Annotated in this window: 54 protein-coding genes, 5 tRNA genes and 1 pseudogene (2 of these 60 running past the window's edge); 27 read left to right on the plus strand and 33 right to left on the minus strand. The window is 58.3% G+C overall.

Translation table 11 applies throughout. From position 1 onward, the window contains the following. Positions 1-394 carry the 3' portion of a M24 family metallopeptidase gene (locus KRR23_RS24430; protein WP_216744581.1) on the plus strand. 266 nt of this gene lie to the left of the window's left edge, so 394 of the gene's 660 nt are visible here — the last part of the coding sequence; its start codon lies beyond the left edge, outside the window; the stop codon is at positions 392-394. Between the two features lie 226 nt (positions 395-620). Here the strand turns inward: KRR23_RS24430 and KRR23_RS24435 are convergent, their stop codons facing one another. The 7 genes from KRR23_RS24435 to leuC form a co-directional block, all read right to left on the minus strand. Continuing rightward, complete coding sequence (locus tag KRR23_RS24435) at positions 621-3,233, minus strand: FimV/HubP family polar landmark protein (RefSeq protein ID WP_216744582.1); 2,613 nt, start codon at positions 3,231-3,233, stop codon at positions 621-623. A 206-nt stretch (positions 3,234-3,439) separates the two neighbouring features. Continuing rightward, on the minus strand, positions 3,440-4,450 hold the full coding sequence (locus KRR23_RS24440; protein WP_216744583.1) for an aspartate-semialdehyde dehydrogenase: 1,011 nt from the start codon (positions 4,448-4,450) through the stop codon (positions 3,440-3,442). A gap of 247 nt (positions 4,451-4,697) precedes the next feature. Beyond that, the gene (asd, locus tag KRR23_RS24445; protein WP_019692674.1) at positions 4,698-5,810 is read right to left on the minus strand and encodes an aspartate-semialdehyde dehydrogenase; all 1,113 of its coding nucleotides are present in this window, start codon (positions 5,808-5,810) and stop codon (positions 4,698-4,700) included. A gap of 67 nt (positions 5,811-5,877) precedes the next feature. Next, positions 5,878-6,960 (minus strand): 3-isopropylmalate dehydrogenase, encoded by a 1,083-nt coding sequence (leuB, locus tag KRR23_RS24450; protein ID WP_054596621.1) that lies wholly within the window; start codon positions 6,958-6,960, stop codon positions 5,878-5,880. A 65-nt stretch (positions 6,961-7,025) separates the two neighbouring features. Next, positions 7,026-7,793, minus strand: a complete 768-nt coding sequence (locus KRR23_RS24455) for a class I SAM-dependent methyltransferase (protein WP_103319182.1) — start codon at positions 7,791-7,793, stop codon at positions 7,026-7,028. Positions 7,794-7,938: 145 nt separating this feature from the next. After that, positions 7,939-8,583 (minus strand): 3-isopropylmalate dehydratase small subunit, encoded by a 645-nt coding sequence (leuD, locus tag KRR23_RS24460; protein WP_216744584.1) that lies wholly within the window; start codon positions 8,581-8,583, stop codon positions 7,939-7,941. An 11-nt stretch (positions 8,584-8,594) separates the two neighbouring features. Continuing rightward, positions 8,595-10,013 carry a 3-isopropylmalate dehydratase large subunit gene (gene leuC, locus KRR23_RS24465; RefSeq protein ID WP_216744624.1) on the minus strand — a complete coding sequence of 473 codons (1,419 nt, stop codon included), beginning with the start codon at positions 10,011-10,013 and terminating at the stop codon, positions 8,595-8,597. Between the two features lie 149 nt (positions 10,014-10,162). Between leuC and KRR23_RS24470 the strand changes: the two genes are divergently transcribed. Both KRR23_RS24470 and KRR23_RS24475 read left to right on the plus strand, forming a co-directional pair. Beyond that, positions 10,163-11,053 carry a LysR family transcriptional regulator gene (locus KRR23_RS24470; protein WP_216744585.1) on the plus strand — a complete coding sequence of 297 codons (891 nt, stop codon included), beginning with the start codon at positions 10,163-10,165 and terminating at the stop codon, positions 11,051-11,053. A 69-nt stretch (positions 11,054-11,122) separates the two neighbouring features. Then, complete coding sequence (locus tag KRR23_RS24475; RefSeq protein WP_216744586.1) at positions 11,123-14,413, plus strand: PAS domain S-box protein; 3,291 nt, start codon at positions 11,123-11,125, stop codon at positions 14,411-14,413. A 281-nt stretch (positions 14,414-14,694) separates the two neighbouring features. Here the strand turns inward: KRR23_RS24475 and KRR23_RS24480 are convergent, their stop codons facing one another. The 9 genes from KRR23_RS24480 to gltX form a co-directional block, all read right to left on the minus strand. Beyond that, positions 14,695-15,654, minus strand: coding sequence for a tRNA-dihydrouridine synthase (locus KRR23_RS24480; protein ID WP_216744587.1), 960 nt, complete (start codon positions 15,652-15,654; stop codon positions 14,695-14,697). A 93-nt stretch (positions 15,655-15,747) separates the two neighbouring features. Continuing rightward, positions 15,748-16,185 (minus strand): thioesterase family protein, encoded by a 438-nt coding sequence (locus KRR23_RS24485; RefSeq protein WP_216744588.1) that lies wholly within the window; start codon positions 16,183-16,185, stop codon positions 15,748-15,750. A 47-nt stretch (positions 16,186-16,232) separates the two neighbouring features. Continuing rightward, positions 16,233-17,066, minus strand: a complete 834-nt coding sequence (locus tag KRR23_RS24490) for an alpha/beta fold hydrolase (RefSeq protein ID WP_216744589.1) — start codon at positions 17,064-17,066, stop codon at positions 16,233-16,235. Between the two features lie 29 nt (positions 17,067-17,095). Next, a complete protein-coding gene (locus KRR23_RS24495) occupies positions 17,096-17,635 on the minus strand; it encodes a TetR/AcrR family transcriptional regulator (protein ID WP_216744590.1) in 540 nt (179 codons plus the stop codon). Positions 17,636-17,817: 182 nt separating this feature from the next. Then, a tRNA-Glu gene (locus KRR23_RS24500) sits at positions 17,818-17,893 on the minus strand. Between the two features lie 80 nt (positions 17,894-17,973). Beyond that, positions 17,974-18,049 (minus strand) — tRNA-Ala (locus KRR23_RS24505). A 53-nt stretch (positions 18,050-18,102) separates the two neighbouring features. Further along, positions 18,103-18,178, minus strand: a tRNA-Glu gene (locus KRR23_RS24510). Positions 18,179-18,257: 79 nt separating this feature from the next. Then, positions 18,258-18,333, minus strand: a tRNA-Ala gene (locus KRR23_RS24515). 190 nt (positions 18,334-18,523) lie between these two features. Continuing rightward, complete coding sequence (gene gltX / locus KRR23_RS24520; protein WP_216744591.1) at positions 18,524-20,005, minus strand: glutamate--tRNA ligase; 1,482 nt, start codon at positions 20,003-20,005, stop codon at positions 18,524-18,526. Between the two features lie 231 nt (positions 20,006-20,236). Here gltX and KRR23_RS24525 point away from each other — a divergent pair, with 231 nt between their 5' ends. Together KRR23_RS24525 and KRR23_RS24530 are read left to right on the plus strand one after the other, a co-directional pair. Continuing rightward, positions 20,237-21,283, plus strand: coding sequence for an HlyD family secretion protein (locus KRR23_RS24525; protein ID WP_216744592.1), 1,047 nt, complete (start codon positions 20,237-20,239; stop codon positions 21,281-21,283). 49 nt (positions 21,284-21,332) lie between these two features. After that, the gene (locus KRR23_RS24530; RefSeq protein WP_216744625.1) at positions 21,333-22,823 is read left to right on the plus strand and encodes an MDR family MFS transporter; all 1,491 of its coding nucleotides are present in this window, start codon (positions 21,333-21,335) and stop codon (positions 22,821-22,823) included. A gap of 181 nt (positions 22,824-23,004) precedes the next feature. Here the strand turns inward: KRR23_RS24530 and uvrB are convergent, their stop codons facing one another. After that, positions 23,005-25,020, minus strand: a complete 2,016-nt coding sequence (gene uvrB, locus KRR23_RS24535; protein WP_019692689.1) for an excinuclease ABC subunit UvrB — start codon at positions 25,018-25,020, stop codon at positions 23,005-23,007. 349 nt (positions 25,021-25,369) lie between these two features. On the opposite strand from uvrB, the gene KRR23_RS24540 reads away from it, so the two are divergent. Together KRR23_RS24540 and KRR23_RS24545 are read left to right on the plus strand one after the other, a co-directional pair. Beyond that, positions 25,370-26,566: an amino acid aminotransferase gene (locus tag KRR23_RS24540; RefSeq protein ID WP_216744593.1), complete on the plus strand. Its 1,197-nt coding sequence runs from the start codon at positions 25,370-25,372 to the stop codon at positions 26,564-26,566. A 134-nt stretch (positions 26,567-26,700) separates the two neighbouring features. After that, positions 26,701-26,904, plus strand: coding sequence for a hypothetical protein (locus KRR23_RS24545; RefSeq protein ID WP_216744594.1), 204 nt, complete (start codon positions 26,701-26,703; stop codon positions 26,902-26,904). A gap of 6 nt (positions 26,905-26,910) precedes the next feature. Here KRR23_RS24545 and KRR23_RS24550 read toward each other — a convergent pair whose 3' ends face one another. After that, the gene (locus tag KRR23_RS24550) at positions 26,911-27,144 is read right to left on the minus strand and encodes a hypothetical protein (protein WP_095079262.1); all 234 of its coding nucleotides are present in this window, start codon (positions 27,142-27,144) and stop codon (positions 26,911-26,913) included. 253 nt (positions 27,145-27,397) lie between these two features. On the opposite strand from KRR23_RS24550, the gene KRR23_RS24555 reads away from it, so the two are divergent. After that, positions 27,398-27,473 (plus strand) — tRNA-Asn (locus KRR23_RS24555). Positions 27,474-27,584: 111 nt separating this feature from the next. On the opposite strand, the gene nadE is transcribed toward KRR23_RS24555, so the two are convergent. Genes nadE through KRR23_RS24570 form a run of 3 tightly spaced genes read right to left on the minus strand, consistent with a single transcriptional unit; the run spans position 27,585 to position 30,304 of the window. Continuing rightward, positions 27,585-28,415: an ammonia-dependent NAD(+) synthetase gene (nadE, locus tag KRR23_RS24560; RefSeq protein ID WP_301542432.1), complete on the minus strand. Its 831-nt coding sequence runs from the start codon at positions 28,413-28,415 to the stop codon at positions 27,585-27,587. 1 nt (position 28,416) lies between these two features. After that, positions 28,417-29,646, minus strand: coding sequence for a nicotinate phosphoribosyltransferase (gene pncB / locus KRR23_RS24565; RefSeq protein ID WP_054596603.1), 1,230 nt, complete (start codon positions 29,644-29,646; stop codon positions 28,417-28,419). A 10-nt stretch (positions 29,647-29,656) separates the two neighbouring features. Then, positions 29,657-30,304, minus strand: coding sequence for an isochorismatase family protein (locus KRR23_RS24570; RefSeq protein WP_216744595.1), 648 nt, complete (start codon positions 30,302-30,304; stop codon positions 29,657-29,659). 190 nt (positions 30,305-30,494) lie between these two features. On the opposite strand from KRR23_RS24570, the gene KRR23_RS24575 reads away from it, so the two are divergent. The 3 genes from KRR23_RS24575 to KRR23_RS24585 are packed head-to-tail and all read left to right on the plus strand — an operon-like array spanning position 30,495 to position 32,270. Beyond that, positions 30,495-31,040, plus strand: coding sequence for an adenylyltransferase/cytidyltransferase family protein (locus KRR23_RS24575; RefSeq protein ID WP_216744596.1), 546 nt, complete (start codon positions 30,495-30,497; stop codon positions 31,038-31,040). 1 nt (position 31,041) lies between these two features. Then, positions 31,042-31,749 carry an NUDIX hydrolase gene (locus KRR23_RS24580; RefSeq protein WP_216744597.1) on the plus strand — a complete coding sequence of 236 codons (708 nt, stop codon included), beginning with the start codon at positions 31,042-31,044 and terminating at the stop codon, positions 31,747-31,749. Positions 31,750-31,757: 8 nt separating this feature from the next. Continuing rightward, positions 31,758-32,270 carry an NUDIX hydrolase gene (locus tag KRR23_RS24585; RefSeq protein ID WP_216744598.1) on the plus strand — a complete coding sequence of 171 codons (513 nt, stop codon included), beginning with the start codon at positions 31,758-31,760 and terminating at the stop codon, positions 32,268-32,270. A gap of 135 nt (positions 32,271-32,405) precedes the next feature. Here the strand turns inward: KRR23_RS24585 and KRR23_RS24590 are convergent, their stop codons facing one another. After that, positions 32,406-33,926, minus strand: a complete 1,521-nt coding sequence (locus tag KRR23_RS24590; protein ID WP_216744599.1) for a nucleobase:cation symporter-2 family protein — start codon at positions 33,924-33,926, stop codon at positions 32,406-32,408. Positions 33,927-34,148: 222 nt separating this feature from the next. On the opposite strand from KRR23_RS24590, the gene KRR23_RS24595 reads away from it, so the two are divergent. After that, a complete protein-coding gene (locus tag KRR23_RS24595; protein WP_216744600.1) occupies positions 34,149-34,574 on the plus strand; it encodes a hypothetical protein in 426 nt (141 codons plus the stop codon). A gap of 26 nt (positions 34,575-34,600) precedes the next feature. Here the strand turns inward: KRR23_RS24595 and KRR23_RS24600 are convergent. The 3 genes and pseudogenes from KRR23_RS24600 to KRR23_RS24610 all read right to left on the minus strand — a co-directional run bounded on the left by KRR23_RS24600 (position 34,601) and on the right by KRR23_RS24610 (position 37,986). After that, positions 34,601-35,435, minus strand: a pseudogene (locus tag KRR23_RS24600) (arylamine N-acetyltransferase). 14 nt (positions 35,436-35,449) lie between these two features. Next, the gene (gene bla, locus KRR23_RS24605; protein WP_216744601.1) at positions 35,450-36,349 is read right to left on the minus strand and encodes a class A beta-lactamase; all 900 of its coding nucleotides are present in this window, start codon (positions 36,347-36,349) and stop codon (positions 35,450-35,452) included. 65 nt (positions 36,350-36,414) lie between these two features. Beyond that, positions 36,415-37,986 (minus strand): GGDEF domain-containing protein, encoded by a 1,572-nt coding sequence (locus KRR23_RS24610; protein WP_216744602.1) that lies wholly within the window; start codon positions 37,984-37,986, stop codon positions 36,415-36,417. Between the two features lie 209 nt (positions 37,987-38,195). Here KRR23_RS24610 and KRR23_RS24615 point away from each other — a divergent pair, with 209 nt between their 5' ends. Beyond that, entirely contained in the window at positions 38,196-38,732 is a 537-nt protein-coding gene (locus KRR23_RS24615; protein ID WP_054596592.1) for a demethoxyubiquinone hydroxylase family protein, read from the plus strand. Between the two features lie 53 nt (positions 38,733-38,785). Then, positions 38,786-39,439, plus strand: coding sequence for an HAD family phosphatase (locus KRR23_RS24620; protein WP_216744603.1), 654 nt, complete (start codon positions 38,786-38,788; stop codon positions 39,437-39,439). A 97-nt stretch (positions 39,440-39,536) separates the two neighbouring features. On the opposite strand, the gene KRR23_RS24625 is transcribed toward KRR23_RS24620, so the two are convergent. From KRR23_RS24625 to KRR23_RS24635, 3 genes are all read right to left on the minus strand, one after another. Then, entirely contained in the window at positions 39,537-40,199 is a 663-nt protein-coding gene (locus tag KRR23_RS24625) for a ribonuclease T2 (protein ID WP_103319228.1), read from the minus strand. Between the two features lie 324 nt (positions 40,200-40,523). Further along, positions 40,524-41,096: a hypothetical protein gene (locus tag KRR23_RS24630; protein WP_216744604.1), complete on the minus strand. Its 573-nt coding sequence runs from the start codon at positions 41,094-41,096 to the stop codon at positions 40,524-40,526. After that, positions 41,097-41,495: a hypothetical protein gene (locus KRR23_RS24635; RefSeq protein WP_216744605.1), complete on the minus strand. Its 399-nt coding sequence runs from the start codon at positions 41,493-41,495 to the stop codon at positions 41,097-41,099. It abuts the gene before it with no gap. 406 nt (positions 41,496-41,901) lie between these two features. Between KRR23_RS24635 and KRR23_RS24640 the strand changes: the two genes are divergently transcribed. The 4 genes from KRR23_RS24640 (at position 41,902) to KRR23_RS29330 (ending at position 44,131) form a co-directional block, all read left to right on the plus strand. Then, positions 41,902-42,390 (plus strand): hypothetical protein, encoded by a 489-nt coding sequence (locus KRR23_RS24640; RefSeq protein WP_216744606.1) that lies wholly within the window; start codon positions 41,902-41,904, stop codon positions 42,388-42,390. A 211-nt stretch (positions 42,391-42,601) separates the two neighbouring features. Next, positions 42,602-43,072, plus strand: coding sequence for an arsenate reductase ArsC (locus tag KRR23_RS24645; RefSeq protein ID WP_216744607.1), 471 nt, complete (start codon positions 42,602-42,604; stop codon positions 43,070-43,072). A 13-nt stretch (positions 43,073-43,085) separates the two neighbouring features. Beyond that, complete coding sequence (gene arsH, locus KRR23_RS24650; protein WP_216744608.1) at positions 43,086-43,781, plus strand: arsenical resistance protein ArsH; 696 nt, start codon at positions 43,086-43,088, stop codon at positions 43,779-43,781. A 221-nt stretch (positions 43,782-44,002) separates the two neighbouring features. After that, entirely contained in the window at positions 44,003-44,131 is a 129-nt protein-coding gene (locus tag KRR23_RS29330) for a hypothetical protein (RefSeq protein WP_019692699.1), read from the plus strand. Positions 44,132-44,269: 138 nt separating this feature from the next. On the opposite strand, the gene KRR23_RS24655 is transcribed toward KRR23_RS29330, so the two are convergent. Then, on the minus strand, positions 44,270-44,530 hold the full coding sequence (locus tag KRR23_RS24655; protein ID WP_216744609.1) for a hypothetical protein: 261 nt from the start codon (positions 44,528-44,530) through the stop codon (positions 44,270-44,272). A 35-nt stretch (positions 44,531-44,565) separates the two neighbouring features. After that, entirely contained in the window at positions 44,566-44,865 is a 300-nt protein-coding gene (locus KRR23_RS24660) for a DUF6124 family protein (RefSeq protein WP_216744610.1), read from the minus strand. A 520-nt stretch (positions 44,866-45,385) separates the two neighbouring features. Here KRR23_RS24660 and KRR23_RS24665 point away from each other — a divergent pair. The 7 genes from KRR23_RS24665 (at position 45,386) to tal (ending at position 52,797) form a co-directional block, all read left to right on the plus strand. Next, complete coding sequence (locus KRR23_RS24665) at positions 45,386-45,601, plus strand: hypothetical protein (RefSeq protein WP_216744611.1); 216 nt, start codon at positions 45,386-45,388, stop codon at positions 45,599-45,601. Between the two features lie 292 nt (positions 45,602-45,893). After that, on the plus strand, positions 45,894-48,725 hold the full coding sequence (locus tag KRR23_RS24670) for an amino acid adenylation domain-containing protein (protein WP_216744612.1): 2,832 nt from the start codon (positions 45,894-45,896) through the stop codon (positions 48,723-48,725). A gap of 160 nt (positions 48,726-48,885) precedes the next feature. Further along, positions 48,886-49,245, plus strand: coding sequence for an IS66 family insertion sequence element accessory protein TnpB (gene tnpB / locus KRR23_RS24675; RefSeq protein ID WP_253912246.1), 360 nt, complete (start codon positions 48,886-48,888; stop codon positions 49,243-49,245). A gap of 175 nt (positions 49,246-49,420) precedes the next feature. Further along, a complete protein-coding gene (gene dusA / locus KRR23_RS24680; protein WP_216744613.1) occupies positions 49,421-50,416 on the plus strand; it encodes a tRNA dihydrouridine(20/20a) synthase DusA in 996 nt (331 codons plus the stop codon). A gap of 257 nt (positions 50,417-50,673) precedes the next feature. Then, complete coding sequence (locus tag KRR23_RS24685) at positions 50,674-51,144, plus strand: antitoxin Xre/MbcA/ParS toxin-binding domain-containing protein (protein WP_019692710.1); 471 nt, start codon at positions 50,674-50,676, stop codon at positions 51,142-51,144. Then, the gene (locus tag KRR23_RS24690) at positions 51,144-51,641 is read left to right on the plus strand and encodes an RES family NAD+ phosphorylase (RefSeq protein WP_216744614.1); all 498 of its coding nucleotides are present in this window, start codon (positions 51,144-51,146) and stop codon (positions 51,639-51,641) included. The genes KRR23_RS24685 and KRR23_RS24690 overlap by 1 nt, the downstream gene beginning before the upstream one ends. Before the next feature lie 229 nt (positions 51,642-51,870). Continuing rightward, entirely contained in the window at positions 51,871-52,797 is a 927-nt protein-coding gene (gene tal, locus KRR23_RS24695) for a transaldolase (RefSeq protein ID WP_103315312.1), read from the plus strand. Between the two features lie 123 nt (positions 52,798-52,920). Here tal and rssC read toward each other — a convergent pair whose 3' ends face one another. Beyond that, on the minus strand, positions 52,921-53,403 hold the full coding sequence (gene rssC, locus KRR23_RS24700; RefSeq protein WP_054593158.1) for an anti-sigma factor antagonist RssC: 483 nt from the start codon (positions 53,401-53,403) through the stop codon (positions 52,921-52,923). After that, positions 53,403-54,584, minus strand: coding sequence for a two-component system response regulator RssB (gene rssB, locus KRR23_RS24705; RefSeq protein WP_216744628.1), 1,182 nt, complete (start codon positions 54,582-54,584; stop codon positions 53,403-53,405). Before rssB ends, rssC begins: the two co-directional genes overlap by 1 nt. A 276-nt stretch (positions 54,585-54,860) precedes the next feature. On the opposite strand from rssB, the gene KRR23_RS24710 reads away from it, so the two are divergent. Continuing rightward, complete coding sequence (locus KRR23_RS24710; RefSeq protein WP_216744615.1) at positions 54,861-55,160, plus strand: PilZ domain-containing protein; 300 nt, start codon at positions 54,861-54,863, stop codon at positions 55,158-55,160. A 59-nt stretch (positions 55,161-55,219) separates the two neighbouring features. On the opposite strand, the gene KRR23_RS24715 is transcribed toward KRR23_RS24710, so the two are convergent. Then, entirely contained in the window at positions 55,220-55,909 is a 690-nt protein-coding gene (locus KRR23_RS24715) for a VacJ family lipoprotein (RefSeq protein ID WP_216744616.1), read from the minus strand. Positions 55,910-56,083: 174 nt separating this feature from the next. Here KRR23_RS24715 and KRR23_RS24720 point away from each other — a divergent pair, with 174 nt between their 5' ends. Beyond that, a protein-coding gene (locus KRR23_RS24720) for an HAD family phosphatase (RefSeq protein WP_216744617.1) crosses the window boundary here: on the plus strand, positions 56,084-56,466 show its 5' portion. It continues 238 nt past the right edge of the window; 383 of the gene's 621 nt are visible here — the first part of the coding sequence; its start codon is at positions 56,084-56,086; the stop codon falls past the right edge of the window.

Genomic DNA, 56,466 nt, shown 5'->3' on the forward strand with positions numbered 1-56,466 from the left:
AAACGATATTTTCTTCATTGACCTCGGTGTCGTGTGGGATCGCCACGAAGGCGACTGTGGCGCCACGTTCACCACCGGCAACGACCCTGAAATGCAGGCCTGTGCAGCGGCAGCGAAAACCCTGTTCGATCAGGTCCACGACTATTGGCGAACCCACCAGGTCGCCGGCCCCGAACTGTATCGCTACGCAGAAGAACAAGCGTCCGTGATGGGCTGGGTGTTGAACCTGGACATCAAGGGTCACAGGGCCAGCGATTTCCCCCATGCAATCTATCGCGCAGGGGATCTGGGCAATTTCGACGCCTGCCCGAATGTGGGACTGTGGATCCTCGAAATTCAGCTGGCCCACCCTACCCGACCGTTCGGTGCGTTTTACGAAGACTTGCTGGCTTAAGGTGATGCACTTGTGGCGAGGGAGCTTGCTCCCGCTCGATTGCGAAGCAGTCGTAAAGCCTTCTGGCGAGAAGTACCTGAAAGAGTGCGATTACAGATTTCGGGGTCGCTTCGCAACCCAGCGGGAGCAAGCTCCCTCGCCACGGGTTATGTGACCAATCCCTAAACCCCCGAAACAAAAACGGCAGCCTCGATGGGCTGCCGTTTTCGTTATGCGTTACCGGTCATCAGGCCATACGCGCCAACATGTCCTTGGCTTCGCTCTTCTGACCGTCATTACCCTCGCTGAGCACCTCACCGAGGATGTCCCGTGCGCCGTCGTTGTCACCCATGTCGATGTAAGCCTGCGCCAGATCCAGCTTGGTCGCGACTTCGTCAGTGCCCGCGAGGAAGTCAAACTCAGGCTCATCCATCCCGATCGCCGCATCTTCAGCGGTGAAGCTTGGCTCGGCGATAGGCGGATGCTCCAGGCTACCGGACAAACGATCCAGCTCGGCATTGACATCGTCCAGTTCGGACATGAAGTCGTCCGGCTCAGGCTTGGCTTGAGCATCGAGCTCATCCGCCAGGGACAGGTCGAAATCCGCCGGCAACTCCAGATCATCAAGCGCCGCCTCTGTGACCGCTGGCGACTCGGCCGCTGGCAGATCTTTCAGATCGTCGTCGAGGTTGAGTAGGAACTCGTCGTCAGCCAGGGTCGAATCCGGCACGTCGCCACCCAGATCCAGGTCGAAATCCGACAGGTCATCCAGACTGTCCTTGGCTTCGGTCTGCTGCTGCAGAACGGATTCGAAACTCAGATCGTCGTCGAGCGGAAAAGCGTCCAGTTCCAGCGTCGGCTCTGGAGCGACTACTGCGGGCGATGCAGCTTCCAGATCGTCCAGGCTCAGGTCGAAGGCACTGTCGAAGTCGTCATCGGCAGGTGCCGGGGCTGGTGCGGCTTCAGGTTCCGGGGCTGGCGCTTTAGGTTCCTCGTGCAGCAGGTCCTTGACGTACTGCGCATCCAGCTCGGCGGCAACCGCTGCGGCGGCGATGCCGCCAACAGCTGCCACGGCAACCATCGCCGGAAAGCGGCTTTTCAGCTGTTCAACGTCAGCATGATTTTTGCCATTGGCAACCAGCTGACGCTCTTGCGCCACGAACGCACTGCGATCGCCCTGCTGGCCGTAGACTTCCATCAGCTTCAAGCGCAGGTCGCTGCGTTGCGGCTCTTGCTTGATACCCTCTTCAAGCAGGCTGGCAGCCTGATTCAAACGCCCGGCATTGATGTGCGACTGGGCTTGCGCCAGGACATCATCCGAACGCTCGGCCGCCGGCGCGACCAATGGTGCAGCAATCGGCGGCGTCACTACCACCGGCGCCACGACTGGAGCTGGAGGCGTTGCAAGCTTGACGACTGGTGGCGGCACTTCGAGGCCTTCGAAGCTGCTTTCCGGCAGATCGAGATCTTCCGTCAAGTCCGACTCTTCAGCCAACGCCTTCGCCATGCGCTTGTGCTTCTCGGCTTCCTGCTGAGCCTTGCGCCGACGTGCCAGCAACAACAGCAGCAACAGCACCACCACCGCACCGCCACCCACCAGACCCAGGAGTATCGGATTGGTCAGCAGTTCGTTGTACTTTTGCTCATCACTCGCTGCCGGGGTTGCCTGAATCGGCGCCTCGGCAGGCACTGCGGCCGGCGTTGCCTCTGGGGTTACCGCGGGTGCAGGCGCCGCCGCTGGCTGGGTAACCAGATCAGCCGAGATCGACGCCGAAGGTTGAGCAGCAGAGTTTTCCCCCGCGCCTTCTGCTTGCATCTTGGCCAATTGATTATTTTTCAGCTCGATCAAGCGCTGGAGTTTGTCCATCTGACTCTGCAAGTCAGTTATGCGGCTTTTCAGCTCGGCATTGTCACGACGAGTCGTATCGAGGCCTTCCTGGGCTACCGCCAGCTTATTGCCGATGGCCTTGCTATCGCCCGCTGCACCTTTACCACCTTTCTTGCCGGATTCGGCCGAGACCAGGCTCAACTTGTCCTTGGCAGTGCCTTGCGGCGCGACCACATCATGCCCGCGCTTGGTTGCATCAAGCTGTTGCGCCTGCGCCCGGTGAACCGAGCGGCGCCCTTGACGCCAGGCCGTGTTCTGCGCGGCGACTTCGGCAATGGCTTTAGGCTGCGGCAAGCTGGTGCTTTGCGTGGCGTCCGGCAGGCGCAAGACCTGACCGGTTTTCAGTCGATTGATGTTGCCATCGATAAAGGCGTTCGGGTTCAGCGCCTGAATCGCCAGCATGGTTTGCTGGATCGAGCCGCCATTGCGTGCTTTCGCGGCGATTTCCCACAAGGTGTCGCGCGGCGTCGTGACGTGCTGCTTAGGCTTGCTCGCGCCAGTCACTGGTGCGTTGATCGCCGGCGCTTGAGCCGGTGCGGATTGCGCAGCAGCGTCAGCCGTCTGCGGCGAGAATTTGGACGGATCGAGCAGTACGCTGTAGTCGCGCAGCAGTCGGCCGCTTGGCCACATCACCTGAACCAGGAATTTCACCATCGGCTCGGAGAGTGGCTGACTTGAAGTCACCCGCAGGATGCTTTTACCGCTGGCATTGAGCACTGGCGTAAACGTCAGGTCATTGAGGAACGCCTGACGATCAACCCCGGCCTTGGCGAAATCATCGGCCGACGCCAGGCTCGGCACCACTTCGGCAGCGGTGAGGTCCTTGACGTCGAGCAACTCGATTTCTGCCACCAGGGGTTGGTTCAGGGTCGACTTCAGGGTCAATTCCCCAAGCCCGAGGGCATGCGCCATACCGGAGGACAGCGCCGAGGCGGCCGCTATTGCTAACACCAGTTTGCGAACTTGAACCATAGCCTCATCCTTTGTTGAACTTTCCTCGGCAAGCGAGAAGGTGTTGATACCGCTGCCGTAAGGCATTGCGCGCAGCCTCGAAGAGTCTCTGCGCGCGCTTATTTCACTGATGCCCTTGGAAGCCCCTGATGGCGGCTCGCCTCCAGCATTCAGGCCTTGCGGCCTGTACGACTAGAATAAATTTGCAAATTGTTGCCAAGTATCTTTTACACAAGGTCTTTTATCAACAACTCAGCCACCTGCACCGCATTGAGTGCGGCGCCTTTGCGTACGTTATCTGACGTCAGCCACACATTAAGTTCCGCCGGATCGTCGATACCGCTGCGAACCCGACCGACGTAGACCACGTCCTGCCCTACCGCATCACCTACCGGCGTCGGGTAATCGCCCGCCTCGACCAGCTCGACACCCGGCGCCGCCTCAAGCGCAGCATTCACCGCCGCCAGGTCGACAGCCTTGGCTGACTGCAAGGTCACGCTAAAGCTATCGCCGAAAAACACCGGGGCTTGAATGCAAGTGACAGAAATCTTTAATAAAGGCTGTGCCATGACCTCGCGCAGCTCTCGAACCAGGCGTTTTTCCAGCAGCGTATGGCCCTGAGCATCCGGCATGCCGACTTGTGCCAGCAGGTTGAAGGCCATTTGCCGATCAAAGAAACGCGGTTCCAGTGGGCGAACATTCAGCAGCTCTGCTGTCTGCCGTGCCAGCTCGGTGACTGCTTCGCGGCCCTGAGCGGAAACGGCCAGGCTGGCAGTGACGGTCACTCGCTGCAGGTCGAGCAATTCGCGCAATGGCGCCAGCACCACGGCCAGGGTGGCGGCCGATGCACTTGGACTGCTCACCTGAAATGGCTTTTTCAAGCCGGCCAGCACTTGGCTGTTGGCTTCCGGCACCACTTGCGGCGCTTGTTCGGCCGGCAAGGCACCCGACAAATCAATCAACGCGCAACCGGCGGCAGTGGCACGCGGCGCAAAGCTCAGGGTGACCGCAGGACCGGCGGCGAAGAACACCAGCTGGACCTTGCTGAAATCAAATTCGTCGACTTCCCGCACCCGTACGTTCTTGCCACGAAATGGCACCGAATGCCCCGCCGACTCACTGCTGGCCAGCAGGTGCAGGTTGGCAACCGGGAAGTCACGCTCTTCAAGAATCTGGACGAGGGTTTCGCCGACAGTACCGGTGGCGCCGACGACGGCGATATCAAAGGACTGGCTCATGGTTCTACCTCAGGCGAAACGGGGGAGCGGCACTTTACCGGGTGGCTGGCACGCAGGCAATTCACCGCAACACCGATCGTTCCCACGCTCCTGCGTGGGAACGCCTCAATGGACGCTCTGCGTCCGCTTTTGGGACGCGGAGCGTCCCGGGCTGCATTCCTTTGCTGCGCGTGAGAACGATCAATTGGCCCGAAATAAAAAACCCGCAGCTCTTTCGAGAGGCGGGCTTTTTCATTACATCAGCGAATCAACGTTCCAGCAGAATCCGCAGCATGCGACGCAGCGGTTCGGCTGCGCCCCACAGCAGTTGGTCGCCGACGGTGAAAGCACCGACGAACTGCGAACCCATGTTCAGCTTGCGCAGACGGCCAACCGGTACGTTCAGGGTGCCGGTGACCTTGGTCGGGCTCAGCTCCTGCATACTGATTTCGCGCTGGTTCGGCACCAGCTTGACCCATGGGTTGTGCTGGCTGATCAGCCCTTCGATATCGGCGATCGGCACGTCTTTGTTCAGCTTGATGGTCAGCGCCTGGCTGTGGCAACGCATGGCGCCGATGCGCACGCAGATGCCATCCACCGGGATCGGGCTCTTGAAGCGACCGAGGATCTTGTTGGTCTCGGCCTGGGCCTTCCACTCTTCGCGGCTCTGACCGTTCGGCAGCTCTTTGTCGATCCACGGGATCAGGCTGCCGGCCAATGGCACGCCGAAGTTTTCAGTCGGGTAGGCATCGCTGCGCATGGCTTCGGCGACACGACGGTCGATGTCGAGGATGGCGCTGGCCGGATCGGCCAGTTGATCGGCGACAGCGCCGTGGGTCACACCCATTTGCTTGATCAGCTCACGCATGTGCTGCGCGCCGCCACCGGAGGCCGCCTGATAGGTCATGGCGCTCATCCACTCCACCAGACCGGCTTCGAACAGACCGCCCAGGCCCATCAGCATCAGGCTGACGGTGCAGTTGCCGCCGATGTAGTTCTTGGTGCCCGCGTCGAGTTGCTGGTCAATGACCTTGCGGTTCACCGGGTCCAGAACGATTACCGCGTCATCCTGCATGCGCAGGCTGGAAGCGGCGTCGATCCAGTAACCCTGCCAGCCGGCTTCGCGCAGTTTCGGGAAGACTTCGCTGGTGTAGTCGCCACCCTGGCAGGTCAGAATCACGTCGAGGGTTTTCAGCTCTTCAATGCTGTAAGCGTCCTTGAGCGGAGCAATATCCTTACCCACGGACGGGCCTTGGCCACCCACATTGGAAGTGGTGAAAAACACCGGCTCAATAAGATCGAAATCCTGCTCTTCCAGCATCCGCTGCATGAGCACGGAACCGACCATACCGCGCCAACCGATCAGACCTACACGTTTCATCGCAACTACACCTTTTACAAAAAGTGGGCTCGCTTGCCGGCATCAGCGACAAGCGGGGCCAGAGAGATTACAGATTCCGCAGCGCTGCGACTACTGCGTCGCCCATTTCCTGCGTACCTACTTTCACGCAACCCGGCGACCAGATGTCACCTGTGCGCAGCCCTTGGTCCAACACCAGGCTGACGGCCTTTTCGATAGCGTCTGCGGCCACCAGCTGGTTGAAGCTGTAACGCAGCATCATCGACACCGACAGAATCGTCGCCAACGGGTTGGCGATGCCTTTACCGGCGATGTCCGGCGCCGAACCGTGGCACGGCTCGTACATGCCTTTATTGTTGGCATCCAGCGAGGCCGACGGCAACATGCCGATGGAACCGGTGAGCATCGAAGCTTCGTCGGACAGGATATCGCCGAACAGGTTGTCGGTGACGATCACGTCGAACTGCTTCGGTGCACGCACCAGCTGCATGGCGGCGTTGTCGACGTACATGTGGCTCAGCTCGACGTCCGGGTAGTCCTTGGCCACTTGCTCGACGATTTCGCGCCACAGCTGGCTGGACGCCAGAACGTTGGCCTTGTCGACCGAGCAGAGCTTCTTGCCGCGTACGCGCGCCATGTCGAAACCGACGCGGGCGATACGGCGGATTTCGCTTTCGCTGTATGGCAGGGTGTCATACGCCTGACGCTCGCCATTCTCCAACTCGCGCACGCCACGCGGCGCGCCGAAGTAGATACCGCCGGTCAGTTCACGGACGATCAGAATGTCCAGGCCTGCGACGATTTCGGCTTTCAGGCTCGACGCTTCAGCCAGTTGCGGGTACAGGATCGCCGGGCGCAGGTTGCCGAACAGGCCCAGTTGCGCACGAATCTTCAACAAGCCGCGTTCTGGACGAATGTCACGTTCGATGGTGTCCCATTTCGGACCGCCCACCGCACCCAGCAGCACCGCATCGGCAGCGCGCGCACGGGCCAGGGTTTCGTCGGCCAACGGCACGCCGTGCTTGTCGATGGCTGCGCCGCCGATCACGTCGTGGCTCAATTCGAAGTCCAGTGCAAACTTGTCGTTGGCCAGTTCCAGCACCTTGACCGCTTCGGTCATGATTTCCGGGCCAATACCGTCACCTGGGAGAATCAGAATCTGCTTGCTCATGCGTTCCTCATGTCATCAGTCGGCGCGCTCATGGGCGCGCCCGGAAAAATTCCAGCGCTCGGCGCTTATCGTTCAGCCATCAGCACCAGCACATCGGTGCTGAACGAACCATCGGCTTCAATCTCGAAATACTCGCGCACTTCATTGCCCATCGCCTGCTGCAATTCGCGGATCGCCACGCGCAACGCTTGGGGTGTACGCATGCGCTCGACCCAGGAGTTGTACTCCAGGCGCAGCCGCTGGCGCGTGGTGCTACGGGTATGCAACCCCGCCTCGCTGACCTGGCGCAACCACTCCCCGGCGGAATAATCACGCACGTGGCTGGTGTCGCGCAGCACTTCAACACTTTGCAGGTAAGTGTCGAACAACGGACTGCCCGGCGACAAGACATCAATAAATACTGCTACCCCTCCCGGCTTGAGCACTCGGCGCACTTCGCGCAAGGCCAGGCCAAGGTCGCTCCAATGGTGCGCCGAATAACGGCTGAAGACGAAATCAAATTCACCCTCGGCAAACGGCAAGCGCTCCGCCGCACCCAGCACGGTGGTCACATTGTTCAGACCACGATCAACCGCGGCGCCAGCCACCACGTCGAGCATCTGCTGCGACAGGTCGTAGGCGACCACTTCCTTGACCAGCGCAGCCACATGAAAACTCACATGACCGGCGCCGCAGCCCAGGTCCAGCACTCGCGCATCACTGCGACCCGCCAGCTCGGCCTGTAGCAGTGCGAATTCGGTGCCCTGTGCGTGTACTGCACTGCTCAGGTAGGCGGCAGCCTGTTCACCGAATTGCTTTTGTACTACGTCGCTGTGCTGGGCAGTGCTGGTCATGATGACTTCCTTAAGGGGTGAGTCTTGAGTTGTTTGTGCAGGCTCGATCGCGGGCAAGCCTTGCTCCTACAATGGATCTGTGGCGCTCACAAATCCCGTGGCAGCCGAGCTTGCTCGCGATGGCGTCATTACGCCTTACACACAATCACGCGTCGCGGAACAACCATGGCTGGCTGGCGCGGTGCTTGGCTTCGAATGCGGCAATCGCATCGCCGTCCTGCAAGGTCAGGCCGATATCGTCCAGGCCGTTGAGCAGGCAGTGTTTACGGAAAGCATCGATTTCGAAACTCAGGACCTTGCCGTCAGGACGGGTCACGGTCTGGGCCTGCAAGTCGATCTGCAACTGGTAGCCCGGATTGGCTTCCACTTGCGCAAACAACTCGTCGACTTCAGCGTCGCTCAGGATGATCGGCAGCAAGCCGTTCTTGAAGCTGTTGTTGAAGAAGATGTCGGCGTAGCTCGGCGCGATGATGCTGCGAAAACCGTACTCTTCCAGGGCCCACGGCGCGTGCTCGCGGCTCGAACCGCAGCCGAAGTTTTCCCGGGCGAGCAACACGCTGGCACCTTGATAACGCTCGGCGTTGAGCACGAAGTCCTTGTTCAGCGGACGCTTGGAGTTGTCCTGATACGGTTGCCCGACATCCAGATAACGCCACTCATCGAACAGATTCGGACCGAAACCGGTGCGTTTGATCGACTTCAAGAACTGCTTGGGAATGATTTGGTCGGTGTCGACGTTGGCACGATCCAAAGGCGCGACAAGACCAGTGTGCTGGGTAAAAGCTTTCATGCTGCGCTCCTTCAGATCAATTCACGGACGTCGACGAAACGACCGTTGACAGCGGCGGCGGCGGCCATTGCCGGGCTCACCAGGTGCGTACGGCCACCGGCGCCCTGACGGCCTTCGAAGTTACGGTTGGAGGTCGATGCGCAATGCTCGCCGGACTCCAAACGGTCCGGGTTCATTGCCAGGCACATCGAGCAACCCGGCTCACGCCATTCGAAACCGGCTTCGAGGAAGATCTTGTCCAGCCCTTCAGCTTCGGCTTGTGCCTTCACCAGGCCCGAACCCGGCACCACAATGGCTTGCTTGATGGTCGAAGCCACTTTGCGGCCCTTGGCGATCACTGCCGCAGCGCGCAAATCTTCGATCCGCGAGTTGGTGCAGGAGCCAATGAACACGCGATCCAGTTGAATGTCGGTGATCGCCTGATTGGCGGTCAAACCCATGTATTTCAAGGCGCGGACGATCGAGTCGCGCTTGACCAGGTCCATCTCTTTAGCCGGGTCCGGCACGTTCTGATCGACGGCGATGACCATTTCCGGGGACGTGCCCCAGCTGACTTGCGGCTTGATCTGCGCAGCGTCGAGCTCAACGATGGTGTCGAACTTGGCGTCCGCATCGGACACCAGGTCTTTCCAGGCTTCGACAGCCAAGTCCCACTCAGCTCCTTTCGGCGCGAACGGACGACCCTTGACGTAGGCAACGGTCTTTTCGTCAGCGGCAACCAAACCAACCCGCGCACCGGCTTCGATGGACATGTTGCAGATGGTCATGCGGCCTTCGACCGACAACTCGCGAATCGCGCTACCGGCGAATTCGATCGCGTGGCCGTTACCGCCGGCAGTGCCGATCTTGCCGATAACGGCCAGAACGATGTCCTTGGCGGTCACGCCGAACGGCAATTTTCCTTCAACCGATACCCGCATGTTCTTCATTTTCTTGGCGACCAGGCACTGGGTGGCGAGCACGTGCTCGACCTCGGAAGTGCCGATACCGTGAGCCAATGCGCCGAAAGCTCCGTGGGTCGAGGTATGGGAGTCACCGCAGACCACGGTCATGCCCGGCAAGGTAGCGCCCTGCTCCGGGCCGATGACGTGGACGATGCCTTGACGCACGTCATTCATCTTGAATTCGACGATGCCGTATTCGTCACAGTTGTCATCGAGGGTCTGAACCTGCAAACGCGAGACTTCGTCAGCGATGGCAGCAATGCCGCCCTTGCGCTCTGGAGTCGTCGGTACGTTGTGGTCCGGGGTCGCGATGTTGGCATCGATGCGCCACGGCTTGCGCCCGGCCAGACGCAGACCTTCGAAGGCCTGCGGCGAGGTCACTTCGTGAATGATGTGACGATCGATGTAGATCAGCGCCGAACCATCGTCGCGCTGCTTGACCAAATGCGAATCCCAGAGCTTGTCGTAGAGCGTTTTGCCGGCCATCAGACGTTTCCTCATCAGCTTGTTTCTATGCCCTGGATTACTGAAGCGAATCAATAACCCCTTGGCTTGTGAGGTCGATCCTATGGGGTTACATTAAATAACTCAAATTCATAATTTTTATGCTTTGGATAACCAACTGGAATACGACCATGGACCTGGCCAACCTCAATGCTTTTATAGCCATCGCCGAGACCGGCAGCTTCTCCGGCGCGGGCGAACGGCTGCACCTGACCCAGCCAGCCATCAGCAAACGCATTGCCGGGCTGGAGCAACAGCTCAATGTACGGCTGTTTGATCGACTGGGCCGCGAAGTCAGCCTGACCGAGGCCGGACGCGCCCTGTTGCCGCGCGCTTATCAAATTCTGAATGTGCTGGATGACACGCGCCGGGCGTTGACCAACCTGACCGGCGAAGTGACTGGCCGCCTGACCCTGGCGACCAGTCATCACATTGGCCTGCACCGCCTGCCGCCCTTGCTGCGGGCGTTCACCCGACGCTATCCCGAGGTCGCGCTGGATATTCAGTTCCTCGATTCGGAAGTCGCCTACGAGGAAATTCTTCACGGCCGCGCCGAACTGGCGGTGATTACCCTGGCACCCGAGCCACACACGCTGGTGAAAGCCACGCCGGTATGGGACGACCCGCTGGACTTTGTGGCGGCCCCCGAACACTCGCTGATCAGTAACGGTGCGGTCAGCCTGGCCGATATCGCTCGTCATCCGGCGGTTTTCCCCGGTGGTAACACCTTTACCCACCACATCGTGCAACGACTCTTCGAAGCCCAGGGGCTGACACCGAACATCGCGATGAGCACTAACTATCTGGAAACTATCAAGATGATGGTTTCCATTGGCCTGGCCTGGAGCGTGTTGCCACGCACCATGCTCGATGATCAAGTGGCACGCATTCCTTTACCGGGCATACAACTCACTCGCCAGCTAGGCTATATCGTGCACACCGAACGGACGCTGTCGAATGCTGCACGGGCTTTCATGGCCTTGTTGGACGCACAAATCGATTTGCCAGGGAGTGAAGGCTAAGTTGTGCTAATCCTTAAAGGTTGAAAATCCCAGCGCCAAACACCCAATTCAGCCCAAGGCTTGTTACCCATGCCCAAATCTGCTGACCGCACTCGCTCACGCACGCCCCCAATGCCGCGCATTCAGGCGCTCGATCCGCGTACCTCGGAGCAGAGTTGGGAGAGCGCGCCACAACTGCTCGCCGCCTTGAACGGTGCACGCTTGGGGGCCTGGTACTGGGACATTGAACGCGGGCTGATCAGTTGGTCACGTGGGACTCAAGCCCTGTTCGGGTTTGACCCAAAAAAGCCACTGCCGGCCGACCTGGAATACCTGGATCTGCTGCCGGTGGAGGATCGCGCCAAAACCCTGCGAGCCTTTAACGCCGTAGTGGCCGGTGCACCGCTGGAACAGGCGATGCATCACCGGATCCGCTGGCCCGACGGCAGCCTGCACTGGCTGGAGATCAACGGCAGCCTGATACCGGACAAACAAGGCCGGCCACGGATGATCGGGGTAATCCGCGAGATCACCCATCAACGCCAGCGCGAACAGGCCCTGAGCAGCTCGGAGAAACGTTTCGCAACACTATTTCATCTATGCCCGAACATGGTGCTGCTGACCCGTCAGGAAGACGGCCTGATCAGCGAAGCCAATCAATACTTCGAAAGCCTGTTTGGCTGGCCCGTGCATAGCGTGATCGGCCGCACGACACTGGAGCTGGGCCTTTGGGTGAACCCGGAACAACGCGCCAAACTGGTCAAGGCAACCAAGGCCAAGGGCGAGCTGGTCAGCATGGAGGTGCAGTTTCGCGCCAGTAACGGCCAGGTCCACGATGGCATTCTCAGCGCGCAAAAGGTTGAACTCGAAGGCCAGCCCTACCTGCTCAGCACTTTCCTCGACACCAGCGAACGCAAGCTCGCCGAGCAAGCGCTCAAAGACAGTCAGGAGCGCCTGGACCTGGCCCTCGACTCGGCGCAACTCGGCACCTGGGACTGGCACATTCCCAGCGGCATGCTCTATGGCTCGGCCCGTGCCGCACAGCTGCATGGCCTGGACCCGGTGCCCTTTCACGAGCCCTTCGATGCGTTTTTCGAAGGCGTGCCCGACGATGAGCGCGACAGCATGCGCGACGCCTATCGCAGTTTGCGCGAAGGCCCGGCTGGTAATTATCAACTGACCTACCGCGTGCAATTGCCCGACGGCAGTTCGCGCTACCTGGAAAGCCGTGCACGGCTCTATCGCGATGAGTCCGGCGTCCCCCTGCGCATGGCCGGTACGTTGCTCGACATCACCGACCAGGTGGAGCGCGAGCAGCGCCTGATCACCTCCGAAGAAAAATTCGCCAGCCTGTTCCAGGTCAGCCCGGACCCGATCTGCGTGACGCGCCAGGACACCGGTCAGTTCATCGAGATCAACCCCGCCTTCACTCAGATCTTCGGCTGGACCACCACCGACGTCATCGACCGCAGTGCCGACGAGATTGGTCTCTGGGACGCTTCGGTGAAGCGTCAGCAACGCATCGAGCAGGTGATTCGCGAACAGGCGCTGAACAACGTCGCAATCATTGTTCACCACAAGGACGGGCAACCCTTGACCTGCGTGATTTCCAGCCGTCAGATCAGCGTCGGCAACGAACCGTGCATTGTCACCACCTTGCGCGATATCACCCAGCAGCAGCGCTCCGAGGCCGCCCTCAAGGCCAGTGAAGAGAAATTCGCCAAGGCGTTTCACTCCAGCCCCGACGCCATCACCATCACCGAGCGCGACAGCGGACGCTACCTGGAGGTCAATGACGGCTTCTGCCGCTTGACCGGCTACCGCGCCGACGAAGTGGTGGGCAAAACCGTGTATCAGATCGGCATCTGGGCCGAAGAAAAACAACGCTCAAACCTGCTGGCCGCGCTGAAGGCCAAAGGCCGGGTGCATCACCAGGAAATGCTCGGCCGCAACAAGCGCGGCGAAATTCTCACCGTCGAAGTGTCGATCGAGCCTATCACCCTGAACGAGACCCCCTGCCTGCTGATGACCGCCCGGGACGTCAGCCTGTTGAAAAACGCCGAAGCGCAGATCCGTCACCTCGCCTACCACGACCCACTGACCAACCTGCCCAACCGCGCCCTGCTGATGGATCGCCTGAGCCAGCAGATCGCCTTGCTGAAACGCCATAACCTGCGCGGCGCCTTGCTGTTCCTCGATCTCGACCACTTCAAGCACATCAACGACTCGCTCGGTCACCCGGTGGGCGACACCGTGCTGAAAATCATCACTGCGCGCCTCGAAGCCAGTGTGCGTATGGAAGACACCGTGGCGCGACTGGGTGGCGATGAGTTTGTGGTGCTGTTGAGCGGCCTGGAAGGGACGCGCAACGAGGTCAGCGAACAGGTTCGCGAGTTGGCCGACACGCTGCGCGAGCTGTTGTCCGAGCCGATGTTCCTCGACGGTCAGCGCCTGCAAGTCACCCCGAGCATCGGCGTGGCCTTGATCCCCGATCACGGCTCAACCCCGACCGACCTGCTCAAGCGTGCCGACATTGCCCTGTACCGAGCCAAGGATTCGGGACGCAATACCACGCAGATGTTCCACAACACCATGCAAAAAGCGGCCAGTGAACGCCTGCGGATGGAAACCGACCTGCGCCTGGCGCTTTCGCGTGGCGAGTTCAGCGTGCAATACCAGCCTCAGGTGGACGCCCTGGACGGTCGCATTATCGGTGCCGAAGCCTTGGTGCGCTGGCGCCACCCGCGGCTGGGGGAGCAATCGCCCAGCGAATTCATCAAGGTACTGGAAGACAGCGGGCTGATCCTTGAGGTCGGCGCCTGGATCCTCGATGAGACCTGCCAGGCCTTCAGGCAATTGATCGATAGAGGCCTGATCGATCCGCTGAACTTCAGCCTTTGCGTGAACATCAGCCCACGGCAATTTCGCCAGAACGACTTTGTCGAACGGATTGAACAAACCCTGAGCAGCCATGGACTGCCGTATTCGCTGCTCAAGCTGGAGGTCACCGAAGGCATCGTGATTCAGAACCTGGACGACACCATCAGCAAGATGCGCCGCCTGAAGAAACTTGGTGTCAGCTTCGCCATGGACGACTTTGGCACCGGCTACTCCTCGCTGACGTACCTCAAGCGCCTGCCGGTGGACACCTTGAAGATCGACCAGTCGTTCATCCGCGATGCGACCAGCGATCCGAACGACGCGGAAATCATCCGCGCCATCGTGGCCATGGCCCGCAGCCTTGAATTGACGGTGATTGCCGAAGGTGTCGAGACCACCGAACAGCTCGATTTCTTGCAAGGGCTGGGCTGCCACTTGTATCAAGGCTACCTGCACAGTCAGCCGCTGCCGCTGGAGGGTTTCCTGAAACTGCTCAAATGACGGGCACAAAAAAGGGCGCCAGTGGCGCTAATACTGGTCAGTTAACGGAAAAATTCGCCGAGCACAAAACCTGTGGCGAGGGAGCTTGCTCCCGCGGGTCGGTCCGCGTTCGGGCGAAGCGCCCCTGAAATCAGCCACCGCGAGTATCCAGATGGAACGCGATTACCGGATTACGACCGCTTCGCGGCCGAGCGGGAGCAAGCTCCCTCGCCACAATTAATCACCAAGCGATAGATTGCCGTTAAGTGACCGGCATTAGCCGATGGCGCCCTTGTTCATTTTCAGGCCGCTTCAGAGACCTGGACACCCAGCAAACGCGACACTTGATCCAGCTCGGTCTCACGACGCAGGACCGTGAACAGCTCCACCGCTTCGGGATAATTGCGAGTCAGCATCGCCAGCCACTGTTTCAAGCGACCCGGCGACTGGCGCGGCGTCATCTGCGCCTTGGCTTGCAGCCAGAAGTCCTGAATCAGCGGCAGCAGCTCGGCCCAGGTCATCTCGACCACCTCTTCACCGGCCCGTGCGGCTGCGATTTGCCGCGCCAGGTCGGGGCGCGACACCAGGCCACGACCCAGCATGATGTCTTCCACGCCGCTGATTTCGCGGCAACGGCGCCAGTCTTCAACGCTCCAGATATCGCCGTTGGCGAACACCGGCACCTTGACCACTTCCTGCACCCGCGGGATCCATTCCCAATGTGCTGGCGGCTTGTAACCGTCAGTCTTGGTCCGTGCGTGCACCACAATGTGCGCAGCACCGCCCTCAGCCAATGCCGTGGCACACACCAGCGCGCCGTCGGGGCTGTCAAAACCCAAACGCATCTTGGCAGTCACCGGGATGTGTGCCGGCACTGCGCGGCGTACATGTTCGACGATTTCGTTGAGCAGCTCCGGTTCTTTGAGCAGTACAGCACCGCCGCGCGATTTGTTCACGGTCTTGGCCGGGCAACCGAAGTTCAGGTCGATCACCTCCGAACCCAGCTCACAGGCCAGCGCCGCGTTTTCTGCCAGGCATACCGGATCGGAGCCGAGCAATTGCACGCGCAATGGCACGCCTGAAGCGGTTTTGGCGCCGTTCAGCAGTTCAGGGCCGAATTTGTGGAAATAGGCAGGCGTGAGCAGTTGATCGTTGATCCGAATGAACTCGGTCACGCACCAATCGATACCGCCAACACGGGTCAACACGTCCCGCAGGATGTTGTCGACCAACCCCTCCATGGGCGCCAAAGCAATTTGCATGGAAAACACTCAACGAAAAACGTGCGGCAGTTTACTGGTTTCGGCGCGTAGAAGGTATTTCGTCAGAATGGACGGTAGCGCCCGTCCAGGCGATTAAATCGCGACGTGCAACGCCGGGCCGTAGCCTTCGATGAACTCCGCCGGCATGCGCCTCGGCTTGCCGCTGGAAAGCTCGATGCAGACAAACGTGGTTTGCGCCCGCAGCAGCGTGGCGTTGTCGCTCGGGCGTTTGAGCTGGAAGTGCCGGGTCATCTTCAGGCGCTGATCCCAGTCGACGATCCAGGTCGCCAACTGCAACTCGTCACCTTCATAGGCGGCAGCCAGGTAATCGATCTCGTGGCGCACCACGGCCATCGCCCGGTCCAAGCGCCGATATTCGGCCAGGTCCAGCCCTAGACGCTGCGAGTGGCGCCAGGCGCAGCGCTCGAGCCAGGTGACGTACACCGCATTATTGGCGTGCCCCAACCCATCGATGTCCTCGGCAGCAACCTGCAGGTCGATGATAAACGGCGTTGCCCGATCCCAGCCCATGCCCCACTCCCGGTCAGATTATTCGACCGGGGCAGTGTAACGGATGATCAGGCCGATTGGCGCGCCTGCAAGCTCCGACCGGACAGCAGCGAGAGCACGCCTTCGATCACTCGCGGATCCGCCAGCACCCGCTGATGACCACCCTCCTCCAGGCGCAACAGCCGGCTGTCGAACCAGGCGTCGTGAATCAATTGCGACTCATTGACCGAGACAAAGACGTCGTCTTCGGCGTGTACGATCAGCCCCGGCATATCCAGCTGGTAATGGGCGACATCCAGTCGTGAGGCCTGGATACCGACATCCCGTTCGATTTTGCGGATAAACGCCGAGCGCGCCTTGGGCGGCATGCGAACGTGGCGGGCAAAACCGCGCAACACGGCGAGAATCCGTGCCGGTGCGGCGATGCTGACCAGGGTTTCAGTACGCAAACCCAATTGAACGGCAAGCATCGCACTGGCGCCGCCCATGGAGTGACCGATGACTGCTTGCAACGGGGGCAGCTCCGCCGCCGCTTCGAGCATCGCCCGAGCAAAAAGCACAACGTTGGCCTCGCGACCGGGCGAACGACCGTGAGCCGGACCATCCAGCGCGACCACGGTGTAGCCGGCGTCTACCAGCGCGGTGATCAGGCTGGCGAATTGTGTCGGCCGACCTTCCCAGCCGTGCATCAGCAGCACTGTCGGGCCCTGCCCCCAGCGCAACGCTGAAAGGCCGAAGCGCAGGGTGATCCGCTCGGACTTCGCCAGCAGCGGCATTTCCCAATCACGCGGAGGCAGCTCGCGCGGCGTCATGAACACCGAACGCATCTTGCTCGCCACCCATTGCGGTGCAACCCAGCCCAAGGTGCCGTTAACGCCACGAACCCAACTTAACGTGCTCATCGCTCATCTCCAAAGGCTTGTGCTTCAGGTCATAGCACCGCCGACTTGGCGGCACGCAGCAATCGATCGGACAACTCACCGGCACCCAGCGCCCGCGCCAGGGCCAATCCACCAACCATCAGCGCCAGGTCAGCCAGCGCTTTGTCGGTGTCTTCCGGGCTGGCGGCCAACTGCGCGACCATCAGCTCGATGTGTTCATTCAAGGCCAGACGGAAATCGTCCGGCAGACGCCCCAGCTCCCCTATCGACGCCGGAATCGGGCAGGCGTGCCCGGTGGAATCACGGTGTTTGCGTGACAGGTAAAACGCAGCGACCAGCGCCCGGCGTTCTTCGCCGGTCAGCGTGGCGTCCATTTCGGCGATCATCGCCCGGCGCTGGCCGAGCAATTGCGTGAAGGCCTCCAGCATCATGGCGTCCTTGCTTTCGAAGTGCGCGTAGAAGCCGCCAACGGTAAGGCCCGCAGCCCCCATCACTTCACCCACGCTAGGCTCTGCCGGGCCGCGCTGGATCAGCGCAGAGCTGGCGGCCTGGAGAATGCGTTCACGGGTTTGAGCTTTTTTATCGTTCATCGTTGCCTCCGAATATTACGAATAGAATATTATTCTCATAATAATTTTTCACAAGTCGTTGATGTGACCGTTGGTCAGAAGAACAGCGCGGGGAGAAAGAGAGGATTGGCCAAACGCCAGACAAACAAAAGGGCCATTCAATAATTGAATGACCCTTATAAATCCCGCAGAGCGGGTAATCGTGGCGTCCCCTAGGGGACTCGAACCCCTGTTACCGCCGTGAAAGGGCGGTGTCCTAGGCCACTAGACGAAGGGGACGCAAACCCTTCTATACAACTGATCAGTGCTGAGTACTGATCGATTCAAGGCCGGTGTGGCCAGACCTTGAACTGTAAAATTGGTGGAGCTAGACGGGATCGAACCGTCGACCTCTTGCATGCCATGCAAGCGCTCTCCCAGCTGAGCTATAGCCCCGGATTTTTCGCCTCGCGGCGGAGTGACATCTTGCAACATCACTTCTGTAAAACTGGCGTCCCCTAGGGGACTCGAACCCCTGTTACCGCCGTGAAAGGGCGGTGTCCTAGGCCACTAGACGAAGGGGACGCAAACCCTTCTATACAACTGATCAACGCTGAGTGTTGATCGCTTCAAGACCGGTGTGGCCAGGCCTTGAAGTGTAAATTGGTGGAGCTAGACGGGATCGAACCGTCGACCTCTTGCATGCCATGCAAGCGCTCTCCCAGCTGAGCTATAGCCCCTCATCGCTGAGGACGGGGCGAATCTTAATGGCGCATCGGAAAGCTGTCAAACTTATTTTCAACAATTTTCAAAATTTTTTGCCGCCATAACAATCACTTACCGCCCTCCCCCCGAAAAATGGGGGGTGACGCCGAAGAGCAAGATCAAAAGATCGCAGCCTTCGGCGATTCCTGCACGGGGTCAAACACCTCAGGCGATAGCGCCCAGGAGCTTTTCCCACTCTTTGTTTTCTTTCTTCGACACGCCACCGAGCAAGTCGATGGCCTGGCGCAGACGGAAACGCGTCAGGTCCGGACCAAGAATTTCCATCGCATCCAGCACCGACACCGAGCTGGCCTGGCCGGTGATTGCCGCGAACATCAGCGGCATGGCATCACGCAGCTTCAGCTCCAGGGATTCGACCACAGCCTGAATGGTCGCCGTGATGCTGTCCTTCTCCCACTGACGCAGGCTTTCGAGCTTCCACAGGATCAACTGCATCAACTGGCGAACCTGATCGCCCGAGAGCTTCTTGGATTCGAACAGCTTGGCATCCGGGGTCACGCCACCGGCGAAGAAGAATCCGGCCAACGGTGCAATCTGGCTGAAGGTTTCAACCCGACCCTGCACGTGCGGCGCGATCTTCATCATGTATTCAGGGTTCAGCGCCCACGCCTGCACGCGACTGGCAAACTCTTCCACCGGCAGATCACGCAGCCATTGGCCGTTGAGCCATGACAGCTTCTCGATGTCGAAAATCGGCCCGCCGAGGGAAACGCGTTTGAGGTCGAAGTTGTCGACCATTTCCTGCAACGAGAACTTCTCGCGCTCGTCCGGCATCGACCAGCCCATGCGACCGAGGTAGTTGAGCATCGCTTCCGGCATGAAGCCCATGCGCTCGTAGAAGGTCACCGAGGTCGGGTTTTTGCGCTTGGACAGCTTGCTCTTGTCCGGGTTACGCAGCAACGGCATGTAGCACAGCTCTGGTTGCTCCCAGCCGAAGTACTCGTAAAGCAGGATCAGCTTCGGCGCCGATGGCAGCCATTCTTCGCCGCGCAATACGTGGGTGATGCCCATCAGGTGGTCGTCGACCACGTTGGCGAGGAAGTAGGTCGGCAGGCCGTCGGTCTTCATCAACACTTGCATGTCCATGCGATCCCACGGGATCTCGACGTCGCCACGCAACATGTCCGGCACCACGCAAACGCCTTCGGTCGGGACCTTCATGCGGATGACGTGCGGCTCGCCAGCGGCCAGACGGCGCGCCACTTCTTCCTTGGAGAGCAACAGCGCACGGCCGTCGTAACGCGGGGTTTCGCCACGGGCCATTTGTTCGGCGCGCATCTGGTCAAGCTCTTCAGCGGTGCAGAAGCACGGGAACGCGTGACCCAGATCGACCAGTTGCTGGCAGTACTTCTGATAGATATCGCCACGTTCGCTCTGGCGATACGGACCGTGCGGGCCGCCTACATCCGGGCCTTCGCTCCAGTTGATGCCCAACCAGCGCAAGGCATCGAAAATCTGCTGTTCGGACTCGCGGGTCGAACGCAATTGGTCGGTGTCTTCAATCCGCAGGATGAACTCACCGCCATGCTGCTTGGCAAAGCAGTAGTTGAACAAAGCGATGTAAGCGGTGCCGACATGGGGATCGCCGGTAGGCGATGGCGCGATGCGAGTGCGGACGGTGGTCATGGCATGTCTCGAAAGAATATAAAAAGCGGAGATGAAACAAAGGGCGAATGGTAACAGGCGTTGCCCGCCCGGCTCCAGTGAGCAGGGCATTTAAGCCAACGTTGGGGCTACAAAAGGCTCTGGCACCGCTCAACGGCTGATTATCAATAAGTGGCATTTACCGCTTATCGGCTATATGACAGATTCGAGTACTGATAAATCTCCTTACACTTTCTCGACTACAGTCTGCCCATGCCTGCCCAACTCAAGCGTCGCCTGTTTACTTTCCTGCTGATCGTCCTGCTGATTGCCGGGGGCTTCTTCGCTCAATGGTTCTTCAAGGGACGGTTTTATGAAAGCACCGACAACGCTTATGTCCAGGGTGAAATCACCCGTGTCTCCAGCCAGTTGGGCGCGCGCATCGAGGAAGTGCTGGTGCAGGACAACCAGCACGTCGAAAAAGGCCAACTGCTGATCCGACTTGAAGGCGATGACTTTCATCTCGCCGTCGACCGCGCCAACGCGACCCTCGCTACTCGCGAAGCCGAGCGCCTGCAAGCCCAGAGCAAACTGACCCAACAAGCCAGCCTGATCGCCGCCAGCGAAGCTCAGGTCGCTGCCAGCCAGGCCACCCTCGGCCGCTCGCAAATCGACTTGTCCCGCGCACAAACCCTGCGCAAACCGGGCTATGTCTCGGAAGAACGGGTGACCACCCTCTCCGCCGACAACCGCATCGCTCGCTCGCAAGTCGCCAAGGCCCAGGCTGACGCCCAAGGCCAGCGTCAACAGGTCAACGCCTTGACGGCCGAGATCAAGCGCCTGGACGCGCAGATCGCCAACGCCAAAGCCGATCTGGCGCAGACCCAACTGAACCTGACCCGCAGCGAAATCCACGCACCGATCAGCGGCCTGATCGGCCAACGTGCCGCCCGCAATGGCCAATACGTACAGGCTGGCGCTTACCTGCTGTCGATCGTCCCGGACCAGGACATCTGGATTCAGGCCAACTTCAAGGAAACCCAGATTGGTCACATGCAGCCCGGCCAGAAAGCCGAACTGACCTTCGACGCCTACAGCGACACACCGATCGAAGCCCGGGTCGACAGCCTGTTCGCTGCCTCGGGCGCGCAGTTCAGCCTGCTGCCACCGGACAATGCCACCGGCAACTTCACCAAAGTCGTGCAACGAATTCCGGTAAAACTGACCTTTGCCGCCGACAATCCGCTGCACGGCAAGATCCGCCCAGGCATGTCGGTCACCGTCAAAGTCAACATCAAAGACCCTGGCGATGGCCGGTGATCAACTGATCCGCCCGGTCGGCGAACCGACCCGCAGGGACTGGATTGCAGTGATGAGCGTGATGCTCGGCGCCTTCATGGCGGTGCTCGACATCCAGATCACCAACGCCTCGCTCAAGGACATCCAAGGCGCACTGTCAGCGACCCTGGAAGAAGGCTCATGGATTTCCACCTCGTACCTGGTGGCGGAAATCATCATGATTCCGCTCACCGCATGGCTGGTGCAACTGCTCTCGGCACGACGCCTGGCGGTGTGGGTTTCGCTGGGCTTTCTGGCCGCCTCGCTGCTCTGCTCGATGGCCTGGAGCCTGGAGAGCATGATCGTGTTCCGCGCCTTGCAGGGCTTCACCGGCGGCGCACTGATCCCGCTGGCGTTCACCCTGACACTGATCAAACTCCCCGAACACCATCGCGCCAAAGGCATGGCTATGTTCGCCATGACCGCGACCTTCGCGCCCTCCATCGGCCCGACTCTCGGCGGCTGGCTGACGGAAAACTGGGGCTGGAAGTACATCTTCTACATCAACATTCCGCCGGGGCTGATCATGATCGCCGGCCTCATGTACGGCCTGGAGAAGAAAGAAGCCCACTGGGAATTGCTCAAAAGCACCGACTACATGGGCATCCTCACGATGGGTGTTGGCCTCGGGTGCTTGCAGGTATTTCTTGAGGAAGGTCATCGCAAGGACTGGCTGGAATCGAACCTGATCGTGACGCTGGGTTGCATCGCCCTGCTGAGCCTGATCACCTTTGTGATCGTGCAGCTCTCCAAACCCAATCCGCTGATCAACCTCGGCATTCTGCGCAACCGCAACTTTGGCTTATCGAGCATTTCCAGTCTGGGCATGGGGGTCGGGTTGTACGGCTCGATTTATCTGCTGCCGCTGTACCTGGCGCAGATCCAGAACTACAACGCCTTGCAGATCGGCGAAGTGATCATGTGGATGGGCGTACCGCAGCTGTTCCTGATTCCGCTGGTGCCGAAACTGATGAAGTTCGTTTCGCCGAAGTGGCTGTGCACGCTCGGTTTTGGCCTGTTTGGCTTGGCGAGCATTCTTTCGGGCGCGCTCAACCCCGACTTCGCCGGACCACAGTTCAATCAGATCCAGCTTGTCCGGGCGCTGGGCCAGCCGCTGATCATGGTGACCATTTCACTGATCGCCACCGCCTACATCCTGCCGCAGGATGCAGGCTCCGCGTCGAGCCTGTTCAACATCCTGCGTAACCTCGGCGGCGCGATTGGTATCGCCCTGCTCGCGACCCTGCTGGATGCCCGAACCAAGACCTACTTCGATTATTTACGCGAATCGATCGTGCCGACCAACCCGCAGGTGGCCGAGCGCATGGCGAGCATGATCGATCGATTTGGCAGCGAAACGGCGGCGCTGGGCAAGCTCAGCGAGATCACCCATCAGCAGGCCTTGATCATGGCCTACAACGATGCGTTTCACTTTGTCGGGATTGCGCTGGGGGTGAGCATGCTGGCGATCCTGCTAACCAAGGCGTTGCCGCCCGGGTTGAAGGCCGGGGAAGCCCACTAAGCCTGAGACATGCACACACCTGTGGCGAGGGAGCTTGCTCCCGCTCGGCCGCGAAGCGGTCGTAATCCGGCAATCGCGCTCCATCTGAATACTCGCGGCGGCTGATTTTAGGGTCGCTTCGCCCGAGCGCGGACCGACCCGCGGGAGCAAGCTCCCTCGCCACAGGGACCGCGCACGATCATCAGACGGTCAACAACCGCTCGCGCATCTTGGTGATTTCGTCGCGTGTCTGCGCGGCGGCTTCGAACTCCAGGTCGCGGGCGAGCTGGTACATCTTCTCTTCCAGCTGACGAATGCGCTTGGCGATTTCGCTCGGCGAACGCAGCTCGTTTTCGTACCGGGCACTTTCCTCGGCAGCCTTGGCCATGCCTTTGCGCTTCTTGCTGCGCGAGCCGGGCACAGTGGCGCCTTCCATGATGTCGGCAACGTCCTTGAATACGCCTTTGGGGGTGATGCCATTGGCCAGGTTGAAAGCGATTTGCTTGTCGCGTCGGCGCTCGGTCTCGCCAATCGCCCGCTCCATCGACCCGGTGATCCGGTCGGCATACAGAATCGCCCGGCCATTGAGGTTCCGCGCCGCGCGACCGATGGTCTGGATCAGCGAACGCTCGGAGCGCAGGAAGCCCTCCTTGTCGGCATCGAGAATCGCCACCAGCGACACTTCCGGCATGTCCAGGCCTTCACGCAGCAGGTTGATCCCTACCAGCACATCGAAGGTGCCCAGACGCAAATCGCGGATGATCTCGACCCGCTCCACCGTATCGATGTCCGAGTGCAGATAACGCACGCGGACACCGTGGTCGGCAAGGTAGTCGGTCAAGTCTTCGGACATGCGCTTAGTCAACGTAGTGACCAACACCCGCTCCTCCAGCGCCACACGCTTGGTGATTTCCGACAGCAAGTCGTCGACCTGAGTCAGCGCTGGACGAATCTCGATTTGCGGATCGACCAGACCGGTCGGCCGCACCAGCTGCTCGATCACCCGACCGGCGTGTTCCGCCTCGTAGTTGCCCGGGGTCGCCGAGACGAAGATCGTCTGCGGGCTGATGCTTTCCCATTCATCGAAACGCATCGGCCGGTTGTCCAGCGCCGAGGGCAGCCGGAAACCGTATTCGACCAGCGTCTCTTTACGCGAACGGTCACCCTTATACATCGCGCCAACCTGCGGCACGCTGACGTGGGATTCGTCGATCACCAGCAAGGCATCGGCGGGCAGATAGTCAAACAAGGTGGGAGGCGGCTCACCGGACTCGCGGCCCGAGAGGTAGCGCGAGTAGTTTTCGATACCGTTGCAGTAACCCAGCTCCAGGATCATCTCGAGGTCGAAACGGGTGCGTTGCTCCAGCCGCTGGGCCTCCACCAGTTTATTGTTGGAGCGCAGGTATTCCAGGCGCTCCTGCAGCTCGACCTTGATCCCTTCGATGGCTCCCAGCAGGGTTTCTCGCGGCGTTACATAGTGGCTTTTCGGATAGAAGGTGAAACGCGGCAGCTGGCGAATCACTTCGCCGGTGAGCGGATCGAAAGCAGAAATCTTCTCCACCTCATCATCGAAGAGCTCAATACGGATCGCTTCAAAATCGGATTCCGCCGGATGGATATCAATCACATCGCCGCGCACGCGGAAGGTCGCGCGGGCAAAATCCATGTCGTTACGGGTGTATTGCAGGTCAGCCAAACGGCGCAGCAAGGCGCGCTGATCGAGCTTGTCGCCGCGATCGACGTGCAGCACCATTTTCAGATAGGTTTCCGGGCTGCCCAAACCGTAGATGCACGACACCGTGGTGACGATGATCGCGTCCTTGCGCTCCAGCAGCGCTTTGGTCGCCGACAGTCGCATCTGCTCGATGTGATCGTTGATCGAGGCGTCTTTCTCAATGAAGGTATCGGACGACGGCACGTAGGCTTCGGGCTGGTAGTAGTCGTAGTAGGAAACGAAGTACTCCACCGCGTTGTTCGGGAAGAACGCCTTGAACTCGCCGTACAGTTGCGCGGCCAGCGTCTTGTTCGGCGCCAGCACCAGCGTCGGTCGCTGCACCTGGGCGATCACGTTGGCGATACTGAAGGTCTTGCCCGAACCGGTCACACCAAGCAACGTCTGGTGCGCCAGCCCGGCCTCGATGCCCTCGACCATCAGACGGATGGCTTCCGGCTGATCGCCGGCGGGCTCGAAGCGGGTGACTAGCTGGAATTCAGACATATCGTACCTATTGGTTTCCAAGGAGCGACGCACTCCGGCGCTGGCGGGCGCGCCAGAACGGTGAAGGTCGCTCACGACGAATGTCGCAGGGAAAAATCATGATAACCGTTGATGTGGTGCCGAATACCTCTAGTTTCAAGGCAAACGTCCTACATGCCCCTAAGCCATTGACATGACAATAAGGCTGACGAGCAAAAAATAATCCGAAAAAACCTGCCCGAAAAGCGGAAACGCCTGTCGCCGCGCCCGGTGTTGGCCTCTATACTAGCTCCCCGTTTGTGCACCGCTCTAGTGCATTCGGCTGGAGCGCTACACGTCCCTCCACATTCCATTCAGAGCCGCCGCAATAATGAGCCTCTTCTCCGCTGTCGAAATGGCACCACGCGATCCAATCCTGGGCCTCAACGAAGCATTCAACGCTGACGCCCGCACCAATAAGGTCAACCTGGGAGTCGGTGTTTACTGCAACGAGGAGGGGCGAATTCCACTCCTGCGAGCCGTTGTCGAAGCCGAGACGATTCGCGCTGCTCAACATGCTTCCCGTGGCTACCTGCCGATCGACGGTATCGCCGCCTACGACCAGGCCGTGCAAAAGCTGCTGTTCGGTAAAGACTCGCCACTGCTTGCCGCTGGCCGGGTTGTCACCGCCCAGTCCGTCGGCGGTACCGGCGCACTGAAAATCGGCGCTGACTTCCTCAAGCAACTGCTGCCGAACGCCGTCGTTGCCATCAGCGACCCAAGCTGGGAAAACCACCGCGCGCTGTTCGAAACCGCCGGCTTCCCGGTTCAGAACTATCGCTACTACGACGCCGCGACTCACGACGTGAACCGCGCCGGCCTGCTGGAAGACCTGAACGCCCTGCCGGCTGGCTCCATCGTTGTGCTGCACGCCTGCTGCCACAACCCGACTGGCGTCGACCTGAGCCCGGCAGACTGGAACAACGTGCTGGACGTGATCAAGGCGAAAAACCACGTGCCGTTCCTCGACATGGCCTATCAGGGCTTTGGCGACGGCATCGACGAAGACGCCGCTGCCGTGCGCCTGTTCGCCGAGTCGGGCCTGAACTTCTTCGTTTCCAGTTCGTTCTCCAAATCGTTCTCGCTGTACGGTGAACGTGTTGGCGCACTGTCGATCATCAGCGAATCGAAAGAAGAAAGCGCTCGCGTGCTGTCGCAAGTCAAACGCGTGATCCGCACCAACTACTCCAACCCGCCGACCCACGGTGCAGCGATCGTTGCGGCCGTACTGAACAGCCCTGAACTGCGCGCCCAATGGGAACAGGAACTGGCTGAAATGCGTCTGCGCATTCGCGGCATGCGCCAGCAGATGGTCGATCTGCTGGCGAAAAACGCGCCTCACCAGGACTTCAGCTTCGTCGGCCGTCAACGCGGCATGTTCTCGTACTCGGGCCTGACGGTTGAGCAAGTGACCCGTCTGCGCAACGAGTTCGGCATTTATGCCCTGGACACCGGCCGCATCTGCGTTGCCACGCTGAACCAGAGCAACATCGACGTAGTGACCAAGGCCATCGCTCAGGTGATCTAAGCCACACGCGCGACAGAAAAGGGGAAGCCGTTTGGCTTCCCCTTTTCGTTGGCGAGCAGATAATTATCAACACTGCGAACGAGCACTCTAGACTGCACACGTACTGCGTATTTCCGATACTTCAGAGAACCGACATGAAAAACGATGATTTACGCGCTGACCGCGATGAAGACCTGGATCACTTCGTGCCGCGCCCCCAGACCAAACGCAGCAGCGGGCTGGTGTGGCAGGTTGCCTTGGGCGTATTTCTTGGCGGCCTGGCCCTATGGCTGGTGCAACTGGCCGCTACGTCGCTGTACGCCAAGTTCCTGCTCGGCACCTTCACCTTCGGCGGTTAAGGTCGATCAGCCCGCCAGTTCGCTCGAACGTTGACTGGCGGCGTCGTCATAAGCCACATACAGCGATTCGGCAACCTGGCTTTTGATCGCCTTGGTGCTTTCCAGCCCCAGCACAAACCCTTCAGCCTTGCCGCCAGCGCGATTCAACTCATCAGCGGTGCTCGCCTGAGTGATTGCATCGAAGAGTTTCTCGGCATGCGGCCCGACGCCTTTTGGCAGGCTGATCTGAGCAATGCTCATACGAACACCTCGCGCAGCATTGACGACGTGAGCAGTGGTTGGTGAGTCATGACGCGTACCTTTTCGGCTGAGGGCCGGCAGCGCGTGAAACCACTTCCGGGGGACCATGGTAGACCTCTGCCACGATTCTGGTAACCGCCAATGGCTGACAACGCCCTCCTCGCCTGAAGAATCATCACCGCCCACCTGAAAATCCGCCATTCGAGCAATTGATGCTTGACTTGTCCTTTTTAATCAGTAACATACGGCGCATTCCGCGATAGCTCAGTTGGTAGAGCAAGTGACTGTTAATCACTGGGTCCCTGGTTCGAGTCCAGGTCGTGGAGCCAGACAGCAATATCGAAAAGCCCCTGAATCGAAAGATCCAGGGGCTTTTTTGTGGCTGATGGAAAATCAGAAGATCGTCCGAACGCGGCCCGAACCTGCGGCAGCTTCAACGCCTATGGCCGGGGGACACGAGGCAGTTCGCGTTTGTGGGCGGTTTTGATGTAGGCGCTTTCGATGATCTGCTGCGCCTGCTGCGACACCGTTTCGCCCATCAGATACGCATCGATTTCCTCGTAACTGCAACCATACGCCGCCTCATCCAGCTTGCCCGGTGCCAGGTCTTCCAGGTCGGCGGTCGGCGCCTTGCGCACCAGATGCGTCGGCGCGCCCAAGGCGTCGGCCAGCAACCGCACCTGGCTTTTGATCAACCCGGACAGCGGCGCCAGGTCGCAGGCGCCGTCGCCGAATTTGGTGAAGAAACCCATCAGCGCTTCCGCACCATGATCGGTGCCGACCACCAACCCGCTACAGAAGTTGGCGATAGCGTATTGCGCCAGCATCCGCGCCCGGGCCTTGACGTTGCCTTTGGCAAAGTCGATGAGTTCGGCCGAAGGCTGCAAACCGTCGATGGCGATATTGGCCATCAGGCCGTCGACACAGTCAGCGATGTTGCTGGTGGTGATCAGGTCCGGCTGGATGAAGTCCAGGGAGGCCTGGGCGTCACGCTCATCGGCCTGAGTCTTGTACGGCAGGCGCACGGCGATAAAGCGCGCCTCATGGTCCTCGGCGCGCAGTTGCTCCACCGCCAGCTGGCACAGGCGGCCGGCGGTCAAGGAGTCGACACCGCCGCTGATGCCCAGCACCAGGGCCTTGCAGCCCGACTCGCGCAGCACCTGTTTGATGAAATCGACACGACGGACGATTTCAGCAGCTTCGCCGCCCCGGGCGAGTTGCCGGGCGATGCCCAGCTCCCGGGCGATGCGCTCTTGCTGTTGCATAGTCATATCAGGCTCCCAGTTGTGGATTGATCAGGCTGACGTTGAATACCTGGGCCGCGTACCGCAGGAACGAGGCGTCTTCACAGACGTTCTTGATCGGGTCGTCGGAGAACTTCACCACCGGCTCGCCATGCACCCGCACCAGCTTCATGACGATGCTCAGCGGCTCGACGCCCTCGACATCGCAGGCCAGGCTGGTGCCCATGCCGAAACCGAATCTGGCCTTGCCACGCACGTGGCGCAGGATCGGCAGGCACTTCTCGAAGTTGAGACCGTCGGAGAACATCAGGTCCTTGGTTCTTGGATCGATGCCGAGCTCCTTGTAACGCCCCAGCACCTTGTCGGCCCAGACGATCGGGTCACCGGAATCCTGACGCAGGCCGTCATAGAGCTTGGCGAAGTACAGGTCGAAATCCTTGAGGAAAAAGTCGGTGCTGATGCAGTCGGTGAGCGCGATACCCAGCCTGCCACGGTACTCGCGCACCCAGTTTTCCAACGCGGCGTTCTGGCTCTCGCGCAACCGCCCGAGTTGCTGGTGGACCATTAGCCATTGGTGGGCCATGGTGCCGATCAGCGGCAGATCGAACTCGTAGGCCAGGTGAGCGTTGCTGGTACCGACGAACACCCCGGGGAAGTCACTACGCATGACGTTGACCACTTCGCGCTGGGCCCTGAACGACAGGCGCCGACGGGTGGAGAAATCCGAGACCCGGAACTCGGCGAGCTCTTCGCGGCTGGCGTTTTTTTCCAGCCATTCGAACTTCTGGTACAGCTTGCGGGTAACGTCGGCCAGCTCGACTTCCGGATACTTCTCGCGGTTGCGCAGCTCACTGACCATTGCCAGCACCGGCTGCTCGAACATGATGCAGTGCAACATCGGGCCACGGACGCGGATGTGCAGCTGGCCGTCGACTTCCGACACGTGGATGTAGCGCAGGTTGAAGCGAAACAGACCGAGGAACTGTTCAAAGTCCGGTGTCAGGTATTCACGGAAACGCTTATTGAACAGAAACCGCTGCTCACCTTCGCGCAACTGCAGACCGGCGAGCTTCTCCAGCTCATCGCGAATGTCCGGGATCAGGTGCCCGAGCCGCTCTTTCGAGCGCACGATGAACTGGTATTCCACCTCGACGTTCGGGTGCTGGTGCAGCACCGCCTGCATCATGGTGAAGGTGTAGTAGTCGGTATCCAGGAGACTCTGGATGACGCCGTTGCTGCTATCGAATGCACTTTCCATGTTTTCTTCCTTATGCGCTTGCCAGACTGGCGGTTTCTTCGCGGGTCGCGGTCACCGAGATTCCCGCTTGTTGCATGTCTTGGATGGCTTGAGTCGCACCCTCTTTACTAATGGCCCGGCAGGCTGGCAAGTGGATGATCACCTTGAAACCGGCAGCGGCCAGTTGCAGGGCGGTGGTCTTGACGCAGAAGTCCAGCGCCAGGCCGCCGACGATGACCTGCTTCACACCCTGGCTGTTCAGATACTCGATCACGCCGGTGGAGAGCTTGCCGTGCAGGTCGTGGTAGCAGGCGCCGTAGGGGTGCAGGTCCGGCTCGACACCCTTCCAGACGAAGTAGTCGTAGTCGTACGGGGTCGGCAACTCGTCCAGCAGGGTGAAGCCTTCGGTGCCAGGGACACAGTGGCTGACCCAGGTGATATCGGCGTGTTCGAGGCCGGTCGACTGGAACATTTGCGAGTGCTCGGCCACCACCCACGGGGCCTGGGCCGTATGAGCGTCCTTGCTGCCGACACGCAGACTGGCCAGGGTGGCCATGAAGTTCAGTTCGCTGCCGATCTGCTCGCCGCCCGCCACGGGCAGCTCATCAGGGCACAGCGGCGTGAAGCTCTTTTGCGCATCGACATCGAAGGAAGCGGTTTTCAGGGTCTGACTGTTCATGTAGGGTCTCTCCTCTGCATGAGCCAAAAAGTACACGTCATGTACTCTTGTTGCAATACCCGGCCATGAAAATATTTTTACCGCGAAGAAGCCCGCCTATGTTCTATATGCATGAGAGCAATGGGAGATAGTTTCGTCTGAACGGATTCGGTGATAAGGTACACGTCATGTACCAATAGGAAGATCAGCCATGTTTGAAATAGCCCTCTATGGCGGCGCCTTCAACCCTCCTCACGCCGGGCACGCCCAGGTGATGATCGAAGCCTCATGCCAGGCCAGGCGTCTGCTGGTGGCCCCCAGTTTCAGGCACCCTTACGGCAAACGAATGGCCGACTATGAACTGCGCCTGAACTGGCTGGAATCGATCGTCAAGCACGTACAACCCCAGTGCTGCGCCGAAGTGCGTGCCAGCCGGGTCGAACAGATCGTGGCGCGCGGCGTCGAAGGTCCGATCTACAGCTACACCCTGCTCGCTCATCTCGCCGACAGCCTGGCCATGGACGGTAAACAGATTGCCCTGGTGGTCGGCCAGGATGTGGCTGACCTGCTGCCAACCTTCTATCGCGGCCCGGAGTTGCTGGAGCGTTTTTCCATCATCTGCGTCGAGGAACAGATCCACGTACGCAGTACGCTGCTGCGCGAACGACTGGCCTTGGGCGAGCCGCTGCCCACCCATTGGATGGCACCCGGAATGGATCCGGTAAACTATGACCTCTACGCTGCCCACGGAAGCTGACATGCCAGACCGCATCCCCCATTCAAGCGCCTACCTGCACACCATCGACCTTTGTGTGCTGCGCTACTGCCGGGAAACCCAGGCGCTGGAAATCCTCCTGAACCGACGCGAAACCGAACCGTTCGCCGGCCATTGGGCGCTGCCCGGGATCGTGGTCAATGGCGGGGTCGAAGACCTCACGCTGAACGACGCCGTGGAGCGTCTGCGCGCCTCGAAAAAAGTCGGCATGCCGCTGGCCTGGATCGAGCAGGTCGGCACTGTCGGCGACGCGTTCCGCGATCCGCGCTGCTGGTCGTCGTCGACCTTCTACCTCGCCATCGTCAGCGATGCGGTCCAGCCGGCCGAACACCAGGGATTTTTCCCGCTCAAGGACGTGGCCGATGCCTCGACCAGACTGCCCTTCGATCACAACAGCCTGGTGGCCTCGGTGCAGGAGCGCCTGCTCTCCAAGTCGTTGTACAGCAGCCTGCCGTTGATGTTCCTCGGCAACGAATTCAGCGCGCCTGAAGCGGTGAGCATTTTCTCCCTGGTGCTTGAACGACCGGTGCTCAAGACCAGCATCCGCCAGCGCCTGCTGAAGATGATCGAAGCCGACTACCTGCAAGAGACCGGGCGCAAAAAAAGCCGCGACGGCGGCCGCCCGCAAGCCACGGTGGAAAACCTCAAACCCGCCAACCTCTACCTTTTCGATCGCTGCTTTCTGGAGTAATACCGCGCATGAAGCCTGTCACCGAATCCCAGTGCCTGCTGGAAACCCCATACTTCAACGTGGTCCGCGAGAACGGCTACTTCATCATCAAGGAAGCCCGGGCTATCAATGGCGTGGTGGCCGTACCGACCCTGGAAGACGGCCGGTTGATGCTGGTCAACCTCAAGCGCCGAGCCATTGGCGGGATGTCCATCGAGTTCCCACGGGGCGCCATCGACGAGAACGAAACCGCCTGCGACGCGGCGGCCCGCGAGCTGCTGGAGGAAACGGGCTGGCAGGCGCTGAAGGTCAAGGAGTTGGGCTTGCTGCACAGCAACACATCGCTGATTGCCAGTGCGGTTGCGGTGTGCCAGGTCTACCTCGATACACAAGCCACTGACGCAACCGATGGCGAGGTGGATGATCTTTTGTTCATCACCCGCCAGGAACTGATGGCCATGATCACCGCCGGCCAGATCACCGATGGCCACACGCTCTCGGCGGCAATGATGCTGATCGCCAGCGAGGCCGCTCGCCCCTAGCGCCCCCACCGAGGTTTGTCGACTGTCAGTCGAAACGCGCCATGCAAAAAGGGCAGAAGGGATGCGATCCCCTCTGCCCTTCTGTTTATCGGTTGTGAGCGCGTCGTCGGTCAGGCGCCGCTCTGCACAGTGTCGTCAGACATGCTCACTGCTTTTGGCATGCTCCGCATGATGCTCCGTCGGGCCGTGGGATGAATCCACCACCACCGGGACTTCGTTACCGTCGCAGTCATGCAGCTTGCCGCGACTGAAGTAATCCCCTTCGCGCAACGCCGCCAGATCCTGGAAACGCAAGGTCCGTTCGGTGCCAGCAGCAAAGACCGACTGCTGGTCCGAGTTACCGGTGGTGAAGTGATTGAAGGTCAGGTTGAGCGCGATCGCCATGATCGCCGACGAGCTGATGCCGGAATGGAAGATGGTCGCAAACCAGCTCGGGAAGTGATCGTAGAAGTTGGGGGCCGCGATGGGGATCATGCCGAAGCCGATGGAAGTGGCGACGATGATCAGGTTCACGTTGTTGCGGTAATCGACCTTGGACAGCGTACGAATACCACTCGCCGCCACGGTGCCAAACAGCACGATACCAGCACCGCCGAGGACGGATGTCGGTACAGCGGCGATCACTCGCCCCATCACCGGCAACAGCCCGAGCACCATCAGGAACACCCCGCCGGTGGCCACCACATAGCGGCTCTTGATCCCGGTCACCGCCACCAGCCCGACGTTCTGCGCAAAGGCACTTTGAGTGAAGGAGCCGAAGATCGGCGCGATCATGCTCGACAGCATGTCAGCCCGCAGCCCATTGCCCAGACGCCTGGAGTCAACCTTGGTGCCGATGATTTCACCGACCGCCAGAATGTCCGCAGAGGTTTCCACCAGCGTCACCATGATCACGATGCACATCGACAGAATCGCTGCGAAGTGGAAGGTCGGCATGCCGAAGTGGAACGGTGCCGGGAAGCCGAACATCGGTCCTTGAGTCACCGTCGAAAAGTCGGCCATACCAAGGAACACCGCAATCACCGTACCGATCACCATGGCCAACAGAATCGACAAGCGGGAGATTGTGGCGCTGCCGATCTTGCTCAACATCAGCACCAGTGCCAGCGTCAATGCCGCCAGCCCGATGTTCGCCATGCTGCCGAAGCTCTCGGCATGGCTGTTACCGCCCATGGCCCAGCGCGCCGCCACCGGCATCAGTGTCAGGCCGATGGTGGTGATCACAATGCCGGTGACCAACGGCGGGAAGAACCTGGTAATTCGAGAAAACACCGGCGTGATCAGCAGCCCGATCAACGAGGCGGCGACCACCGCCCCCAGAATCGACTGAAAACCGCCCTCACCACCGCTGCCGACAATCGCCACCATGGTTGCGACGCCCGAGAACGAAACACCCTGAACCAGCGGTAACTGACAGCCGAAAAACGGTAATCCGAGGGTTTGCAGTAATGTCGCCAAGCCCCCCGCAAACAGTGACGCCGCAATCAACAAACCGATGTCGGCCGGAGAAAGCCCGGCCGCCTGGCCGATGATCAGTGGTACCGCAACGATACCGCCATACATGGTCAGAACGTGTTGCAGGCCGTAAGCCATATTCGCGCCGACCCCGAGGTTTTCATCCTCAGGCCGTTGGTGTGAAACAGAGGGCGTTTTCATCGTGAGGGGGTTCCCTGGTTTTTGTTATGCGCACACTGTATTCAATACTAAAGACAAATGTCCATAGAGTTGTATACAGTTTGCTGGGCAGCGCTCAGATTGAATTGTTACTGCAATCGTTCACAACCCTACCCAACGCACCACGCAGAGCAGTCGCGCTACCTCGAAGCGTGCCTCCTACGATAAGCTCCAGCCAATCAATCGATCCGAGCACCACCTTAAATGAAAGCGGTTGCACGCTTCGCCCTCGCGCAACATCAAGGTCCTTACGAAACCTGGCCGATACGCACATCCGTCATCATAGATAGCCAGCCATCGGATCTGACTATCCCTGGCTTTACCCTGCTGCGCCAATACGAAACCGCAGCCGGCTACCTACTGGTAACCGACTTCGACTGCCCATTTGAGGAGGCGGTGTGCTTTGCGCTGATAGACAAAGACCTACGAACAGTTCTTAGCGAGCGCACCGTCGGTCAATGCTACAACTCGTACATGCTCAATGAAGTTGAGTGGCTGGACGACGAGCACTTTTTCGTGACTTTCCACGGCCAACCCGAGTACCACTACGAGTTCACCATACGCAAATACAACATACCGCTGATCTATCCACGCCTGGGGGTGACCTGCCGATGTATCCACGAGTGGTAAGTAGAAGTGGGATGTTTGCTCAAGTGTCAGCGCGATTCGTTTGAGCTGACCAACTGCGCCAGCACCTGCCTCAACTCTGGATGCTGCGGCACGCGAATATCGAACTCGCGCTCCAGCACCGCAATCACTTCATCAGCATTCGTGAGCTGCCGGCGTTCGCTCTCCTGGCCCATCCGGTGAATGGCATAGCTGCCGTTGTTGAGCGTGCGGCGCATCCCTGGCCCGGTGCGCGCTACCTTCAATTGCCCCCGAAACGGAGAGTCAGGGTGGGTCGAGACATACCAATTGCCGATCTGATAGTCGATGTCTGACTGAACCTGAAGATCGAACACATACATCGGCCGCCACTCGTCCGCGACCTTCGCACGCAAAGCGTAGCTGCTGTCCTTGCGAACGATGCGGTACGGCTCATGGCCGGTCGGCTGCTCCTCTTCAGTATCAAGGCGCAGCGGCGCCGTGGGCACCATGCCGCCAAAGCCGACATCCGTGATGTAACGAACCCCGTCCAGGGTGACCAGGCTCAAGCGGTGAGCGCGCGGTCAACGCGTCCTCGGGGCCACCCATCACCACCCGCCCGCTGATCCCTCGGGCTTCGAACCCCAGTTGCTGAAGCAGGGCGAGGAACATGTTGTTGAGTTCGTAACAGTAACCGCCTCGCCCCTCGTGCAGGACTTTGCGCTCGACCGAAGGCAGGTCGATGGGCACCGGAACCCACAACATCGTCGACAGGGTTTCAAAAGGGAACGTTGCGGTATGACGCGACTGCAACTCGCGAAGGGTGTCGAGCGTGGGCGACGGCGGTGTGTCGTAACCGAGGCGTTTCAGGTAGAGGTCAACATTCGATAGTTCAGTCTGAATCATCAATGACTCCTTGCTCAGGACACGTGCGCCATCACCAAACGGGTGGCAGACGCCAGAACATCACGACGCGCTTCGGCGTCTTTTTGATGTTGGGTGAAGTAAACCGCGAGCACCACGGGTGCGCCTGTCTGTGGCCAAAGCACCGCCACATCGTTTGTGGTGCCGTAGTCGCCGCTACCGGTTTTGTCGCCGACGATCCACCCCGCCGGTGTGCCAGCCCGAATGCTCGCATCGCCGGTGGTATTGCCCTTGAGCCAGGTCGCCAACTGCTCACGCTGCGCTGTTGCCAACGCATCACCCAGCACCACTTTCTGCACGCTGGCGGCCATCGCTGCCGGTGTCGTGGTATCACGCGGATCATCAGGAATCGCCGTATTCAACTCCGGCTCCCGGCGATCAAGCCGGAACGCCGGATCACCCAGGCCTTTGGCAAACAGGTTAACCGCTGCCACTCCACCTAACTCCTTGATCAACAAGTTGGCGGCAGTGTTATCGCTGTATTGCAACGCCGCGGCGCACAACTGCGCAACGCTCATGCCCTGTTTCAGATTCTGTTTGGCGATGGGGGCGTAAGACAGCAGGTCGGCTTCAGCATAGGCAATATGCTTTTCCAGCAACCCCGGCTCAGCCATGCTTTTGTGCAACACAGCTGCGGCCAACATCAACTTGAAAGTACTGCAGAACGGAAAACGCTCACCGCCCCGATACTGAATCTCGTGACCATTGGCAGTGTTGATCAAGGCAACGCCCAATCGACCTTTCGCACTGTTCTCCAACTCGGCAAGTTTCTTGTACAACTCGGCCAGCGGTTTATCCGCAGCCGAAGCGTTAGCCCAGGCCGGAACTACCAGTGTGATCAATGGCAGTGTCAGACCTGCCTTCAACAATGAACGTCGCGAAGGTGAATAGTTCATGCGGTGCCTCATAAAAAACAAACATTACAGACGGGTCCGCTGTGCAACCGCGCCCCGCCCCTTCATCAGACTTCTGGATGCACGACCACTTCAGGATTCCCTTCCATCGACATCACCACCGTACGGTTTCGACCAAAATTTTTCGCCTGATACAACGCCGCGTCTGCCCGCTCGATAAACACTTCGATGCTATCCCCGTCTTTGGGCACAAACGCATAACAGCCCAGGCTCACCGTCAGATGCCCCGAAGGCGCGCCTGAATGGAAGATGTGCTTGTCCTTGACACTGTGGCGGATCTGCTCGGCAATCGTAAAGGCGCCGTGAATGTCAGTGTCGGGCAACAGCACCGCAAACTCTTCACCGCCATAACGCACCGCCAGGTCGGATTTGCGCAGACAACAACTGTTTACCGCGCGCGCCACTTCCGCCAGGCACTGATCCCCCGCCACATGACCGTAGGCATCGTTGTAACGTTTGAAAAAATCGATATCGAGCATGATCAGGCTCAACGAACTCTGTTGGCGCGCACCCCGTGCAAATTCGATGTCCAGCGCCCGCTCGAACAGCCGACGATTCGCCAACCCGGTCAGGCTATCGTGAGTCGCGATCACTTCCAGCTGCTCTTGCGCAGTCCGCAAATCCGCCTCGATAAGCTCACCATTGCGAACCTGCAGCACAAATACCCAACCGAACAAACCCACTCCGAGCACCACCAGGGCGACGACGACGCTGGATTGATAGGCGTTGGCGTACCAGCCCCGAAGAATCGTCTCCTTCGGGGTCGCCGCGGCAACCACCAGCGGGTAGGCGTCCAACTGACGATAGCCATACAGCCGGATCACGTTATCCACCACCGAACGGATCATCCCATTGCCGAAACTGGCATGGGGCAAGTACTTCTGGAAAATATCCCCATGCGCCAGCGACTCGCCTATTCGCGCTTCCTCGAACGGTCGCCTGGCCAGCAGCGTACCGTCCGACAACGCCAGAAACATCACGCCGTTGTCATCAATGCTGAAGCTCTTGAAGAACTGATCGAAGTACGACAGCTTGATCCCGGCCAGCAGCACGCCCTGGAACTCGCCATGCTGGTCGTTTATCCGCCGGGAAATCGGAATGATCCACTCGCCATTCTGCCGGCTACGAATTGCCGGCCCGATGTGCGCGAGCAAGGTAGGATTCTGCTGATGGAACTTGAAGTAGTCGCGATCGGCCACCCCCCCGCGACGCGGCAAGTCATCAAACGATGTCACCACCCACTGGCCGTTTTTATCGAACAGAAACAGCCCGTGTAACTGCTCGAGCGCCTGCACCCGACGTGCGAAAATCTGTTGCAGCCGCGGGTTCTGCACTACGCCAAAACCCTCTGCCTGAATCCAGTCGACCAGGCTGGTCATCACCAGGTCCGCGCTCAAAAACGTGTCCTGCGCCTGCTGCGCCATCGCCCGCGTCAGGTTCGACGAAGCCACCTCAGCCAACGACAAATCGTAGCGCCTGGACTGTTCCAGTTGCAGGTAAAGCAAACCACACAAACACAGGCAAACCGCCGCAACAAACATCATCGCAGCCTTGCGCAGCGGCAGGCGTTTAAGCGGGCCGCCGGGGGTGTAATGAGGGTCGTGAATGGGGGTAGGCAAAAGCGTCATCCTTGAAGGGTAAGGCATGAGCAAAAGCCCAGATCCCTTAATGGCGGGGGAGCTTAGCCTACAGGGGTGATGAGGAGCAATTGTGGTGCGAGTCATAACCCCGCTTCTTGTTTTCTCCTGTAATGTTCAACGCATTTGTTGATGCTCGTTTGAAACGCCAATGCTTCCCACCAATACTGCCCTGTGAGTGTCCACGCCCGATGAAATATAAAGACAGCACCGCATCGCTAGACACCGCCAGAAAGATTCTCAAGGTGAACCACGCCGGGGAATTCGGCGCTATCAACATTTACCGATCGCAGATCTTTGTTTCGCGCCTGCTACGCAAAGACTACGTGCCTCTTCTGGAAAGCTTCATGGAAGACGAAAAACGTCACATGAACCGGTTCTGGGAAGAGATACAGCGCCGCAACGGCATCAAGTGCAAGAGCTACTGGCTCTGCGGCGCCGGGGGCTGGTTCATGGGTTTTATCTCGGCACTGCTAGGCAAAAGCGGCGTCATGGCCTGCACCTGGGCCGTGGAATCGGTCGTGGTGAGCCATTTGAAAAACCAGCTCTCCTACCTTGAAAGCCGGAACGACCTGGCGGCCTATGAAACGGTCCAGTCGATTCTGGAAGATGAGGAAAACCACCGCGATACCGGTCGAGTCGAGGGCGGCAGCGCGCTGTTGTATGGGCCGTTCAGATGGATGATCAGTTTGTTTACGGAGGGTGTCATTCGGTTCGGGATGCGGTAAAAACAGGGGGTTCTCTAAAACCGTCTACACAAGCCAATCCATGGAGGAAAAGCATGAACACTCTGAACCGCCCGACAACCATCGACACCGTTGTATTCGATCTCGGCAATGTCCTGATTCGCTGGAACCCAAGAAACCTCTACCGAAAAATCTTCGGCAATGACGTACAGGCCATGGAGACCTTTCTTTCCGAGGTCTGCCCTCCCGAGTGGAACGAGCGCCAGGATGCAGGCCGGTCGTGGCAGGAAGGAATCGAGGAAGCCATCGCGCGGCATCCGTCACAAGAGGCGCTGATTCGTGCGTACCACGAGCGCTGGGAAGAGACACTCGGCGGCGTGCTGGAAGAGAGCGTGCAGATCCTCGATGAACTGCACGCCAAAGGCGTCCGCCTGCTGGCCCTGACCAACTGGTCCGCCGAAACCTTCCCGATTGCCCTTCAGCGCTTTCCCTTTCTGCACACATTCGAGGGCATTCTGGTGTCCGGCGAAGAAGGCCTCATCAAGCCCGACCCGGCGATCTTCCAGCTACTGAAATCTCGCTACCGGTTCGAAGGTCAGCATGCGGTGTTTATCGATGATCACGCGCCGAACATCGCAGGCGCACGCCAGGAAGGCTTCAATGCGCTGCAGTTCACCAGTGCCGCGCAACTGCGCATAGACCTGGCAGCGCTGGGGTTGCCGGTGCAGGCACTGAGCGAGCCGGCATAACGAACCGACAGGCAACACATTACAAGGCAACGAACACACAAAAATGGGCGACCGAAGTCGCCCATTTTTTATGCCAATAAATCGACAACGATCCCGATCAACGCATTGGCGGAACCCGAATATCACCCGCTCGACACTGACTTTTCACGCCCTTGCCGCAAGACCCGAACGACAAGTCCTTACCCAGGCACACTCGCACCTCTGACAACTCGGGTCCGTTGCAGACAATCGCGATGCCATTCTCTGGAATCCCGGGATTGCTCTGACGGAACATCTGCGCAATTTCCTGCGCCGGGAAGTAGATCTCGGTGCTCAAGGGTTTCAGCTTGTCCGGGATCTTCACCGTGCCAACCGCCTTATCCGCCATATCCAGATAACCCGAGGCGCCAAGACCGCTGCACGTGCCGTGTTTTGACCATTCATGCTGAAGCAATTTTGGCGTCACAAACAGCGTCAGGCCTTGTTTTTGCTCCGCTGGCGACAACGGCACCATCGGCGGACACGACTCCGGCCAACCGCCCTTGGCGTACTGCGGCCAGAGACCGTGGAGCACAAAGCCATAGCCTTTGCCCGAGCATTGCGGGTTGTTCTGATGAGTCAGGCAAAACGTCGGCGACCAGGACAGCGTCAGCAGGTAGTAATCAAACACCCCCGCCACCGACTCGGTCTGCTGCTTATCGCGATGGGACCGAGCGTCACTCATGCCGACGCTGCCAATCGTCAGCGCAAAGAGCGCAACCAGTGCATACAGTTTTTTCATTAACCCTCTCCCCGGAGGCGAATCGGTTGGTTGCCTCATTGTCGAGCTGACTTTTAATGCCAGCACGATTCTGCTCACACGGACATTTCAACCACCTGTTGCTCACAACAGGTTGTACATGCCGCGCCTATAGAAAAGCACAATGCGGTGAATTCGGTAGGATACTTAACGCAACGAAGAGTAACGCAACTGCCATGGCGGCATGGGAAATACAGCACATAAAGGACCGGCCACTCCTGACTTACAGACATGAGTGACCGGCCCCTTTTCCTTATGGCGTATACGCCATTAAGTGTTCAGGTGTATGAAATCACCGGGGCAATATTAACTATCATTGCCCAATGCCTGTTGCCTGGCATTTTTTTCATTCATACGTTCTGGCGTTGCATTGAGTTCCAGATCGAACTGCCGCTGTACCGCATCTTGATCGTAGAAACATCCAACCCAGTAGTTATCCGGCTCGCCAGTCGACATCGCCTGGAGCGTTCGGTCGTCCATGACCTTACGGAAATCGTTGGCCTCACCGCCGCTGCCGGTATTCGCCAGTTGCAACTGCTGAGCGGTTGTCCGGATATCCACACCGGGTTGAGTGGACGGCACCCGTAGGTAAAAACTACGATGGTCGTTCATCACCGCCACCGACGAACTTACGTTACCAAAGGACAGCGCAGGTTCGATGGTCCAGGCCAGACCGCCCCACGGTTCGAACTCCGACACTGCGGTCAGCGTCAGCTCTTTGCGTTCAACCAGACCGTTGAAGACCACAACGTCTTGCAAAGAGGCCGTGCAGTGCGTCAAACGCTCGATCAAATCCCGCTGATCCAGCGGCTGAGCGTTTACGGCCAGGCTCGCGAAGGCGGTGAACGCCAACACTGCCCAAGAGGATTGAACACGCACTTACGGCTTGAACACGCAGTCAGTCAGGGCCATGTATTCCGACCCCATCGTCATCGCCAGTACGCACACCGCTTTAAAGTCGGTACCGACCTCCATCGCGTCCATCTTGCTCGACTCGTCCGCGTCAAAACCCGTCAGTCTTGCCAGTACTTCATCAGAATCGGCAAGACCGGCCTCCATCACGGCATCGCCGGAGAAGTTCTTCGAAACGCCGAGAACGCTGCCGGAAATCAGAATCTCTTTCTTGAACTGCGGCATGTTCATGGAGGACTGATTGTGCTCAAGGTAGCTGTCATACAACTCCCCCAAGTCAACCTTCTCAGGAGCCGAGGCACAGGCGAGGCTCGCCACCAATACCAACCCGAGGGACGCGATGGATTTCACACTTTGCTTGATCATATTTAAAGTTTCACACGTATGTTAACCGATGAGATCGGTAGGCCAGATATCATTCCTTGAGCTGAATACGAGTTACTCTATCCAGTGACTCACTAACATCAACAACTCCGATTGCTACTCTATCGATAGATATAAATAGAACAGACACCTGCAAAGTACGCAGTAACTTTCAATCGAGTTTTAGTTCGACTCTCGAAAAGTCGAGCGCGGAGTTTACAGGACAACAGCAGCGCCCTTCAACCAAGCTTCCGACAGGAAAACAGGACAATAGCCACAGCTTCCCGCCGTAAAAACACAGTCCAATCGCGCTTTTTTCTCTGAGCTTTTTTCGGTCTGGTCATCGCATGCCCAGGTGAAGTACCTTGATGTGGCATCGCTAAAATTCACACCACGATAGGGAATCGGAATGGGTAAGGCAGATGAGCTCGCTACAAAACTGAAACAGAAACAACAAACCCGTGCGGACGCGGAAGCCTGCGCAGACACGGCGATTGAGCATTGGCCGATACAGGTCTATGCGATGTACCACCAGCTTGAAGCATGGCTGGAGCCACTGACCGAAGCTGGCTTGAACATTCGCCGCATCCCCACACACGTTATCGAAAACCTCCCCTCCGGCGAGACCTTCAACTACGCCATCGACAAACTGCTGATCGAGGGCAACCACCACAGCATCACCCTCGACCCCATCGCGCGTTTCGTCATTGGCGGCATGGGCCGTGTCGATATCCTCTGCAAAGGCCAAGAGCAGTATTTACGCCGGACCGAGACCGTACACGGTGAAGCGCATTGGCAGATCCAGACGATCCCGCGCAGCGGACAACCTCGACCGGATCCGGTCGAACTCAATGAGGACAACTTTCTCTCGGTGATACAGGAAGGTCTGGAGCTCTAAAGCAGAGCGCCACGCAGGGAAGAATTGCGGTGTGTCACCCTTCCCTGCCGATCCCGAAAAAATGGGCGACCCGTTGCGGTCGCCCATTTTCGTTTCAGCCAAGAAATCCACTCCCTGATGTCACTCACCGCGCTTTACCTGATATCCGACAATCCGTATATTCGCCAAACCATATATTTACCCCCCGGCCCGGCGCCCTACGGAGAAATCGATGAAAGTCCTGTTCATGTGCACGGCCAACAGCTGCCGCAGCATCCTGTCCGAAGCCATGTTCAACCACCTCGCCCCGGCAGGTTTCGAGGCGGTGAGCGCCGGCAGCTTTCCCAAAGGCCAGGTCCTGCCACGCAGCCTGACCACCTTGCAGGCCGCCGGCATTGCCACTGACGGGCTGAGCAGCAAGGGCAACGACGCCTTTGCAGACAGCCCGCCAGACATCGTCATCACCGTATGCGACAAGGCGGCCGGCGAAACCTGCCCGGTGTATTTCGGCCCCGCACTCAAGGCCCATTGGGGGCTTGAAGACCCGTCCGACGTCAGCGGTAGCGAAGAACAAATCACCGCCGCCTTCAGCGCCACACTGGCGACCATCGAAACCCGTTGCCGCGCCTTCCTCCAGTTGCCCTTCGAACGCCTCGACACCGCGGCACTCCAGCGCGAACTCGAGCGCATCGCCACCCTTTAGCCTGGAGCGCCGCATGAGCGATCAACTGCCAAACCTCGACTCGCTGCTGTCCGACACCCTGCACCACGCCGCAGTCGACAACCCCAAGCCACGCATATTGCTGCTCTACGGCTCGACCCGCCCGCGCTCATTCAGCCGCCTGCTGGTGGAAGAAGCGGCCCGGTTGCTGGAACACTTTGGCGCCGAAACGCGGATCTTCAACCCGTCCGGCCTGCCGCTGCCGGACGACGCGCCCAGCGACCACCCGAAAGTCCAGGAACTGCTGACGTTGATGCAGTGGTCCGAAGGACAGGTGTGGTGCTCGCCGGAACGCCACGGCTCGATGTCCGCCGTGTTCAAGGCGCAAATAGACTGGGTGCCGCTGGCGATGGGCGCCGTACGCCCGACCCAAGGCAAAACCCTGGCCGTGATGCAGGTCTCGGGCGGCTCGCAGTCGTTCAACACCGTCAACCAACTGCGCGTGCTGGGACGCTGGATGCGCATGTTCACCATCCCCAACCAGTCCTCCGTGCCAAAGGCCTTCATGGAGTTCGACGATCAAAACCGCATGAAACCCTCCGCGCTCTACGACCGCGTGGTCGACGTGATGGAAGAACTGCTGAAATTCACCCTCCTGCTACGCGACCGCCCCGACCTCGTCGACCGCTACTCGGAGCGCAAGGAAAGCGCGGAGGAACTGAGCAAGCGGGTTAATCAGCGTTCGATATAAAGCCTCGAAATAAACAAGGAGCGACTGCAATGGCCGCTCCTGCACACTTTCTACAACTTCTGTAACACTTTAACTATTCACACCCCGCCTCCGATCACATTCTTTTACATCTAAGGTACAGTTTCTTAACAATTGCATTCCTCTCGTTGATTAGCATGGACACACCTTATGCGAACTCAGGGACGTCGCTATTCCAACGGATGCCTTATGAAGGAAAGCAAATGCCTACTGAGCAAATCATCATCCTTGTTGCCGTTACAGTCATCGGTCTTGTTTGGGCAGCCAGGAGAGATCTAAAAAATCGAAAGAAAGAACAGGCCACAAAAGAGGCCAATGAGAGCGTAGATTGACTGTCGGTTACTTTCAAAAATAACCAGACAGATATAGTAGGCACTTCAAAAAATAATAATCTGCCCGTCAATACGCTACAGCCTTATAAACAGGTCGACGATTGACAAGGGGCGACCGTTGCGGTCACCCCTTTTCGTTTACCGCTGCAATCGTCGCCCGATCACATCCATCACGTCACACCCATCGCGCAACGGAATCGCCAACACCCGCGCGAAGTCCTGCATCAGCAACGCATCACGGCCAAGCCCCTCGCCCAGGGAAAGCGTTTCCAGCAGTTGCGTCACGCTGCGAATGCGGTACGCCGCCGTGTCGTGCAGCACATCGACCGGCGCTTCGGTATCGATCAACAGCGACGCAATTGTGCAGTCAATGCCGGTGATCGGCATGTATCGAGCCATGGCAAAACCTCCAGTGAATGAATCAGCGTGAGCACTCAGTGACGAACCGCGGACGAAACCCCGGACGCCGCATTCGGCGTGTCGAAGTGCTCCAGTGCGCGGTTCACCAACAACTCGCTGAGTACCACCAGTTGCTGCATGGCCAACGCCACATGGCGGCGCGAACCTTCGAGCTCGAAGGCCAGGTCGGTGGTCATGGCGTTTAGGGATGCGAGGGTTTCGGAGGCGTGGATTAGCAGGGTTTCGGTGTCGACGTTGGGGGCGATGGTGAAGACGTGGGTGGTGGGGTCGGAAACGGTTGAGGTTTCGGGGGGATTGGGGGGGATCTTTTTCATGAGTGAAGCTCCTTTAGCAATTCAGTGAACCGCCAATCTCACTTCCACATGAGGGTGGCAGCTGTACGCAGGTGTGGAAGACCGGGGCTAAAGGAACCCGGCGCACTCGGGAGTGCCCCGCGCACAGCCGCCATAACACGACAATGTTGGCATAAAAAAACGCCGACATGTGTTTATGGGCGCTTGGGCGCCTTTAGCTATAGAACGGACTTCCACATCCGGCCGCTGATTTTGCAGCGACTGGGGAAGGCTATCTGTGAGGTGACTCGTTGCAAAGCGGCTAGAACCGATGCGGATTGCAGGAAATGTCCGATGCTGGTGTGGTGCGCTGGACACTGGATTCAATCGTAAAAAATTTGCTCTGCTTGTTCGCCGTCGCACTCCCTCAACGCCCCGTCGACACTGGCTAATCCGCTGCAACCAATTCACTTTGTAGCGATTTCTAAGCAAGCTGTAATAACTGCCTGACAGCGGCACTGCCGGTACTATGCTTGTACTTTTCTCGAAAGGAGTCGACGCCATGTCTGATGAATATTCGCTGTCAGATGTGCTGGAGAGGATCGACCACAACCAGCTGGCTCTGGAGGCGGCCTTGATGGAGTTAACATTGCGGGTCGAGCAGACGGACTCAGTAGAGGTTGGTCAAAACGTCCGAGGGGCACTGGAAACGATTGGTGAAAACGCGGGATATATCAAGCAGGGCTTGGCGCGATTAAGAAAAATGGAAAAGGACTAGCTTGTGACCGGCCTTCTCAATCGCAACTAACGGCTGTGGATTCAACCGGTCGTTCGTGAGTGAGACCCAAAGCGGCCACTGCAGAAAAATAAATTTGCCCCCATTTCCGGACCCGCGCTGGCGCCGCCGGCCACTCTGCACTAATGTTCAATCACTCGGCCTGAACCACTCAACGGGCTGCTCGACGCTCCATATTATTGCTACCACTACCGATAAATTCAGCGTCACCTCACTCAGGATTATCGGGGCACGACGTTAATCTCGTATAGGTCAGGTGGAGTATAAAAATAACATGCAGGATGTCCGCCCAAACCCAACGCTTCGTCTGGATTATTGTGTCGAACGTCCGATATTCATGGACTTCTTACAGCATGCGAGACGCTCGCCTGATGCAATTGCTGTAATCTCTCAAGACGCGACTTGCAGCTATCGTCAGCTTGAAGAGATAAGCCAGGGCATTGCGTCCTTCTTGATTGGAAATGGCGCTACCGAATCCGACCAGATTGTTATTGTTTCGAGTCGCTGTGCGGGGTTGGTCTATGCAATGCTCGGCGCGTCCCGTGCCGGATTGACGTTCACAGTTGCCGACAATGCATATCCACCTGCGCGCGTAGGTCAAATCATTCGAGCGCTTCAGCCTACCGTTGTTCTGCTATGCGGTGAGGCTACAGTCAATCTCAATCTCGAGCACTTTGAGCCAAGGGCAGAGAGTTCCTATCCGCGGGTCGTCAGAATTCCGGAAATTCCCACCGAATCACTGCATGAGTTCGCCTTTGATCAAAGGGTTTTGCCAGAAGTCGACCCTTGTCATCCGGCGTATATCACATTTACATCGGGCAGCACTGGCGAACCGAAGGGAATTGCGACACATCATGCGCCTTTGGTTCATTTTATTGAGTGGCATACCAAGCGTCATTCGTTATCTAAAGACGATTGCTTTTCCTTGCTTTCCGGGCTTGGTCATGACCCTGTATACAGGGACGTATTTACGCCTCTCTCCATTGGCGCGAAAATTATCTGTCCGGCACAGTCAACCGTCATAGATCCTTCGGCTTTGGCGGCGTGGATACATAAGAATGGAATATCCGTTATTCACCTTACGCCCCCTCTGGGAAAACTTATTGAAACTGGAGCAAAAATCAATGAACTAAAATTCAACGTTCTGCGATACCTGTTTTGGGGTGGAGATGCATTAAGCAGTACGTTATATGAGCAAATGCGCGTCGTTGCACCAAATGCCGTTAGTGTCAATTTTTACGGCACGACGGAAACTCCGCAGGCAATGGCGTACCATCAGGTCGACCCTGAAACCAATAATGCCAAGATTCCACTTGGCAAAGGAATTGAAGGCGCACAACTGCTGGTCGTGGATGACTCAAATAAATTGGTCTGCGAAGGAGAGGTCGGAGAAATTCTTATACGCAGCCCCTATTTGTCGCTGGGTTATTGGGGTGACATTGCGCTAACCAGGGAAAGATTTGTTGTGAATCCATTTGCGAATGTCGAGGACGACATTTGCTATAGAACCGGCGACCTTGGCACTTATCTTTCAGATGGCAGTGTCATCTTTCTGGGCCGAGGCGACAATCAGATCAAGATTCGGGGTCATCGAATTGAGCTTACTGAAATTGAAGGCGCAATATCACGGCATCCCCGAATCAAACAGTGCACTGCTCTGGCCGTCAATGACAGTTCGATCGTAAAGCTGGTTGCATATTGCATTTCAATAGAGCCTGTTTCATCTGTTGAATTGCGTGAATATGTCAGTAATCGACTCCCGGAATATATGGTACCGGCGTTGTTCGTTTTTCTGGACGCTATTCCACTTACGCCGAATGGAAAAATTGATAAGCGGGCGTTGCCTCTGATTGTCAGTAAGACGGATGCGGCTGCCGTACACTCGCGCCAGGCTCTATCGCCGCTCGCGCTAAAACTGGCGGATGCATGGTCTGAAATACTCGAAGTCCCGCGCGCCGATGCAAACTTATCGTTCGTGGAGCTGGGTGGGGATTCACTCTCGTTTGTTCAGGCGTCAATGGTTCTTGAAGAACTTATTGGCCACCTGCCAGATCAATGGGAAATGACGTCAATATGTGATCTTTGTGAGCTGGCCAACAAACCCAAGGTTTCGAAGCTGTCAGTTCGGGCAATGGAGGTTCCCGTTTTTTTACGCGTAACATCTATAATGCTTATTGTTGTCGCGCATTTTAATATTTTTTCAGAATGGCAGGTTTCAGGCGAAACAACGGTATTGTTTATAATATCCGGCCTCAGCCTGGCAAGATTTCAATTTAAAACCATAAGTGACCGTGGCAACGTGCGCACGCTTGTAAAGTCCGTTGTCAGTATCGCCGCACCGACAATACTTTACACTATTTTGATTCAGATGCTGTTCGATAGGATTCACTGGCAAACATTGTTGCTGATTTCGAATTGGTTCTCACCGAACCTCATAGACAACTTTGCGTATTGGTATATTGAAGTACTCGTGCAAATGATAATAATCATTGGGTTCGCCCTGTCGTTCGAGCGCGTTAGAAAAACAGTAACTTCCGACCCCTTTCGTTGCCTTGTCATTGCATCATGCGTATTGGCAGTGGCTGGCGTCATGATTAACGCGTACTTGTTTGATGCTGCAGAGCTTTATAACAGAGTACCACAGCACTACCTTGCGATCATGGTGCTCGGAATGGCAATTAACTATGCGAATTCAAGAATTCAAAAGTTGATCGTCAGCGCGGTTGCTGTCATTGTGTTGGGCGGGCAAGATATTCTGGCAATCTTCAACCATGGATTGCACGAATTTGCAATGAAGGAATATATTGACATGGCCGTGCCTGCCGTTCTCGCGTTGATTTGGATCCGGTCTATTCCCGTACCAGGCATCATCGCGCGGGGACTCGCATTAATAGCATCGTCAACGTTGTTTATTTATTTGACGCACTTTCAGTTTCAGTCCCTGGCCCGTCATATCGTTGACCAGCCGGCGCTCGCGGTAGTCTTTGCCATAGTCGGAGGAATTGGGGTTCGTTATGCCTGGAACAAGGGAGTTCGAATTGTTTTAATGCGTTTGAATGGAGGAGGAAAGAAGAGCAGTTCGGATACGATCGAGCGAGTTTCGTGACTGTGATTATTCCTGCGCTTCATGCCAACTGGCACTGCTTCGTACGTACCGGCTACTATCACTTGCGGTACGACCGTAAGCGCTCCATAAACCCCACATTCAAAGTCACCATCTGATCCCCGATGCTGTGCTCCCGATTCCTTTCCGGAGCCGGCACCTCATGATGCGTCCCGACGTAAAAGTCGAAAAAGTCTATCTCTACCCCAAGCCCGTCGACTTCCGAAAATCCATCGATGGCCTCGCCGCTCTGGTCGAACTGGACATCAAGGTCGCGGTGTTTGACCCGGTGCTTTTCGTGTTCCTCAACAAGCCTCGAAACCGAGTGAAGATTTTGTATTGGGAGCGCAACGGCTTTTGCCTTTGGCTAAAGCGGCTGGAGTCCGAGCGCTTCAAAACTTCGCCGGATTGTTCGGATGAAGCCATCGTGCTGACGGTTCAAGAACTCAACTGGTTACTGGACGGTTTTGATTTGTGGCGCAACCGTCCGCATCAAGTTTTGACGCCTCGATTCGTCGCCTGATTCGGTATAATCCAGAAAAAATGGGGACAGATCTATTTTCTCGCAGCAATTCAGCCCTGTCCCCACCATGCCCTCACCCAACTGCCCGAACAACCACTACTAGACTCACTTCAGCTCCACAACCCTATTCCTGATAAACTCCTCACCTCCCAGCCTCACCAATTCCAGATCCCTGATGCCCGCACCCATCGCTACACCTACGCCCCTCTCCCGCCGCTTCTCCGTCGCCCCGATGATGGATTGGACCGACCGACATTGCCGTTTCTTTCTGCGCCTGCTCTCCAAGCACGCTCTCCTCTACACAGAAATGGTCACCACCGGAGCTCTGCTCAACGGCGATCACGAGCGCTTCCTGCGTCACAACGAAGCCGAGCATCCACTCGCGTTGCAGTTGGGTGGCAGTGTCCCGGCCGACCTGGCCGCGTGCGCGCGCATGGCGCAGGAGCACGGTTACGACGAGGTGAACCTCAACGTCGGCTGTCCGAGTGATCGGGTGCAGAACAATATGATTGGTGCGTGCCTGATGGCGCATCCGGTGTTGGTGGCGGAGTGTGTGAAGGCGATGCGCGATGCGGTGTCGATTCCGGTAACGGTGAAGCATCGGATCGGGATCAATGGGCGGGACAGTTACGCGCAGTTGTGTGATTTCGTCGGGACGGTTCGGGATGCGGGGTGCACGAGTTTTACCGTGCATGCGCGGATTGCGATTCTGGAGGGGTTGTCGCCGAAGGAGAATCGGGACATTCCACCGCTGCGCTATGACGTGGCGGCGCAGTTGAAAACGGATTTCCCGGAACTGGAGATTATTCTCAACGGCGGGATCAAGACGCTGGAGGCCTGTCACGAGCATTTGCAGACCTTTGACGGGGTGATGCTGGGTCGTGAGGCGTATCACAATCCTTATGTGATGGCTGAGGTCGATCAACAACTGTTCGGCAGCACGGCGCCAGTGATTTCGCGGGCCGAAGCGTTGGCACAGTTGCGGCCTTATATCGCTGCGCACCTGGACGCTGGCGGTGCGATGCACCATATCACTCGGCATGTGCTGGGCTTGGGCACCGGTTTTCCGGGGGCGCGCAAGTTTCGGCAGTTGCTGTCGGTGGATATTCATAAGGCTAAAGAGCCTTTGGCGTTGCTGGATCAGGCGGCGGAGTTGTTGGAGGGGCGCTAGCCCGCGACGGCAAGCAGATCATTACACGATGGTAGCCACGTTTTACTGCTGCGTAAGTCAGATCACGCGGACAGGCGCGGTAGGAATCAGCCTTCGCCGGGCGGCTTCCTCCAACATTATCGAAAATTGGGCCGTAGTCAGCCGCTGGCAGCTTGCGGCCCTATCTCGGCGCTCTTGGTTCCCTCAATCCAAAAATTCGCCACTCTCGCCATATGGCCCTATACTTTCGCCAAATGGCACGCGCGAGGTAGCCTCCCATGACAGCTCAAGTCGAAACACATCATTACCAATCTCAGGATCCAACCAAGCCGCTGCAGCTATTATTTGGTAGCCGGCCACCCCACGCGCGAACTGCATTCGAGGTTCATGAGCTCATCGAAAAAGGGTTTCCTTCAGATGTGGTGATCAGCTTCGTTCAGTCCATCAATCGATTCAAAGACAAGCAGGTTTTCGTCAAAATCATTGGAATTTCTGATCGCACCCTTCAACGCCGCATCAAGAACCCGGAGCCGCTGACGTCCGAGCAAAGCAGCAGTGCCTGGCGGTTAGCCAAGATATTCAGTAAAGCAGAGGAGGTTTTTGGTGACCGGCAGGAATCGGCGAACTGGATGGTAACGCCCGCGCTTGGGCTTGAGGGGCGCGCACCAATGGATTTACTGACCACTCAGGTGGGCTTTGAGTTGGTCGATGACTTCCTGACCCGTATGGAATATGGAGTCTATTCTTGATGGGCTTACCGCTTGGAAGCAAGGAGGTATACCTCTGGAGACTGGACCGCAAGGAGCACTCTGCGACATGGTTCAGTGGGATCGGCGCAGAATTGGGTGGTGGTCGATGGAATTCGAAGGGAGTAAAAGCGGTATATAGCTCTGCCGATCCTTCTACGGCCATCCTTGAAGTCGCCGTCCATAAAGGCTTTCGTGCGCTCGATTCGGTCCCCCATGTACTGACTGGCGCACGCGTTATCGATCTATCCCATGTGCATCGCGTGACTCCTGACGATGTCCCAAACCCGAACTGGCTGGTACCGGGTACACCTAGCCTTGGCCAACAGAAATTCGGAGATGATCTATTGGCGCTACACCCGTTCATCCTGATTCCATCGGCAGTCTCTCGACATAGCTGGAACATCATAATGAATCCAGATTTGGCTGAAGGGTTGTTTGAGGTTGTCCGGCAAGAAAGATTTGCCCTCGATACGCGCTTGAACCCGCCAGTTCGCTGACTAGCCTCCCATTAGGGACAACTCGGATCGGCAGCTTCTCTCTTGCCGCTACCCGTCACCTCCTTTGAACCTGTAAGCCATTTCAGCATCGTATTTAACGGATAGCGCCGGGCCTTTCAAACGCCTGTTCTCAGGTTGTTGCCGCCCAGGCCGTTGTTACGCATTTGCGCCCTTGAGTGGCTGTCAGCGCTCGGGTAATGTCAACAGACCCACAGGATAGAGCACGCTCATGACTTCCAAGCTGGAACAACTCAAACAATTCACCACCGTAGTGGCCGATACCGGCGACTTCGAGGCAATCGCTCGCGTTAAACCGGTGGATGCCACCACCAACCCTTCCCTGCTGCTTAAAGCGGCGGCCATTCCTGCATACGCCAATTTGCTGAACGCCTGTGTCAGCGACTGCAAAGGCGACGTGGGCCTGGCCAGCGACCGCTTTGGGGTCGCGGTCGGTCAAGAGATTCTGAAAGTGATTCCGGGGCGTATTTCCACTGAAGTGGATGCGCGCCTGTCGTTCGACACTGACGCCGTCTTGAAGCGCGCGCACCGTCTGATCGAGCTGTACGAAAAGGCCGGCATTGGCCGCGACCGCGTGCTGATCAAGATCGCCTCCACCTGGGAAGGCATCCGCGCCGCCGAGAAGCTGGAACGCGAAGGTATTCAGACCAACCTGACGCTGCTGTTCTCTTTCGCCCAGGCGGTTGCTTGTGCCGAGGCCGGGGTGTTCCTGATTTCGCCGTTCGTGGGCCGCATCTACGACTGGTACAAGAAGGCCAACGGCAACGACTACACCGGTGCCGATGATCCGGGCGTGCAGTCGGTGACTCGCATCTACAACTACTACAAGGCCAATGACTACAAGACTGTGGTCATGGGTGCGAGCTTCCGCAATCTGAATCAGATCGAGCAACTGGCCGGCTGTGATCGCCTGACCATCAGCCCGGACCTGATCGAGAAACTGGCGGCCGACACCGGCAAGCTGGAACGCAAGCTGGCGCCGGGCCACTCCGGCGAAGCGCGTCAGAGCCTGACGGAAGCGCAGTTCCGCTGGGCGTCGAACGAGGACGCCATGGCGACCGAGAAACTGGCTGAAGGTATTCGTCAGTTCGCGCGCGACCAGGAAAAGCTTGAGGCGCTGCTGCAAGCCAAGCTGTGATCTGATCCGGGCAAGCGCAAAAAGGGCGAACCCTCACAGGTTCGCCCTTTTTTGTGCGCTGATTTTAGGGCTGATTCGCAACCCAACGGGAGCAAGCTCCCTCGCCACAGGTCCAGCCTTGCCTCAGTGACGCTCCAGGGCGTTCACCAAGTCATGGAATGCTTCGCGGTTGGAGTCGTTCAGGCCCATGAGGATCTTGTGCGCTTCCAGCACCTTGATCCGCACCACTTCTTCGGACTGATCCTGGTCAGGCAGGTCGGTCAGGCATTCCGGGCACGGAATCGGGCGGTCAACGATGTTGAACACCTGCTCGAAGCCCATGGACTCCAGCAACCGCGTGATGTCTTCGTGGGTGGTGACGACGGTCGGCAGCAGGCCGACCTTTTGCCGCGACATGATCGACAGCTTGGCCAGCAGGCCCAGCGTGGTGCTGTCGATGCTGCGGGTTTCGGTCAGATCGATCACGATTGCGTTGAAATTCAACGCGCTGAAGATCCGCTCAATAGTCGCATCCAACGCCGAACACAGGGTCAGGCGAACTTCACCGACGAACTTCAGGACGAAGGTGCCGTCCTGCTCGGCGAACTGGATTCTACCGGTACTCATTAAAGATTCCTGCTCAACACCAACAGGGCGATATCATCCGGCATCTCCCCTAGCGTGGCCAATCCAAAAACCTGCCGCAAGCCATCCAGGCTGCCGCCCGCCGTTCTTACCCGTTCAGGTAAGGCAGCCTCTTTCTCTTTGAGTGTAGGTTCTGGCAAAAGGTCCAGAATGCCATCGGACATCAGCGTCAGGCTGAACGTCGGTGGCAGCTCGATAACATGGTCTTCGTAGGTGGCTTCATTGAACAAGCCCACCGGCAGGCCGCGCCCTTCGAGATAACCCACACTGTCTGGCGTGTACAACACTGGCAACGGCAGGTGTCCGCCGATGCTGTAGGTCAACAAACCCGTCTCCTCGTCGATGACTCCACCGACCATCGTGACATGTTTGCCCAGCTTACAGCTGATCAGCCCTCGGTTGATATGACCAAGGACCTCTGAAGGGGTGAATTCCGGCAAGGTGCCGTTGCGCTTGGATTCGAACAGCAAGCGCGTGGTCATGAATTTCAGCAGCACGGTCACGAATGCCGATGAAGCGCCATGGCCCGAAACGTCCGCCAGGTAGAAGGCTACCCGGCGCTCGTCGACCCGAAAGTAGTCAACGAAGTCGCCCGACAGGTACAGAGACGGGATGATCTGGTGCGCGAACTTGAACTCGTCGATCGTCCAGGGACTGACCGGTAGCATGTTCATCTGCACCTGGCGCCCGGCGTTCTGGTCTTCCTGCAACAGGTTCAGGCTGGCTTCGAGCTCGCGGTTGGCGGTTTCGAGTTTTACCCGATAACGCTGGTTTTCCAGCAGCAGGCGCGCACGATCCAGGGCCCGGCGCACGGAGTGCTCGAGTACGGCCAGATCTTCCAGCGGCTTGATCAGGTAGTCCGCGGCGCCCAGACGCAAGGCCTCGACGGCGTCGTTCATCACGCCGGCACCCGACACCACGATCACCGGCGTTTGCGGCGAAAGGTCGGTGACCTGACGAATGAGTTCAAGCCCGCCCATCTGCGGCATGCGCAGATCGCAGATCACCAGATCGGGTTGGTTTTTCTTGAAGACCTGAAGCCCCTGCTGGCCATTGCTGGCCTGAAGGACGCTGAACCCACTGTCTTCCAAATAGGCCGCGAGACTCGCGCGTACTACTTCGTCGTCATCGATTATCAGCAGCGTGGCACTGGTTTTTTGCATGTGGGCAAACGGCGCCAGAATTAGGTTGGCGTAGCTGGCAGGGCATTCGGCCCGGCACACACTACTGGATTCGCTTTCTAGCCTCTCTGTCGCACCGCTTTCGAGCATTTGCCCTACAAGCGTGTTCATCAGAGGTGCCCTTCTAAGGCGCAGACGGTACTCCCATCCGCGAGGCGTTTCAAGCTCACGCCGATGGTCATCAGGCGTCTTTACATCGCAAATCACCGGGAGTTATAAGAACAGCCAAAACCGCAACACAATGGAAGGGTCGAGCCTATGAGCCAAACCGATCGTGACTACAGTGAAAAGCGCGATTACATCCGCATGCGGGTCGATGCGGACGTCACATTGATCCACGCCGGCGATTTGATTCCAGCCGTCTGTATCGACCTTTCCAGCAGTGGTATGCAGGTTCGGGCGAGCCGTTCGTTCCAGGTGGGCGACAAGCTGAATGTGCGCATCGATTCCGAACACGCCGCGCTCAAGGGCCTGGAAGCCGAGACCGAAGTGGTCTGGATCACTCAACAGGACACTGACGGCCAGAAACTTGGGCTTACAATCCTGAAAATGAATTGAGCACGAATAGAAACAAGGAAGGCGGCCAAATGGCCGCCTTCTTGTTGTGCAGGTGACGATTAAAAATCGTCTTCAACCTTGCCGTCTTTAACTTTGAATTCGCGGTTCTGCAGATAAGCGTTGCGAATGAAGGTGTATTTGTCGCCAGTGATCAGCTTCTCGGCCGACAACAGGCTGGCACGGGTGTCGATTACGCTCATGCCGTACGCCATGTTGCGCGCCGGAATGTCGTTCATGTAGCGGTAGGGTTGGGTGTAAGTGTCGACGTACTTGGACGGTGCATCACGCAATGTGCTTGGGCCGAAGAACGGCAGCATCACGTAAGGGCCGCTAGGCATACCCCAGTAGCCAAGGGTCTGACCGAAGTCTTCGTCGTTGCGGTGCAGGCCCATTTTGGTGCCCACATCGAAGAACCCGGCCAGGCCGATGGTGGTGTTCATCAGCACGCGAGCCGTATCGACGCCAGCGGCGCGCGGCTTGGCCTGCAAGATGTCGTTGGCCAGGTTGCCGACGTCACCGATGTTGCGGAACATGTTGTGAATGCCGTCCGAGAGAAACGTCGGCGTAATGAACTGATAGCCCTGAGCAATCGGCTTCAAGGCGTAGGTGTCCAGTACATCGTTGAACTTGTAGATCGGGCGGTTAACGCTTTCCCAAGGGTCATCTTCCGACGCGGCCTGGGCAGCGAACGGAACCAGCAACACGCTGGCACACACACATAGTCGAGCTAGACGATTGCTCCAGCGCATAGAAAAACTCCTTGGACCGTACTGGCGCGGGCCTCAATACCCGGGCGATAAGCGCGCTAGTATAAGACGGATAAGTATTTTTAGGCAGCCACCCGGAAAACGCCGATTCATCCCGATGTCACTCAACTGTCATGGTCCGTCCATAACCTCTAAGGTTATTTCAGGGACGTCGAAATGCCTCACGCCCAAGCCCTCCCCCACAGCATTCCCAACCCGACCGCAGTGCTCTTCGGTCTCAGCGGCTGCCTGGTGGATTTCGGCGCCTGTAGCCGTCAGAACAATAACGACGCGGCCGAACGGGCACACCTGACACCGGGCGCTCTGGAAGCACTGCACAGCCTGCAACTTCAAGGCATTCCGTGCGCCTGGCTCGACGAGTTGCCGCACGCGCAAAGCCACGCCCTGGCCACTTCGCTGCCGGACTGGATCACCGCCAGCCCACACACGCTGAATGTCGGGCAATGGCCTTCCCCCGATGCGTGCTGGCAAGCATTGATGGCGCTGAACATCGATCGCCTGGATGGCTGCGTACTGGTCAGCGGCGAACCGCGCTTGCT

The sequence above is a fragment of the Pseudomonas sp. CVAP#3 genome, from assembly GCF_018986375.1.
In the GTDB taxonomy this organism is placed as follows: domain Bacteria; phylum Pseudomonadota; class Gammaproteobacteria; order Pseudomonadales; family Pseudomonadaceae; genus Aquipseudomonas; species Aquipseudomonas helvetica.

Coding starts and splice junctions, on each gene's coding strand:
- KRR23_RS24435 (WP_216744582.1), bottom strand. CDS start 3,233: ATGGTTCAAGTTCGCAAACTGGTGTTAGCAATAGCGGCCGCCTCGGCG.
- KRR23_RS24440 (WP_216744583.1), bottom strand. CDS start 4,450: ATGAGCCAGTCCTTTGATATCGCCGTCGTCGGCGCCACCGGTACTGTC.
- asd (WP_019692674.1), bottom strand. CDS start 5,810: ATGAAACGTGTAGGTCTGATCGGTTGGCGCGGTATGGTCGGTTCCGTG.
- leuB (WP_054596621.1), bottom strand. CDS start 6,960: ATGAGCAAGCAGATTCTGATTCTCCCAGGTGACGGTATTGGCCCGGAA.
- KRR23_RS24455 (WP_103319182.1), bottom strand. CDS start 7,793: ATGACCAGCACTGCCCAGCACAGCGACGTAGTACAAAAGCAATTCGGT.
- leuD (WP_216744584.1), bottom strand. CDS start 8,583: ATGAAAGCTTTTACCCAGCACACTGGTCTTGTCGCGCCTTTGGATCGT.
- leuC (WP_216744624.1), bottom strand. CDS start 10,013: ATGGCCGGCAAAACGCTCTACGACAAGCTCTGGGATTCGCATTTGGTC.
- KRR23_RS24470 (WP_216744585.1), top strand. CDS start 10,163: ATGGACCTGGCCAACCTCAATGCTTTTATAGCCATCGCCGAGACCGGC.
- KRR23_RS24475 (WP_216744586.1), top strand. CDS start 11,123: ATGCCCAAATCTGCTGACCGCACTCGCTCACGCACGCCCCCAATGCCG.
- KRR23_RS24480 (WP_216744587.1), bottom strand. CDS start 15,654: ATGCAAATTGCTTTGGCGCCCATGGAGGGGTTGGTCGACAACATCCTG.
- KRR23_RS24485 (WP_216744588.1), bottom strand. CDS start 16,185: ATGGGCTGGGATCGGGCAACGCCGTTTATCATCGACCTGCAGGTTGCT.
- KRR23_RS24490 (WP_216744589.1), bottom strand. CDS start 17,066: ATGAGCACGTTAAGTTGGGTTCGTGGCGTTAACGGCACCTTGGGCTGG.
- KRR23_RS24495 (WP_216744590.1), bottom strand. CDS start 17,635: ATGAACGATAAAAAAGCTCAAACCCGTGAACGCATTCTCCAGGCCGCC.
- gltX (WP_216744591.1), bottom strand. CDS start 20,005: ATGACCACCGTCCGCACTCGCATCGCGCCATCGCCTACCGGCGATCCC.
- KRR23_RS24525 (WP_216744592.1), top strand. CDS start 20,237: ATGCCTGCCCAACTCAAGCGTCGCCTGTTTACTTTCCTGCTGATCGTC.
- uvrB (WP_019692689.1), bottom strand. CDS start 25,020: ATGTCTGAATTCCAGCTAGTCACCCGCTTCGAGCCCGCCGGCGATCAG.
- KRR23_RS24540 (WP_216744593.1), top strand. CDS start 25,370: ATGAGCCTCTTCTCCGCTGTCGAAATGGCACCACGCGATCCAATCCTG.
- KRR23_RS24545 (WP_216744594.1), top strand. CDS start 26,701: ATGAAAAACGATGATTTACGCGCTGACCGCGATGAAGACCTGGATCAC.
- KRR23_RS24550 (WP_095079262.1), bottom strand. CDS start 27,144: ATGAGCATTGCTCAGATCAGCCTGCCAAAAGGCGTCGGGCCGCATGCC.
- nadE (WP_301542432.1), bottom strand. CDS start 28,415: ATGACTATGCAACAGCAAGAGCGCATCGCCCGGGAGCTGGGCATCGCC.
- pncB (WP_054596603.1), bottom strand. CDS start 29,646: ATGGAAAGTGCATTCGATAGCAGCAACGGCGTCATCCAGAGTCTCCTG.
- KRR23_RS24570 (WP_216744595.1), bottom strand. CDS start 30,304: ATGAACAGTCAGACCCTGAAAACCGCTTCCTTCGATGTCGATGCGCAA.
- KRR23_RS24575 (WP_216744596.1), top strand. CDS start 30,495: ATGTTTGAAATAGCCCTCTATGGCGGCGCCTTCAACCCTCCTCACGCC.
- KRR23_RS24580 (WP_216744597.1), top strand. CDS start 31,042: ATGCCAGACCGCATCCCCCATTCAAGCGCCTACCTGCACACCATCGAC.
- KRR23_RS24585 (WP_216744598.1), top strand. CDS start 31,758: ATGAAGCCTGTCACCGAATCCCAGTGCCTGCTGGAAACCCCATACTTC.
- KRR23_RS24590 (WP_216744599.1), bottom strand. CDS start 33,926: ATGAAAACGCCCTCTGTTTCACACCAACGGCCTGAGGATGAAAACCTC.
- KRR23_RS24595 (WP_216744600.1), top strand. CDS start 34,149: ATGAAAGCGGTTGCACGCTTCGCCCTCGCGCAACATCAAGGTCCTTAC.
- bla (WP_216744601.1), bottom strand. CDS start 36,349: ATGAACTATTCACCTTCGCGACGTTCATTGTTGAAGGCAGGTCTGACA.
- KRR23_RS24615 (WP_054596592.1), top strand. CDS start 38,196: ATGAAATATAAAGACAGCACCGCATCGCTAGACACCGCCAGAAAGATT.
- KRR23_RS24620 (WP_216744603.1), top strand. CDS start 38,786: ATGAACACTCTGAACCGCCCGACAACCATCGACACCGTTGTATTCGAT.
- KRR23_RS24625 (WP_103319228.1), bottom strand. CDS start 40,199: ATGAAAAAACTGTATGCACTGGTTGCGCTCTTTGCGCTGACGATTGGC.
- KRR23_RS24635 (WP_216744605.1), bottom strand. CDS start 41,495: ATGATCAAGCAAAGTGTGAAATCCATCGCGTCCCTCGGGTTGGTATTG.
- KRR23_RS24640 (WP_216744606.1), top strand. CDS start 41,902: ATGGGTAAGGCAGATGAGCTCGCTACAAAACTGAAACAGAAACAACAA.
- KRR23_RS24645 (WP_216744607.1), top strand. CDS start 42,602: ATGAAAGTCCTGTTCATGTGCACGGCCAACAGCTGCCGCAGCATCCTG.
- arsH (WP_216744608.1), top strand. CDS start 43,086: ATGAGCGATCAACTGCCAAACCTCGACTCGCTGCTGTCCGACACCCTG.
- KRR23_RS29330 (WP_019692699.1), top strand. CDS start 44,003: ATGCCTACTGAGCAAATCATCATCCTTGTTGCCGTTACAGTCATCGGT.
- KRR23_RS24655 (WP_216744609.1), bottom strand. CDS start 44,530: ATGGCTCGATACATGCCGATCACCGGCATTGACTGCACAATTGCGTCG.
- KRR23_RS24660 (WP_216744610.1), bottom strand. CDS start 44,865: ATGAAAAAGATCCCCCCCAATCCCCCCGAAACCTCAACCGTTTCCGAC.
- KRR23_RS24665 (WP_216744611.1), top strand. CDS start 45,386: ATGTCTGATGAATATTCGCTGTCAGATGTGCTGGAGAGGATCGACCAC.
- KRR23_RS24670 (WP_216744612.1), top strand. CDS start 45,894: ATGCAGGATGTCCGCCCAAACCCAACGCTTCGTCTGGATTATTGTGTC.
- tnpB (WP_253912246.1), top strand. CDS start 48,886: ATGATGCGTCCCGACGTAAAAGTCGAAAAAGTCTATCTCTACCCCAAG.
- dusA (WP_216744613.1), top strand. CDS start 49,421: ATGCCCGCACCCATCGCTACACCTACGCCCCTCTCCCGCCGCTTCTCC.
- KRR23_RS24685 (WP_019692710.1), top strand. CDS start 50,674: ATGACAGCTCAAGTCGAAACACATCATTACCAATCTCAGGATCCAACC.
- KRR23_RS24690 (WP_216744614.1), top strand. CDS start 51,144: ATGGGCTTACCGCTTGGAAGCAAGGAGGTATACCTCTGGAGACTGGAC.
- tal (WP_103315312.1), top strand. CDS start 51,871: ATGACTTCCAAGCTGGAACAACTCAAACAATTCACCACCGTAGTGGCC.
- rssC (WP_054593158.1), bottom strand. CDS start 53,403: ATGAGTACCGGTAGAATCCAGTTCGCCGAGCAGGACGGCACCTTCGTC.
- rssB (WP_216744628.1), bottom strand. CDS start 54,584: ATGCAAAAAACCAGTGCCACGCTGCTGATAATCGATGACGACGAAGTA.
- KRR23_RS24710 (WP_216744615.1), top strand. CDS start 54,861: ATGAGCCAAACCGATCGTGACTACAGTGAAAAGCGCGATTACATCCGC.
- KRR23_RS24715 (WP_216744616.1), bottom strand. CDS start 55,909: ATGCGCTGGAGCAATCGTCTAGCTCGACTATGTGTGTGTGCCAGCGTG.